General features: G+C 42.7%; 52 protein-coding genes, 1 tRNA gene and 2 pseudogenes (1 of these 55 only partly in view). 23 read left to right on the plus strand and 32 right to left on the minus strand.

The genetic code is table 11. The features are described from left to right. The 6 genes from F9K33_00430 to F9K33_00455 form a co-directional block, all read right to left on the minus strand. On the minus strand, positions 1 to 4,677 hold the 5' portion of the coding sequence (locus tag F9K33_00430) for an RHS repeat-associated core domain-containing protein (protein ID KAB2881558.1). It extends 4,023 nt beyond the left edge of the window; only the first 4,677 of its 8,700 coding nucleotides appear in the window; it begins with the start codon at positions 4,675 to 4,677; its stop codon lies beyond the left edge, outside the window. A gap of 30 nt (positions 4,678 to 4,707) precedes the next feature. Next, positions 4,708 to 5,595, minus strand: coding sequence for a hypothetical protein (locus F9K33_00435; GenBank protein KAB2881559.1), 888 nt, complete (start codon positions 5,593 to 5,595; stop codon positions 4,708 to 4,710). Beyond that, positions 5,585 to 6,841: a hypothetical protein gene (locus tag F9K33_00440; protein ID KAB2881560.1), complete on the minus strand. Its 1,257-nt coding sequence runs from the start codon at positions 6,839 to 6,841 to the stop codon at positions 5,585 to 5,587. The genes F9K33_00435 and F9K33_00440 overlap by 11 nt, the downstream gene beginning before the upstream one ends. Before the next feature lie 96 nt (positions 6,842 to 6,937). Beyond that, the gene (locus tag F9K33_00445) at positions 6,938 to 7,720 is read right to left on the minus strand and encodes a hypothetical protein (protein ID KAB2881561.1); all 783 of its coding nucleotides are present in this window, start codon (positions 7,718 to 7,720) and stop codon (positions 6,938 to 6,940) included. A gap of 168 nt (positions 7,721 to 7,888) precedes the next feature. Continuing rightward, positions 7,889 to 8,383 (minus strand): AraC family transcriptional regulator, encoded by a 495-nt coding sequence (locus F9K33_00450; GenBank protein ID KAB2881562.1) that lies wholly within the window; start codon positions 8,381 to 8,383, stop codon positions 7,889 to 7,891. 621 nt (positions 8,384 to 9,004) lie between these two features. Further along, complete coding sequence (locus F9K33_00455; GenBank protein ID KAB2881563.1) at positions 9,005 to 9,301, minus strand: AraC family transcriptional regulator; 297 nt, start codon at positions 9,299 to 9,301, stop codon at positions 9,005 to 9,007. Positions 9,302 to 9,751: 450 nt separating this feature from the next. Between F9K33_00455 and F9K33_00460 the strand changes: the two genes are divergently transcribed. Together F9K33_00460 and F9K33_00465 are read left to right on the plus strand one after the other, a co-directional pair. Next, complete coding sequence (locus tag F9K33_00460; GenBank protein KAB2881564.1) at positions 9,752 to 9,934, plus strand: hypothetical protein; 183 nt, start codon at positions 9,752 to 9,754, stop codon at positions 9,932 to 9,934. Positions 9,935 to 10,307: 373 nt separating this feature from the next. Beyond that, positions 10,308 to 11,462 (plus strand): recombinase family protein, encoded by a 1,155-nt coding sequence (locus tag F9K33_00465; protein KAB2881621.1) that lies wholly within the window; start codon positions 10,308 to 10,310, stop codon positions 11,460 to 11,462. On the opposite strand, the gene F9K33_00470 is transcribed toward F9K33_00465, so the two are convergent. Both F9K33_00470 and rsfS read right to left on the minus strand, forming a co-directional pair. After that, a tRNA-Val gene (locus F9K33_00470) sits at positions 11,422 to 11,496 on the minus strand. The genes F9K33_00465 and F9K33_00470 overlap by 41 nt on opposite strands. Before the next feature lie 23 nt (positions 11,497 to 11,519). Next, on the minus strand, positions 11,520 to 11,837 hold the full coding sequence (gene rsfS, locus F9K33_00475) for a ribosome silencing factor (GenBank protein ID KAB2881622.1): 318 nt from the start codon (positions 11,835 to 11,837) through the stop codon (positions 11,520 to 11,522). A gap of 771 nt (positions 11,838 to 12,608) precedes the next feature. On the opposite strand from rsfS, the gene F9K33_00480 reads away from it, so the two are divergent. The 7 genes and pseudogenes from F9K33_00480 to F9K33_00510 all read left to right on the plus strand — a co-directional run bounded on the left by F9K33_00480 (position 12,609) and on the right by F9K33_00510 (position 19,799). Beyond that, the gene (locus tag F9K33_00480; protein ID KAB2881623.1) at positions 12,609 to 13,133 is read left to right on the plus strand and encodes a gamma carbonic anhydrase family protein; all 525 of its coding nucleotides are present in this window, start codon (positions 12,609 to 12,611) and stop codon (positions 13,131 to 13,133) included. Between the two features lie 120 nt (positions 13,134 to 13,253). Continuing rightward, positions 13,254 to 14,456, plus strand: a pseudogene (locus F9K33_00485) (citrate transporter). Positions 14,457 to 14,805: 349 nt separating this feature from the next. After that, positions 14,806 to 16,002, plus strand: a pseudogene (locus F9K33_00490) (citrate transporter). Between the two features lie 189 nt (positions 16,003 to 16,191). Beyond that, on the plus strand, positions 16,192 to 16,986 hold the full coding sequence (locus tag F9K33_00495) for a hypothetical protein (GenBank protein ID KAB2881565.1): 795 nt from the start codon (positions 16,192 to 16,194) through the stop codon (positions 16,984 to 16,986). 178 nt (positions 16,987 to 17,164) lie between these two features. Further along, the gene (locus F9K33_00500; protein ID KAB2881566.1) at positions 17,165 to 17,881 is read left to right on the plus strand and encodes a JAB domain-containing protein; all 717 of its coding nucleotides are present in this window, start codon (positions 17,165 to 17,167) and stop codon (positions 17,879 to 17,881) included. A gap of 87 nt (positions 17,882 to 17,968) precedes the next feature. Then, positions 17,969 to 18,577, plus strand: a complete 609-nt coding sequence (gene ruvA / locus F9K33_00505; GenBank protein KAB2881567.1) for a Holliday junction branch migration protein RuvA — start codon at positions 17,969 to 17,971, stop codon at positions 18,575 to 18,577. Between the two features lie 37 nt (positions 18,578 to 18,614). Beyond that, positions 18,615 to 19,799 (plus strand): CAP domain-containing protein, encoded by a 1,185-nt coding sequence (locus tag F9K33_00510; protein ID KAB2881568.1) that lies wholly within the window; start codon positions 18,615 to 18,617, stop codon positions 19,797 to 19,799. A gap of 20 nt (positions 19,800 to 19,819) precedes the next feature. Here F9K33_00510 and F9K33_00515 read toward each other — a convergent pair whose 3' ends face one another. Continuing rightward, a complete protein-coding gene (locus F9K33_00515) occupies positions 19,820 to 20,581 on the minus strand; it encodes a glycosyltransferase (protein KAB2881569.1) in 762 nt (253 codons plus the stop codon). 209 nt (positions 20,582 to 20,790) lie between these two features. Between F9K33_00515 and F9K33_00520 the strand changes: the two genes are divergently transcribed. The 9 genes from F9K33_00520 to uppP all read left to right on the plus strand — a co-directional run bounded on the left by F9K33_00520 (position 20,791) and on the right by uppP (position 27,020). Further along, the gene (locus F9K33_00520; protein KAB2881570.1) at positions 20,791 to 21,252 is read left to right on the plus strand and encodes a GNAT family N-acetyltransferase; all 462 of its coding nucleotides are present in this window, start codon (positions 20,791 to 20,793) and stop codon (positions 21,250 to 21,252) included. A 214-nt stretch (positions 21,253 to 21,466) separates the two neighbouring features. Then, on the plus strand, positions 21,467 to 21,841 hold the full coding sequence (locus F9K33_00525; GenBank protein KAB2881571.1) for a response regulator: 375 nt from the start codon (positions 21,467 to 21,469) through the stop codon (positions 21,839 to 21,841). A gap of 19 nt (positions 21,842 to 21,860) precedes the next feature. Further along, on the plus strand, positions 21,861 to 22,514 hold the full coding sequence (locus F9K33_00530; GenBank protein KAB2881572.1) for a DUF4388 domain-containing protein: 654 nt from the start codon (positions 21,861 to 21,863) through the stop codon (positions 22,512 to 22,514). Positions 22,515 to 22,541: 27 nt separating this feature from the next. Further along, positions 22,542 to 22,979 (plus strand): hypothetical protein, encoded by a 438-nt coding sequence (locus F9K33_00535; protein ID KAB2881573.1) that lies wholly within the window; start codon positions 22,542 to 22,544, stop codon positions 22,977 to 22,979. A gap of 24 nt (positions 22,980 to 23,003) precedes the next feature. Further along, positions 23,004 to 23,804 (plus strand): DUF4388 domain-containing protein, encoded by an 801-nt coding sequence (locus tag F9K33_00540; GenBank protein ID KAB2881574.1) that lies wholly within the window; start codon positions 23,004 to 23,006, stop codon positions 23,802 to 23,804. 31 nt (positions 23,805 to 23,835) lie between these two features. After that, a complete protein-coding gene (locus tag F9K33_00545; protein KAB2881575.1) occupies positions 23,836 to 24,612 on the plus strand; it encodes a HAMP domain-containing protein in 777 nt (258 codons plus the stop codon). A 146-nt stretch (positions 24,613 to 24,758) separates the two neighbouring features. After that, the gene (locus tag F9K33_00550) at positions 24,759 to 25,274 is read left to right on the plus strand and encodes a hypothetical protein (GenBank protein KAB2881576.1); all 516 of its coding nucleotides are present in this window, start codon (positions 24,759 to 24,761) and stop codon (positions 25,272 to 25,274) included. Positions 25,275 to 25,323: 49 nt separating this feature from the next. Then, complete coding sequence (locus F9K33_00555) at positions 25,324 to 25,908, plus strand: GTPase domain-containing protein (GenBank protein KAB2881577.1); 585 nt, start codon at positions 25,324 to 25,326, stop codon at positions 25,906 to 25,908. Positions 25,909 to 26,180: 272 nt separating this feature from the next. Then, positions 26,181 to 27,020 (plus strand): undecaprenyl-diphosphatase UppP, encoded by an 840-nt coding sequence (uppP, locus tag F9K33_00560; protein ID KAB2881578.1) that lies wholly within the window; start codon positions 26,181 to 26,183, stop codon positions 27,018 to 27,020. A gap of 70 nt (positions 27,021 to 27,090) precedes the next feature. Here the strand turns inward: uppP and F9K33_00565 are convergent, their stop codons facing one another. From F9K33_00565 to F9K33_00620, 12 genes are all read right to left on the minus strand, one after another. Next, positions 27,091 to 28,266: a hypothetical protein gene (locus tag F9K33_00565; GenBank protein ID KAB2881579.1), complete on the minus strand. Its 1,176-nt coding sequence runs from the start codon at positions 28,264 to 28,266 to the stop codon at positions 27,091 to 27,093. Between the two features lie 187 nt (positions 28,267 to 28,453). Beyond that, positions 28,454 to 28,816, minus strand: coding sequence for a 4Fe-4S dicluster domain-containing protein (locus tag F9K33_00570; GenBank protein KAB2881580.1), 363 nt, complete (start codon positions 28,814 to 28,816; stop codon positions 28,454 to 28,456). Continuing rightward, positions 28,803 to 29,426, minus strand: a complete 624-nt coding sequence (locus F9K33_00575; protein KAB2881581.1) for a hypothetical protein — start codon at positions 29,424 to 29,426, stop codon at positions 28,803 to 28,805. The genes F9K33_00570 and F9K33_00575 overlap by 14 nt, the downstream gene beginning before the upstream one ends. A gap of 286 nt (positions 29,427 to 29,712) precedes the next feature. Beyond that, a complete protein-coding gene (locus F9K33_00580) occupies positions 29,713 to 31,107 on the minus strand; it encodes a HAMP domain-containing protein (protein ID KAB2881582.1) in 1,395 nt (464 codons plus the stop codon). Continuing rightward, on the minus strand, positions 31,097 to 31,789 hold the full coding sequence (locus F9K33_00585; protein ID KAB2881583.1) for a response regulator transcription factor: 693 nt from the start codon (positions 31,787 to 31,789) through the stop codon (positions 31,097 to 31,099). Before F9K33_00585 ends, F9K33_00580 begins: the two co-directional genes overlap by 11 nt. Positions 31,790 to 32,070: 281 nt before the next feature. Beyond that, entirely contained in the window at positions 32,071 to 32,517 is a 447-nt protein-coding gene (locus tag F9K33_00590; GenBank protein KAB2881584.1) for a DedA family protein, read from the minus strand. A gap of 169 nt (positions 32,518 to 32,686) precedes the next feature. Then, positions 32,687 to 33,892: an efflux RND transporter periplasmic adaptor subunit gene (locus F9K33_00595; GenBank protein KAB2881585.1), complete on the minus strand. Its 1,206-nt coding sequence runs from the start codon at positions 33,890 to 33,892 to the stop codon at positions 32,687 to 32,689. A 108-nt stretch (positions 33,893 to 34,000) separates the two neighbouring features. Beyond that, positions 34,001 to 38,341 (minus strand): CusA/CzcA family heavy metal efflux RND transporter, encoded by a 4,341-nt coding sequence (locus F9K33_00600; protein KAB2881586.1) that lies wholly within the window; start codon positions 38,339 to 38,341, stop codon positions 34,001 to 34,003. Between the two features lie 549 nt (positions 38,342 to 38,890). Beyond that, positions 38,891 to 39,985: a PorV/PorQ family protein gene (locus F9K33_00605; GenBank protein ID KAB2881587.1), complete on the minus strand. Its 1,095-nt coding sequence runs from the start codon at positions 39,983 to 39,985 to the stop codon at positions 38,891 to 38,893. Further along, positions 39,955 to 41,574, minus strand: a complete 1,620-nt coding sequence (locus F9K33_00610; GenBank protein ID KAB2881588.1) for a hypothetical protein — start codon at positions 41,572 to 41,574, stop codon at positions 39,955 to 39,957. The genes F9K33_00605 and F9K33_00610 overlap by 31 nt, the downstream gene beginning before the upstream one ends. Before the next feature lie 10 nt (positions 41,575 to 41,584). Next, positions 41,585 to 42,337, minus strand: a complete 753-nt coding sequence (locus F9K33_00615) for a hypothetical protein (GenBank protein KAB2881589.1) — start codon at positions 42,335 to 42,337, stop codon at positions 41,585 to 41,587. A 262-nt stretch (positions 42,338 to 42,599) separates the two neighbouring features. After that, a complete protein-coding gene (locus tag F9K33_00620) occupies positions 42,600 to 43,658 on the minus strand; it encodes a hypothetical protein (GenBank protein KAB2881590.1) in 1,059 nt (352 codons plus the stop codon). A 238-nt stretch (positions 43,659 to 43,896) separates the two neighbouring features. Here F9K33_00620 and F9K33_00625 point away from each other — a divergent pair, with 238 nt between their 5' ends. The 4 genes from F9K33_00625 (at position 43,897) to F9K33_00640 (ending at position 48,093) form a co-directional block, all read left to right on the plus strand. Continuing rightward, on the plus strand, positions 43,897 to 45,639 hold the full coding sequence (locus tag F9K33_00625) for a DUF1957 domain-containing protein (GenBank protein ID KAB2881591.1): 1,743 nt from the start codon (positions 43,897 to 43,899) through the stop codon (positions 45,637 to 45,639). A 112-nt stretch (positions 45,640 to 45,751) separates the two neighbouring features. Beyond that, positions 45,752 to 46,234, plus strand: coding sequence for a hypothetical protein (locus tag F9K33_00630; GenBank protein KAB2881592.1), 483 nt, complete (start codon positions 45,752 to 45,754; stop codon positions 46,232 to 46,234). A 115-nt stretch (positions 46,235 to 46,349) separates the two neighbouring features. Continuing rightward, complete coding sequence (locus tag F9K33_00635; GenBank protein KAB2881593.1) at positions 46,350 to 47,522, plus strand: acyl-CoA dehydrogenase; 1,173 nt, start codon at positions 46,350 to 46,352, stop codon at positions 47,520 to 47,522. Between the two features lie 145 nt (positions 47,523 to 47,667). After that, a complete protein-coding gene (locus tag F9K33_00640; protein ID KAB2881594.1) occupies positions 47,668 to 48,093 on the plus strand; it encodes a hypothetical protein in 426 nt (141 codons plus the stop codon). A gap of 129 nt (positions 48,094 to 48,222) precedes the next feature. Here the strand turns inward: F9K33_00640 and panB are convergent, their stop codons facing one another. From panB to F9K33_00695, 11 genes are all read right to left on the minus strand, one after another. Then, positions 48,223 to 49,038 (minus strand): 3-methyl-2-oxobutanoate hydroxymethyltransferase, encoded by an 816-nt coding sequence (panB, locus tag F9K33_00645; GenBank protein ID KAB2881595.1) that lies wholly within the window; start codon positions 49,036 to 49,038, stop codon positions 48,223 to 48,225. A 69-nt stretch (positions 49,039 to 49,107) separates the two neighbouring features. After that, positions 49,108 to 50,247 (minus strand): tRNA 2-thiouridine(34) synthase MnmA, encoded by a 1,140-nt coding sequence (mnmA, locus tag F9K33_00650; protein ID KAB2881596.1) that lies wholly within the window; start codon positions 50,245 to 50,247, stop codon positions 49,108 to 49,110. A gap of 211 nt (positions 50,248 to 50,458) precedes the next feature. After that, on the minus strand, positions 50,459 to 51,115 hold the full coding sequence (locus tag F9K33_00655) for a hypothetical protein (protein ID KAB2881597.1): 657 nt from the start codon (positions 51,113 to 51,115) through the stop codon (positions 50,459 to 50,461). Between the two features lie 21 nt (positions 51,116 to 51,136). Beyond that, on the minus strand, positions 51,137 to 51,655 hold the full coding sequence (locus tag F9K33_00660) for an ATP-binding protein (GenBank protein KAB2881598.1): 519 nt from the start codon (positions 51,653 to 51,655) through the stop codon (positions 51,137 to 51,139). Next, entirely contained in the window at positions 51,591 to 52,226 is a 636-nt protein-coding gene (locus tag F9K33_00665; protein ID KAB2881599.1) for a uracil phosphoribosyltransferase, read from the minus strand. The genes F9K33_00660 and F9K33_00665 overlap by 65 nt, the downstream gene beginning before the upstream one ends. A gap of 2 nt (positions 52,227 to 52,228) precedes the next feature. Further along, positions 52,229 to 53,206: a 7,8-didemethyl-8-hydroxy-5-deazariboflavin synthase subunit CofG gene (cofG, locus tag F9K33_00670; protein KAB2881600.1), complete on the minus strand. Its 978-nt coding sequence runs from the start codon at positions 53,204 to 53,206 to the stop codon at positions 52,229 to 52,231. A gap of 21 nt (positions 53,207 to 53,227) precedes the next feature. Next, a complete protein-coding gene (locus tag F9K33_00675) occupies positions 53,228 to 54,451 on the minus strand; it encodes a hybrid sensor histidine kinase/response regulator (protein KAB2881601.1) in 1,224 nt (407 codons plus the stop codon). 61 nt (positions 54,452 to 54,512) lie between these two features. After that, positions 54,513 to 55,169: a DUF1542 domain-containing protein gene (locus F9K33_00680; protein KAB2881602.1), complete on the minus strand. Its 657-nt coding sequence runs from the start codon at positions 55,167 to 55,169 to the stop codon at positions 54,513 to 54,515. Continuing rightward, complete coding sequence (locus F9K33_00685) at positions 55,162 to 56,103, minus strand: histone deacetylase (protein ID KAB2881603.1); 942 nt, start codon at positions 56,101 to 56,103, stop codon at positions 55,162 to 55,164. Before F9K33_00685 ends, F9K33_00680 begins: the two co-directional genes overlap by 8 nt. A 14-nt stretch (positions 56,104 to 56,117) precedes the next feature. After that, the gene (locus tag F9K33_00690) at positions 56,118 to 56,462 is read right to left on the minus strand and encodes an STAS domain-containing protein (protein KAB2881604.1); all 345 of its coding nucleotides are present in this window, start codon (positions 56,460 to 56,462) and stop codon (positions 56,118 to 56,120) included. Between the two features lie 48 nt (positions 56,463 to 56,510). Further along, positions 56,511 to 57,197 (minus strand): hypothetical protein, encoded by a 687-nt coding sequence (locus F9K33_00695; protein ID KAB2881605.1) that lies wholly within the window; start codon positions 57,195 to 57,197, stop codon positions 56,511 to 56,513. A 147-nt stretch (positions 57,198 to 57,344) separates the two neighbouring features. Here F9K33_00695 and gatC point away from each other — a divergent pair, with 147 nt between their 5' ends. Further along, on the plus strand, positions 57,345 to 57,635 hold the full coding sequence (gene gatC, locus F9K33_00700) for an Asp-tRNA(Asn)/Glu-tRNA(Gln) amidotransferase subunit GatC (protein ID KAB2881606.1): 291 nt from the start codon (positions 57,345 to 57,347) through the stop codon (positions 57,633 to 57,635). Positions 57,636 to 57,671 lie beyond the last annotated feature (36 nt).

A 57,671-nucleotide genomic window follows, 5' to 3' on the forward strand; every position in this document is an offset into this window, starting at 1 on the left:
CGCAGTGAAGTTATCAGTAATACCTTCATTAGACATTTGCCATATTGCACCGCTTCCCGGATTATATCTCCTAACAAGCAGATTTCCGGCCATTATTCCAAAATCATCATAACCCGAAAAGTATTTTACCTTGACGCGCATTCCGTGTTGTGAACCAGATGATGCAAGGAAGGTTGCTAGATCGCTTTGTCCGACACCGGTATGTTGCAGTTCACCATTTACAACTGTCCAATTTCCGGTGTTGAATGACCAGCCTGCGACATCATAATCATTGAAATCATCTAACTTCCCACTCCCCTTACTGCTAATACTGACGTTGCTGTTTGGATCTCTATTATCGAAAAGATCATTATTTCCTTTGCGAGAAAAATACGAAGCACCAATGCCATTCACAACCTGTTCGTTCAATACGGTTCCTATACCACGTTGATAATTGTCAAACACTTTACGACTTATTTCGCCGCTTGATCCCAAAGAAGCTACCGGTAAACCATACTTTTTTTCATAAACCGTCGCAGAAAACGGCGAGTCATAAGGTGAAAAGCGAATATCATCCACCAAAAAATACTTCGAAGCATCCGTGTTTCTTACCCAACATCGCAGTCGAAGTAATTCCGCGTCAGAAATCCCTCCCGTCGTGCGAACTTGTGCAAGGTCAACCACGGCTTCAATGTATTTCCATTGTCCGCCCGTGTCCCCAAAATTGATGCCAGCGGATGCACCCGCTACGTTAGGATAAGTTGAGTTATCCGAATCGCTATTACGTTTAGAATACATCACCAGCGTCCCCTTATTTGCCCCAAAACCCGGTTGCGTCTTCACCCAGCAGGATATAATATACTTTCGTCTTTGTCCTGATAGATCGGGTGGAAGGAAATCTCTAATCGCTTCATATACAAGTGATCCCTGGAGGACTTTACGGCTATAAACGCCGGAATGAGCATCGGTTGAAAAATCATTTGAAGAAATGAATGTCCAGTAGTCATTTTCTTTGATCCCACTCGTCTCATTAAAACTTTCAAAATTTAGGAAGCTTGCTTCGCTACCCAAAGTGGCATCCGAGATTCTGGCGTTTCCAAAACTTGCAATCGGCGCTTGGTATTGGTAGTCATAGATAGCAGAGGAAGTAAGACCATCGATATTTCTTGATTGTTTAACTCCACCTGTGCTCAGACGTGATACAACTTCAGAGGTCTTAAGCCAATCGGATGGAGGTTCAGTTCCTCCGGAATACAAGCTGAAATTAAAATCAGAACTCCCGGTTCCTTTCCATGTGTACGTTTTATTTGGTGCCCATTTGCCGGAACCCCAATCTTTCCAGGTTGTTGCTGACACCGAAGTAATGGTCGAATTAACCTGAATCTTGGATTGAATAACCGGTGTCAACATATTTTTCGTATTTGATGCGTCATACGCTTCATACCAGTACTTATTATATTGATAGATATTATCAGTATTTCCCGAGGCGTCATGATTTGTCGTATGCGTTAATGTTACAAGCCCCGTTGTTGTACTATATGTGTAGTCCACCTGAGATGTAACGCCGTCTTTATAGCTGGTCTGTAATGTAGGGCGTATATACGTTCCCTGCTCTTTCTGCCCCAATTGCTTAGTGTATACACTTAGACTTGATCGGCTGTAAGACTTAAGATTGCCAGCAGCATCATATATTGCGGAATAATACGGTGTGCCTTTGAGTAATCCTCGGTTATCACGCATGGTTTGATCTGTGTAAGCAGCTGAAAAATTAGTATCCATTAAACCATTAACAAAATATGTTTTTGTGTATCCGTCTAGCGCAGCCTCTATTTCAATGGGTGGAAGCTCATCCTCAACCAAGATTTTAACTTTTGGTATGACGGTTACCTCATTGTATTGAACTACGGTAGCAGATTGGTCATAGCTAGCTGTTGCCCTGTTATATTGATATTCTGTTATGAGTATTTCCGGTTGTCCATCTGCAGTAATATTTCCAGTAGTAATATTCATTTTTGAAACGGGATAGTCTTTCAACGCGCCTGTATATGTGTTATTGACTACTCTGTGCAGGTAAATTTTGTCTGCCTCATACAGTCTTTTTGTCTGATCAATAGTTATGAAGGTGTAGTTTCCTTGATACTGCGGAATTTGATATTTTATATTAGGATCCTCTACTGGATTCATCGTCTGATTTGATATTGATATAGGATTGGCAGGTATCGAATCATTTATTATCGGCATGAACTTGGCGTGGCCACTCAGGCCATTATATGTGAAGAAATTGTAGGCCGTTCGCAGAGCCTCCATATAGTCACCACATGGGCGTTCGAATGAATACCAATATCCGTCCGTCCGTCGCATTACCATGTGGAATTTACCAATAGCACCCTGCCAGGGTCTGGCAATAAAATATCCATTGCCCGCGCTTACTATGGAAGAGTTATTTCCTGAAATGGATCGTGTGCTTAACACAAATTGATTTGTATTTGGATCGAAATCAAACCAGTTGTACTGTGAGGAACCGCCAATATTGTTAATTGAAAACGCGGTGTAATCTTCACCGACTGCAAAACTGTAGTTATTCGAATTGCTGGTTGTGTCACGTCGGGACCATGAGGATGCGTTGAATCTCATCGTTGGCCGTCCATTTGCCGTATTGTTGATATAGGTTACCAATGAATTGCCAATGAGGATAGGCCCGGTATTGCTTCCATCCTGAATACTGTAAGAATCGAGCCCGTTGAAATTTTCGTCCCAACGTATTATTCGCTTTGTCTCCCCATGCGGCATTATGCTGGTAAAAGTCGATGATGGATAAAAATATGTTGGTTCATCGCCTCCACCATCTGTATTGAAACTTAAACTTGAATTCAAAGTAGAAATCTGCCAGTTCCCCAGTTCATCTAAATAGTACCATTTGATAACATCCGTGCTGCTTCCAAGTTGATTAAGAGTTATGAAGTTATTCACCCCTCCAGGAGAGGCCCAAAAGCGATGCAATACACCCGAATATGAATCATCTGTTATGGATTGTGTCCATGACGTCCCATTCCAGCGATATTGAATCAATTCACCCGATTCAGCGCCCAAGATCCCAACAAAGTCACGGCCAGAAAAGAAATGACAATTGTTATCAAAGTGATTTTCAATATCTGAATAGAATGTCGACACCGTCCAGTCTGAAGAATTTCTGGTGCTTTTTCTGAAGAGATAAGTACGTTTAATCATCTGTTGGACTGGAACTATGCCGTTCACAGTATCTTTGTCATGGACGTCTGCAATTAAGCAAAAAAAGTCTTTTTCAGTCAAAATCTCGAAGTCCTGAAGATCGTCGTCCCTGTCAATGCGACCAATTTGGAGCAATTGACCGCTGGAAACCCACTGCCCATCCCAATAATATGCAAAGACTTTTATCGAATCATTTCCGTTACGCCACGAGACCACAACATAGTCATCCGTGATCCAAAACCGCGGTTGACTATATCCCGAAGGTCTATCAATTGTGAATTCTCTGTTTGACAATGTTATTAAAGAATCTGTATAGGTATACATAACAGAACTACCCATTGGAAATGTGATCTTCTCCAAAGCGTGTTTATTCGGATTTGAGCTCCTGTACTCGAACTTCATCGAAGGAAGCGCTTCACCGCTTGCATTTTTTTGAGTAACCGCTGTCAAAACTCTTTTCACAAGATCGGCGTATCCGACGTTTACGTATGAGTAGGAAAATTCGACTGACAATAATTTCACATTTGATTCGTTGTACATCTCAATGTTTGACAGATACTTTTTTTCGTAGCGCTCCTGGTAGGCATCCGGTTCCGCGGCTTTTTCCGTATGAGGTTCTTTGTACTCAAGCGCCGCATCCTTTTGGGCGTAGTTGAATTGAGCGTACCTTTTATATGTATCTACTATTCGGTAAAGATAACTCGCCTCAGTATGATACTTACCCCCAGTTCCCACCTGATTCTTATCTTGCTGATATTGGAAATATATACTGTCTTTCCAGTTATTTGAAATACTTGAAAGATTCCAAATAAGGCCATATTGCTGTTGACCTGAGGTGACAACACTATTGCCAATCCAATTGCTCCACTTAACTGCCCATTGCACCGATTCGCCTAAGCTGTGCTTTCCATTGGCGTCAGAGGTTAACACACCACCATACGTATATGTGTTTCCGTCCTCTTTGATTATTTCCCACTTTTCGTCTGTGGTATCACATGTAATCTTCCAAAACTGATAGTTTTTAAGCTCATAGGTCAACTTGTTACCGGAGGTCCCAACCCTGATTAATGGGTTACTTGATCCTCCCGAAATTAGATAAAACTCATCATCGTGACGCGAGCCGGTATTTTTGTTATCAACAACAATTTTATCATAGTCAAATGACCAACCTAAGCCCAAAATCCCTGTCGGTGAAGTCAAATTCCAAGTGTCAATAAGATGATGGATGTTACTACTGTAAGCAATACTCACACTGGCATCAAGCCCATTACGGCCAGGTAGGCTTATCAAATTCAGTGGCAGCGCCAAATCTCCATTAAACAAATTAACTGAATTGCCGATCATTCCTTTAATATCTGCATTCAGTATGAATGTATTGATTTTAGGTGCGCTTTCAGAATATTCTTGTGAGAAAGTGCATTTTGTAATGCTCACATTTAATAACAATATGAACGACAACAATCGCTTCATAAAAATATACCTTTTTGATTATCAATATCCCTAGTTGACACTTAATTTTGTTTGAATTGCAATTCCCGCTTTACCTTGACGAGTTTTGTTATTGAAATTAATATTGTAATAATCTTGCCCCTGATAGTAACTCGCAAAGAACCACATAGACTTTCTGAACACCGGTGATTTAATTTTGGCTGTAGCAGAAAAAATGCCTTTGGGTATTCCTTTTGGTTTATCGATTATATCCGTGTAACTCGTTTCAAATTGGAAAATGTTGCCAAGATATTTGTATTCATAATGAAGCCTTCTTCTCCCATAGATGTCCTGAATTGCCGGATCAATCCCAAACCACCATCCATGAACCGGATGATGTTCATAAGATATTCCCATGTAATGTTTATCTAAATCAGGCAATGAAAAGAAGTATCCTAGCTGAATGAAATTGGTAGCAAACGAACCGCTTTCCTTATTGATCGAGGTAGCATTTGCATCGTCTGTTACGAACGTTTCACCGCCTTGACCATTCGAATGATGGCTTAAAATCAGGAATGGATATAAACTTACAGACCCTAAATCCAAAGCACCTTGAATAGTTATTTTCGGCATATAAGACGGGGTTTTCACTGGACTGGATCTTGTCCTATACATTTTGAGGATAACTTTGGGCGTAATAGTAATATTACCCTTAAATGTGCTTTGATCGGTTCCCCACTGCATGACCGGGTAATTGGGCGCTATCTGACCTTCAAATATTAAGTTCTCACCCATCGGGTATGATATGTAAGAGTCATCCTGAAGGGGGAAAGTGGTCTTATTCTGTGAATGAGCTTCGTTGACCAAAAGAACAAGCAGAACAGTTATGAAGAGCAAAATGATGATCTGCTTAATATCCCTGTGCAGTCTGGTGTCAGACCCGGCTTGGTCATTTTTCATATCGTTTTACCTTTTCATCTAAAGCCTGAATCTTCTTCTCTTGTGTCTCAAGCCGTTTGTTCTGCTCGATGATATACAGCGTCAATTCTTCAATCTTTTGGAGTAATTTCGCTTGCATATCTACTACAGCGACTCCCCCATCTTGAATCTCTTTCTCTGACGGTATACCGGGAAGGTGTTTGTATTTCTGAATATGTTTTTCAACTTCAGTTAAGGATCGAAGCTCAAAATCCTTTTCAAACACGTAGTCCGGCCACTTCTTGGCAGTCAGATACAGTTCCTGAGCTTTGATCTTCCCAAATACATTGAGCTTGTAATTAGGATCAGGTGTAGCGGTTCCGATTCCCACATTGCCTTCGATAATAGCACCATTGTCCGGGGCAGTCAGGTTGCCTGAGTAGCTTGAACCTATAGCAAGTCCTCCTGCTATGTCCAATTTGTTAACAGGGCTGGAAACACCAAGTCCAAGATTGCCGTTGTTGTTTGATAATCCCTGTAAAACATTTTCAAAGCCCGAGGCGCTTGAAGTTATCACTGGAATGCTTGTACTTATTCCGGCATTAATATTTGATCCTGTTGATCCTTGACTGATAAGCCTGCCTTTCACTTCCAGATCGCCTTCAATAATCATCTTTTTAGGCAATAGGGTTATCAGCTTTGCAAAGCTCCCACCAAATGGAGTAGAACTCCCACTGCTGAGAACGACATTCAGTTCGTTATTCTGAGCAACAAGGCCAAACTGGTTGGTTCCCGCATCAAAATGGACGGCATGATTGATCGGTATGTGGATCGCTTTGTTAAACCCTCCCCAATTAGGCCCGCCGGTCAGATCCAGCTTTGCCTCCGGTTTCTCCGTGCCGATTCCGATATTGCCCTCGCCGTTGATGAAGAACTGACTGTTGCCATTGATCCTGAAATTATACCCGGCATTCTTGAACTGGGTATTAGAATGATACAGATCGAAGATCGTCTGTCCTTGCAGGTTCTCAAACCCTCTGCCCGTTACCCCGATCTGAAGATAATTCTTGGCCAGATTATTGTAATCACCTACGAGCGACAAATTGTAAAACTTATCGTCCGGCCCTACGGTCAGTTTTCCTAAAGGCTGGTAACTGCCGATCAGTACTGCACCCTTGTTCTTATTAAACACATTCAACGTGTCCGAACTCGTCCACCAGCCGATCTGAGCGAATGATCGTGATGTGATGACCGAACTCATACACAAGATCCAAAAAAACTTTTTCATATTAACCCCTTATCTATTGAATCATTGATTCATTTTGTCATTGAGTCATTTGTTCATTGTTCACGGTTTGCCTTTTGCTTTCTCACGTCTCACGTTTCATTGTCCATTGAGAGAACTGTTTTTAAAAATCTGGTCTTTCAACGGTTGTTCGAGTTTTGCCCGTTGCTGTTTGAAATACGTTTCATCAAACGTGACCCATTTGACAATCGTTTCTTTGCCGTCGTGAACTTCATACACCGCGATATATTGATTAGGTTCGTATTGATATACTTTTAGCTTTAATAAAGTCTCCCCGGCTCCCATGGACAGATCGTTAAACAGGTTTCGTGATAGGATCACCTCCGAGGTCAGTGACTTACCTATGCCGGGATAAAGTTCAACGGCCTTAATGGTTTTGTTAATGACGATCTCCGTCTCGACGCCTTTGCTAAGTGTTCGTATCGCTATCATGCCTGCACAGGCGCCTAGAATGGCTGAGCCAATCCGGATTTCTTTCTTATTATTTTTGTCGTTGGCAATTTCCCGTCCGGCCAAATCTCCTAAGAATCCGGCGGTAATTCCTGCAATCAGCATAGCCGTCGCACTGGAACCGGGCCCCTTCTGCGCTCCATACAAAAAGATTTTATTCAAGGCCTTTACCGGGATTTCACTTACCACTTCCCTGCTCGCAACAATAAGCCTTTCTTCATTCGCGCCAACGATCTTGCACGGGATTTCCGCATCACCGATTGATAGTGAAGCGTATTGATTAACGCTGCTCGTCAGGGTTTTAAGCGTCGCTTCTGAAATAATATCCGGCTCTTTTACGATACGGACATTGAATGTACAACTGCTCATGAGAACCAACAGAAGGCCGCATAAGAGATGTTTGCTACACATAGGACTACCTCATAGGTTTATAGCGATTTTTTTTGATTACTCTGCTTGGCTAAGGGCTCACGAAAAAAAGTGAATAAATTCACCTGAAAATATAATTGTATTGAAATCCAAAAATCAATAGACATTATCGCAAGACAAAATCACAAGACAGAATCACAAGTAAACTTCTTAACCTGTCTCTTGCAGCCTTTTATTTATAAGGCTCTGCGGCCTTTTTGTGTCTTGCAAATAATCCATTAAAACCCTCGAATCCGGTTTTGCCGGCCCGATAGAGATTGCTTGAGTTCGACTCAATTTGTACTTAATCGAAGGACGATAATGGGTGGGAAGGGCGATATATTTGGACGGGGATATCTGTAGTCTTCGCTTAAAACACCGCAGAAAAGTGTTATAGTTAACAAAGCCAGACTGTGAGGCTACCAAGCTCAGATTGATTTCCGAGTTTTGTCCGATCAGTTCAAGGACACGAGCCAAGCGACAAGATTCTATGACTTTCTTTGGGTTGTCCCAGTAATAGCTGTATACCAGTTGATAAATATGTTGCGTCGAAACGCATAGAGTTCTTGCGAGGTAGCTGACGTTAAGCCGTGGATCGCATATCTTTTCGTGGAGAATTCGTTGGATCTGTGTGATTAGGCGTTCTGATTCCCGTTTCCTTCGCATGGGGTACTCCAAGTTGCAGTTCAAATGTCGTATTCGATTTAATTGTTTTCATCATGCAATAAGACACCAAAAATGATAAAAATGCATAAAAATTCATTGAGATTCTTTTTTGATCTGGCTCCAAAAAGCTCTTTATAATTTAATTAGAAATAAGTAACCGATATTTCTTTTTCCTTTATCCTCTCCACACATAAGACGGCAGAAAGTCGAAAATTGCATAAATTTTTTTTATTAATTTCTATTCATGACTTACAAGCAATTAATATTAATATACTTAGCGAATGAAAATATTTTCTGATTTGTTCAACTACTTTTGAAATATTAACCTGAGTCTTAGATTATTCCACAATTTGGGCATGAGCCCTGGTATCGCACATTTTTTATTTGATAGTATTGTTTTCGCTAAAAAACTTACAAAGAATTCGTGGCACAGGATTATAACTTTTCTTATGTACCGTATTTCCAGGTGATTTCTTTCACTTTTACCCCGCGTCCTGCTCCTTCAAAATTTTAACAATCTGCGTTTCCGGGTACTTACTCTTTTTCATAAAACACTCCCTTCTTAAGTTAAACATAAATAAATTCCTTTACTTTCAAACTGTCTAACTTTAGGGGAAGCTTTCATAGGCATTGGCTGAATGTTTGATAATCGTTGTAACCGGATTGATGGGCTATCAAAGTAAGATTCATATCGGGACTGGCTTTTATCATCCTCATAGCACACACAAGCCGGTATAAATCCAAGATTGTTTTGGGGGGTTCACAAAAACATTTGTATGTGCATTGATAAATGGTCTGGGTTGATACACCCAAGAGAGTAGCTATGCGGCTAACATTAAGTGAAGGGTCAGAGATTTGCTCGGTGAGAATTCTTTCGATCTCTTTGATTAATTGCCCGGGATTCCGTGGTCGTTGCATGATAAGAAACGCGATGCTTTTTCAGATGTCATATTATTGGTTACTATCACACAATAAGACAATGAAAAAGTCAAAATTACATAAATTTTTTTCAGTTTTTTTGATAAATATGGCATGCTCAGCTGTTATTCTTGTACTTAAATCTGAGCTGAATCTTGTGACTTGCTTGATTTTTTAGCTTTTCTTACTTTCTCCATCACCGCCCACGCCTGTCCACGTGCTTCCACGCGCTTCCACAACACGCTAATCATATACAATTATATATAATTACACTGATCATATATAATTATACATAATTACGCTGATCATACCTATTTATACCAATTTACACTGAACATATATAAACGCGCTGATCGTCTCTTGACGTGGCCTTTTTTTGATATTAAATTTCAGTATGACACTTAGAAAAGAAATATTTCAATCATTTCCTAACACACTTGGGAAGAATCCATGATCAGTATTGAGCGTTGCAAGGAAATATTGAATCGTGGAGAGCGTAAGTATTCGGACGAAGAAATTCAGAAACTGCGTGAACAATATTATAAATTGGCCGCAATTGAAATCGAACTGCTCAAACATGGTATGCTCAATGATCTAAGGCCTCAGTTGTGTTTACAACCCAAGGAAATCTAGTATATAATAGGATGATTAAATCATAAGGAATTATATGAAAAACGTTGTACTCTATCTTCGAGTGTCCACCGATGAACAAGCCAAAACGGGAACAAGTTTGGATATTCAGCAGCAGAAGCTAAACTACTTCTGCGAACGGGAAGGCTTGAACGTTATCGCCACCTTCAGGGAAGATTATTCCGGCAAGACTTTCAATCGCCCTGAGTGGAAAAAGCTCGTAGCCCTGGTTCGTAGTAACCGTTTAATAGACGGCGTGTTAGTCACGCTCTGGGACCGGCTTGGACGTAATCAGCGTGAAACTTCTAATATCCTATTCGATTTTGCACAAAGAGGAATCGAGATCAACGCCATCGAGCAGTGGAATGATCCTGACATGCCGGAAGATCAAATCATGCTCAATCTCCACACAGGCATGGCTGAGCTATTTAACCGGAGATTGTCCATTAGAGTAACTGAAGGCATGAGGCAAGCTAAACTAAATGGGCGTGTTGTTGGCAAAGCGCCCTTCGGCTATAAGAATGCCACGAACTCACAGGGACTGGCATATATAGAACCGCATGAGAACGCCGATTTGATAAGAACTATATTCCGAGAATTTGCTACTGGCCTCTATCATCCCGACGAATTAAGAAAGAAACTCAGAATCGAAAAAGGCTACTACAATTCTAAGAATGCTTTCCGGGCACTATTGACAAATCCTGTATACATTGGCAAGGTCAGAGTTCGTTCATTCAAGAACCAGCCGGAACATATCGTAGATGGCATTCACACCGCATTAGTTGACGAAGATACTTTCCTCAGAGTGCAAGATATACTATTCGGCAAGAAGCGTGGAAGCTATAAAAAAGACTCTGACGAATTATTTCCATTACGGGGTCATCTCCTCTGCCCATCCTGCCTTAGACTTCTCACAGCGAGCTTATCTAAGGGCAATGGAGGGCAATACGGTTACTACCATTGCCAGACGCCTTGCAAGTGTCGTTTTCGGTCTAGAGAAGTAGATATTGATTTTCAGCAGTTCATAAAGAAGTTGATACAGCCGCCTGAGAGAATGGAGTTGTATAAAGAAATCTTGCTTGACGAACTCAAACGTCAGCAGATGGACTCCGGCGTATCAACAACAGACTTGAAGAAGAAGATCACAGAAACTGAAAAGGATTTAGATAGCCTGGATGAGAAACTCATCAAGAACATCATACCTGCGGACCGTTACCAGGCCATGCGAGATAGGCTCACCCAAGAATTATCTCAAAGAAAGGCACAACTGAATCAACTTGGACAGATTCAGATTGATGCACCAAAATACGTGAACTCAGGATTCAATTTGTTAAGCAAACTGGATTTGTATTATGAGAGGTCGCCGGTAGCAATAAAGAAGAAACTAATTGGTTCGATATTCCCTGAAAAGTTGATCTACGAAAATAGCACTTATCGAACCAATGGAAATAATGAAGTTGTGGCTCTATTAGAGGGAAATTTGAATTTAGTGGGCATTACTGGATTCGAACCAGTGACCTCTCGCGTGTGAGGCGAACGCTCTGAACCAGCTGAGCTAAATGCCCTTAAAAAAACCAACCTTTAATCGCTATCTTGAAGCGTCATCTTTCATTTTGAAAAACTGCGCATCACCCCATAAACGCTCAAGATCATAGAACTCCCGCGTTTCTTTTTGAAACACGTGGGCAATCACGTCTATATAGTCCAGCAAAACCCATTTCAGGGATGAATGGCCTTCTTTGTGATGAACTCGCGACCCTGCCTTCTCAAGTTCATCCTGCACATGGTCGGATATGGCTCTCGCATGCATATCCGACGTGGCCGTGCACATCACAAAATAATCCGTCACGCTGGTTAAACCTTCCAGGTCCGCCACCACTACGTTTTCAGCCTTTTTTTCAAACATCAACTGGGCAATGCGCTTAGCTAAATGCAGTCCGGGCGAGTCCGATTCGGGTATGGGTGGTTTTATAGATGCTGAGGGCGGCTTAGGTTCATTATACGCCTCTAATTCTTTTTCAATCTCAGCAGGCGTAAGTCTCTCCAGATCATCATTAACAATATCATCCGCAACGTCAACCAATCTTCTCTTCGGCTCTTTCGTCGACTTAGTTTTGGGCGTTATGCTTTTTTTAACCGTAACCGACTTTTTCGTTTTTAACTTCGGCGTCACCGTTCCGGCTAATTTCGCCTTGGCATTGGATTTCTTTTCTGTGACTTTTTTTGATTTGGAAACAGGTTTTTTAACCGCGGTTTTTTTCGTTTTTGACGTTGCCTTTTTTGGTGCCGCTATTTTTTTTGCCGGTTTACCTGTAGGTTTCTTTTTTACCGGTTTAACGGCTTTTTTCGTTACCTTTTTTTTCTTTTTTGCAATGGCCAAAATAATTACTCCAAATATTCCAAAACAATAAATTTTTCGTGGCTAATATAATCCTCCGACTGCTGAAAATCAAGATATTATCCGTGAGGTTAAATAAATTAGATTGCCGCGCCGCTGAAGGATGCGCATTTCGACACGACGGAAACAAAACTCATATTGACTTTTAGGGATTTTTTCTCCAATTTGACCTGTTCAAAAAAACACAGTTCTCATCTTTTACCATTCCGTAAATTTTTAATCTCAAACCGTTGTAATTATCGAGGTTTTTATTTGGAGTACGAACTCAATTCTTTTCGATTGGATCAGTGCGGGAAACCGGACATTCATGATTCCGTTTTCGTTGCCCATACCGCTTCCATTATCGGTCAAGTAACCCTTGCCGAAAACTGCGGGATCTGGTTTGGGGCGGTCTTACGTTCCGATATGGCTCCGATATCGATCGGGAAGAATTGTAATATTCAAGATAATGCAGTGGTCCACGTGGACTTCGGATTTCCCACGTTGATCGAAGACAACGTATCGGTCGGCCATAGCGCGATCATTCACGGCGCAACCGTTCGTAAGAATTGCATAATCGGAATGCACTCGACGCTGCTTAACGGCGCGGAAATCGGTGAAAACTGTATCATTGGCGCCGGAGCGATAGTCATGCAGGGACAGGTCATCCCTCCCAATTCCATTGTGATGGGCGTTCCAGCCAAAGTCAAAAAACAAGCCGACGAACAAACGCTCATCGCGATCCGGCGTAATTGGGAAATTTACTGCGACTTCGCAAAAGAATACCGGAAATCTAAATACCACCGTCGAAAAGAATCTTTGTAAATAACTTTAAGTTCACATCAATAGGAGTTTGTTATGAGTAACGAACCTGTGTCACCTAACAAGGTTTTTTCGCGCCCCGTCATGCTTGGAATATTTATATTTCTTGTGTTGGGTATAATCATGATTTTCTCAACCGAGCCGGTCTTCCATAAATCCGACGAAGGACAATGGCTATTTCTAAGTATTCCGTTTGAATTTATTCTTTTTGCGCTGACCTTGTTTGGCGTCGCACTTTTTCATCATTACGTATTGCAGGTTGCCCTCACCGGCCTGACGGCCATTTTAATCTTCAAATTAGGGTTTACAAACTTTAATCTGGTCAGCCATCTGCACCATGAATGGGAGATTTTAATTAACTTGCTGGGCCTTTTGCTTGGATTTGCGCTTCTCGCCAAACATTTTGAGGAATCAAAAGTTCCTGACGTTCTGCCAAAGTACCTTCCTTCAGGCTGGATGGGGGGATTTGTCCTATTGTGCCTTGTATTTGTCTTGTCTTCTTTTCTCGATAATATCGCGGCCGCGATGATAGGCGGAACCATTGCCCTGGTCGTCTTCAAAGGCAATGTACACATCGGCTACCTCGCTGCGATTGTAGCTGCGAGCAACGCAGGCGGCGCGGGCAGCGTGGTCGGCGATACGACCACCACCATGATGTGGATTGACGGCGTCAGTTATAAGGACGTGTTACCCGCGTTCGTCGGCGCCTTTTTTGCGCTGCTCTCTTTCGGGTTTATTGCCGCTAAACAACAGCACGGTTTTCAGCCGCTTGTAAAATCAGATATGGAAAATATTAACATTGATTGGGGAAAGATCCTGGTCGTTGCCCTCATACTTATCGGCGCCATTTCTACCAATGTTCTTCTTGACTTTCCTGCAGTCGGCGTTTGGATCGCTATTTTTATTGGCGCGACTTTCCGCAAAACAGCTTGGCATGAACTGCCCGGCGCTTTGAAGGGCGCCCTTTTCCTTCTTTCGCTGGTGATGTGCGCATCCATGATGCCGGTGGATGCCCTGCCTCCCGCTACATGGCAGTCTGCATTTTCGCTTGGATTTGTTTCTGCGGTTTTTGATAATATTCCACTCACCAAATTGGCTCTCGATCAGGGCGGATACGACTGGGGCATTTTAGCGTATGCCGTGGGGTTCGGCGGATCCATGATCTGGTTTGGTTCATCGGCAGGCGTCGCGCTGTCCAATATTTTTCCAAAAGCAAAATCAGTGGTATTCTGGCTGAAAGACGGCTGGCACGTAGCGGTCGGTTACGTTATCGGATTTTTTATAATGTTGTATATTGTCGGTTGGAATCCGCATGCTCCGCATAAGGAAGACACGGGAACCGAAGCAAAAGAACATTCACAATTGATACAAAAGAGCAGTGAAAAAGACAACTGTTGTAATCCAGGACAAGTGAAAGCGGGTTTACCTAGTAGAAACGTAGTTGCAATTAAATGATTTTTTGACATTTCAATTAATCAAAAGCCTCACGTGTATCTAAGAGACTCGTGAGGTTTTTTTGATAATATAAGAGTGTTATGAGTATACCTGTGTTTAAGTTTTTATTAATTAACTTAAGGAGTGTGCCATGAGTAGCGAACCTGTTTCGCCCAACAAAATCTTTTCCCGCCCCGTCGTAATCGGAATTTTTGTCGTGCTCGTCATCGGTATTCTTTTGATGTTTGCGCAGGAGCCTGTTTTTCAAAAATCGGATACCGGGCAATGGCTGTTTCTGGGAATTCCATTCGAGTTTATTCTTTTTGCATTGACTCTCCTGGGCGTTGCGCTGTTCCATCATTATGTTCTGCAAGTTGCTTTGAGCGGACTTGCTGCAATCCTCATTTTTAAATTCGGATTTTCAGAATTCAATCTCATAAATCATTTACACCACGAGTGGGAAATTTTGGTTAATCTGCTCGGCCTGTTACTGGGTTTTGCTCTGCTCGCCAAACATTTTGAAGAATCGAAAGTACCGGAAATGCTGCCCCGATGGCTGCCGGGCGGATGGTTGGGGGGTTCGGTTCTGCTTTTCCTTGTGATGATACTCTCGTCTTTCCTTGACAATATAGCGGCGGCGATGATCGGTGGAACGATCGCAATGGTCGTTTTTAAAGGCAATGTACATATCGGGTTTCTCGCTGCGATCGTCGCAGCAAGTAATGCCGGAGGCGCAGGCAGTGTCGTTGGGGACACGACCACCACCATGATGTGGATCGACGGCATTAGCCCTCTCGACGTTACACATGCTTTTGTCGGTTCGATTGTGTCATTTCTTGGATTTGGTTTTATCGCTGCCAGACAACAGCACGCTTTACAGCCTTTGGTAAAAGCAAATATGGAGAACATCCAAATAGATTGGGGTAAAATCTTAATCGTAATTATCATCCTCGCCGGCGCGATCACAACCAATTTCCTTTTAGATTTTCCGGCCGTTGGGGTATGGATTGCCATTCTTATAGGTTCAACCTTTCGAAAAACGGCTTGGCATGAATTGCCCGGCGCTTTGAAAGGCGCTGTATTTCTGCTTTCACTCGTCATGTGCGCATCTATGATGCCGGTGGATGCCCTTCCGCCCGCATCCTGGCAGACCGCATTCTCTCTTGGATTTGTCTCTGCGGTATTTGACAATATTCCATTGACCAAGCTGGCGTTGGAACAGGGTGGATACGATTGGGGAGTTTTAGCTTATACGGTTGGGTTCGGAGGTTCGATGATTTGGTTCGGCTCCTCTGCCGGCGTCGCTCTGACCAATATGTTCCCCAAAGCCAAGTCGGTTGTGTTTTGGATCAAAGACGGCTGGCATGTCACACTCGGTTATATTATCGGCTTTTTTGCTATGTTGTATCTCGCAGGATGGCACCCGCATGCTCCGCATAAGGAAAAGAAAGAAATGGAAATAAGGGAACATTCACAGATCATGAACACAACGGACAAAAAAGACAATTGCTGTAAATCGGGGCAACTCATAGCTTGTTTGCCCGATGGTAAAACCGTAGCACTTAAATAAATTGATTAAGATATTAGCATCCTACTGTGGAATGTCTTAATTGTTCAGGAGAGAATCATGATTCAAAACACAAAGGTCCGTTTCGGTGAATGGATCACCGAAGCATGGAATCTGTTGACGGCTAAGTGGCAAACCTGGGTTGTCATGACGATCATATTCATTATCCCTATCATACTGATATATGGATTCATGCAGTACTTCAGTTTTAAGACCCAGCCTGCGATAACGGAAGGAAATATAATCCAGTCACTGATTGAAAGTTTCATGCAGTCGATGACGCTGGGCCTTGTTACGCAATTTCTCATTACTTTCGTCTCAGCATTTTTTATCGGCGGTATATTCAATACGGCATTTAAACAAATGAACGGAGAAGAAATATCCTATTCGGATATATTCAGCGGAACCGAATTTTACGTGAATATCCTCGTCGCCAGCCTTATTGTGAGTCTGCTGGAATTTGCCGGCGCATTTTTATGTTATATTCCTTCTCTCATCGTACGCGGTTTATTCTTTATGACCATTCCTTTGATTGTCAGAAAAAATCTCTCGCCGCTGGACGCGATGAAGGAAAGTTTTAATGCAACCAAAGGCGATTGGGTAATGTATACGCTATTTGCGTTTGTCGTCGCAATATTATCGGCGCTGGGCGTTATCGCATGTATCGTAGGTGTCGTATTCACGCTGCCTCTGCTGTTTCTTACGACCGCCGTGGCATATCGCGATTGTTTTGAACCGGAATTGAAGCCTATGTCCCGCGTAGATGAACTCTACAGCAAATATTGCCGGAACTGCGGCGCTTCCATTCCTGTCAATGCAAGTTTCTGTGATAAATGCGGCATGGGCCAAGTATGATGAATTTCAAATTCTCACATGCTAACCGCATGGCTGGAGTATTTTCAACTTCGAAGAATGAAAAATATACACAAGAAATGAAAAATTATCACGTTGCCGAATAAGCACTTTGACATTTTTTGTTTTATGTTTAGTGTTACGCATTAGCATGGGGTCGGGTAATAGCTAAAAACGAAGTATGGGTGTCGAAAAAAAAGTTCGTGAAACCTCGGAATATCACTCTAAGATAAAGGACTGGTCAAGAGAGGACCGTCCACGAGAAAAGCTGGAGCAGCGCGGATCGGCTGCATTGACCGATGCGGAACTTCTGGCGATACTGATCGGAAGCGGCACGAAACGCATCACCGCGCTCGACCTTGCGAAAACGCTGATCGGCGATTACGGAAATATTGCGGAATTGGCCAAATGTAATTTTCAGGAATTACGTCAGTTCAAGGGTATCGGCAAGGTAAAAGCGATCAAACTTGTTGCTTCATTTGAAATACTCCGCCGAGTACAGGCCCATCGGCCGAATGAAAAAGTAAAAATAAAAACACCGGACGATGTCGCTGACAAATTTATCCCCTTATTACGCGACCTCAAAAAAGAAATCTTTCAAGTGGTCTTGCTTGACAGCGCCAATAGGGTGATTCGCGAGGTGACCATTTCCGAAGGAACGCTCAATGCGAGCCTTGTTCACCCGCGCGAAGTATTTAAAGCGGCAATTGATGATCGTGCAGCCAGCGTGATTCTCCTGCATAATCACCCTAGCGGAAATTCGGAACCGAGTGTGGAAGATATTTCGATCACGGAACAGCTTCGCCAGGCGGGTAAGATCATGGGCATTCCGGTTCGTGATCATATCATCGTGGCCGGCGCGCAGTATACCAGTCTTGCAAAATTGGGTTACTTATAATGCGAATGGTCTTGAATCATGAAGGACTAATTCGTACACTGAATACCGTAATTATTTTTGTTTGTTCACTCGACCATAAAATAAATCATGATCGCACATATTCAGGGAATCGTTGCAGAAAAAACTCCGATGCGGGTTGTGATCGATGTCAGCGGCATCGGATATGAACTGCTGATTCCAATAAGCAGTTATGATAAAATCGGCGCTATCGGTGAAACGACAAAACTACTTACCTATCAGCACGTGCGCGAAGACGTTCTTCAATTATTCGGATTCTCGACGAAAGAAGAACGCGAAATGTTCCTGCTCCTGATTTCTATTTCCGGAATAGGCCCGAAGTCGGCGCTCGGTATCATCTCCAGCATCGCCGTAAAAGAGCTGAAACACGCCATTGCTCACGAAAATTTAACTCTTCTCACTGCCGTCCCTGGGATTGGAAAAAAAACGGCTCAGCGGATCGTGGTGGAACTGAAAGACAAAGTCGCAAAAATGGGCGTTACGGTCGATGCAGCATCCAAATTTGCGGCCTCCGGATCATCGCAAACGGCAGACGAAGCTATGATGGCTCTGATTTCCCTCGGTTATCATAAATCCGTTTCAGAAAAGGCGATTGTGCGCGCACTTCAGGAAAATCCGGACAACCCGATGTCGCTTCAGGAACTCATCAAAGCCGCCCTGCGTTACGCTTCCGCATAACAAAATCGAATAACTTCATCTGGAACCCAACAACGTTATGACCATTAGCCGTTTACTGTTTCATGCATTCTTATTTCTCAGCTTTGCTCTTACCCGGATTCATCCGCAGACCTATAATTTCATTCAAGATGATTTCAGTTCAATTGAAGGCGTTGCGATAGCTGAAAAAACCATTTTGAAATTAGTCAATGCGGAGCGCCAAAAGGCCGGATTAAACGAATTGTCCTATGACGTTTCTCTGCAATCCGCCGCGCGTCAGCATTCGCAGGAAATGCTGAGACTTAATTATTTTTCTCATACCTCACCCACGGTCGAATTAAAAAACCCGTCGGATCGCGTTTATAGAACCGGATTATCGGATTACGTGGTCGGAGAAAATATCGCCGTGCACAGTTTAGACGTCGCGCCCGAAGAGGTTGCATCGCAACTAATGGAACAATGGATGAAGAGCCCCGGCCATCGCGCGAACATCTTGCGTCCGGAATTTACGCACATCGGCGCAGGCGTGATTTCCTTCAAAGACAGCGTCGTAAAGGATACTCTCATTCGCGGCGCTCGCGGCAGATTAGTCATATATACGATACGGCATTACGGAACGCAGGTCTTTACCTCCCGAAGTATCTTGTTTTCTAAACTAGAGCTTTCGAAAAGGAATTCTGAATTTTTGATTTTTGACTTGCAGTACGATTACGATCGCGGCTCGCTTGCATCATTCAATAACTATACACAATTTTTTCAGCCTTCCGATGGCAAGATGTCGATACACATTGAATTTCCATTGCAGCCAACTATACAGATATTCCTTGCTCGCATTCAAAACGATTACACAAAGGAATATGTATCTTTTTTTCAAGACGACTTCGTTTACAAAAACATTCTAAAAACCACGGACAAACTAAGTCTTATTCCCTTTCCTGTAATAAACAAAGAAATCAGAATTGAAAAAAGAACGGCATATTTTCTGGAAGGCGAAGCCGTTGTTTTGAACGCGGAGGTTAATTCACAGTGTTTGCTGCATATTGATGACGACCGCTATTACGAACTTGAGGTTGTTCAAAACAAGATTCAGTTCAAAATTCCGATGGTCGAGGATGGAAAAACAAAGAAACTTTCGTGGGCACTTGGCAGCACAGGGGAAAAAATTGTGCGAAATCAGTTGATGATCAATACCGCTGAATTAAAGGTAGAAGGACCGGTAAAAAAGGTGTTTGTAAAGAATTAAGTCCGTGGCCTAATTGGCAGCTAATTCTCTCGTGTAGTTTTATCCGAAGTTCTGACATCGATATATCCTTTGGTGAATGGCCTGTGAAAAAAAATATCCCAAAAAAAGTTTAAAATATACCGCATTAATACACGAACAAACCCTTCATCATAAAATCTGCGCGCGGATGTAAAAACGTAAGCGCGATGGTAGAATCTCACTTTTCCTTCCCGGCTCATCCTCCTCCCGATTTGAGTATCCTCGCTCCAAAATTCCAGTCCCGTATCAAATCCGCCGATCTTTTCAAGCAATGATCTTCGCAATGAAAAATTTCCTCCGTAAAAAACGCTCCCTTTATTTAAGATTCTGTTTATCACAAGTTGCGTCAACGGGACGAGGGTCCAGTGATAAAGCCACAAGGTCAGCCGCCCGTACCAATTCCAGTCATGGTATTTGTACGGTCCCGACATGGCGACAAGTTTTGGATCTTCTGCAAATTTTTGTTCAACGAAGCGGATCAGATGTTTAGGGATTTTTGTGTCGGCATCGATATACATCAATACATCGCCCTTTGATGAGCGGTGTCCGCATTCACGCGCTTTGGTGAGACCTTTTTTTGGCTCGGTTATCACCGTCACATCGGAAAACGATCGTGCGATTTTTTCCGTTTGATCCGTGCTTGCATTATTAACCACAAGAATTTCCAGGACACACTCCGGTTTATCGGCGTTTACTACGGATTCAAGACACGCGCCGATGATACTCTCTTCATTATATGCAGGAATGACAATGCTTATTTTCATTATAGTTAATATATAACGTGGGTAATGAAACGTCAATAGCCAATCGGTTGCTAAAATATAATAATATTATTTAATTTTGATTACCGTTTTGATAACTTTGTATTATTGAACCACACATTTGTAACAATTGAATTAGCTGATCTAAACCAACATACGCTAAATACCTAGACGACATGATACTCAAATAATATTAACAAAATAAGGGCTTTATGAATAACCTCACCATCCGACGCGCGCAAAAAAAAGATCTGCCCGTTATCGTCTCTTTTAATCAGAAAATGGCGATAGAAACTGAAAACAAACAATTAGATGAAACGCTTCTCAGGCGAGGCGTTGCAAATCTCTTTGACCAACCTCAATACGGTTTTTATTGTGTTGCTGAATTTGAAGAAAGCATAGTAGGTCAACTTATGATAACTTATGAGTGGAGCGATTGGCGAAACGGGCTTTTTTGGTGGATTCAGAGTGTGTTCATTCATCCCGATTTCAGGGGAATGGGTGTTTACCGGAAGATCTATGAATTTATACTCACCGAATCATCTAAGCACCCTGTTTGCGGAATCAGACTATATGTTGACAAAGACAACGTTAATGCCAAAATTACCTATCAAAAATGCGGTATGGCCGTATCGCATTATGACATGTTTGAAACTGAATTTGTGCGTGGGTAACTGAGCAGTAAATAGTGTAAAGTTTAGTTAATGCTCCTCGTCAAACCGGTCAATAAATTCAATAAATATATTGACAAGAAAGGTTTCTTTAAGTATATTTTTCACCGGTTTTTATGGTCAAAAATCCATGTGATTTTGTTCGAACTTATCCCGCAAACACCCGTCTTTTTGACAGAAGTAGTTTGACAGATAGCGGCTTTTATCAGAGGCAATTATGTCCGAAAAATTAAAACGTATTTTGATCGTAGATGATGAAGAAACTCTGACATTCAGTTTGTATCAGAGTTTTATTATCTCCAAAGAAAATTACGAAGTAGTCACGGCGGCTTCCGGCAACGAAGCATGGGAAAAATTTACCGAAAATCCATTCGACGTTGTGCTCACCGATATTACGATGCCCGGTATCACGGGCATTGAACTTTTGAAACGCGTCAAAAAAGAACGTCCTCAGACTTTTGTTATCATGATGACCGCTTATGGCTCGGATGAAAAAAAGGAAGAAGCTATGAATAATGGCGCTTTCCGGTACGTTGAGAAACCGTTTGAAATAAAGGCGATGAAAAATATTATCGCTGAAGCTGTGAAGTAAACTCGAAGGTTATGGTATAATGGCCCTGGTTGGTAATTTAAAAGATTTGAAACTGGCAAATATTGTTCAGTTGAACTGTCTGGAGAAAAATGAAGCGTTATTCACGCTTGATCTCCGTCAGAAAGTCGGCAAGATCTATTTTGCGGAAGGTAATATCGTTCACGCGACCTTCGGCAATTCAGAGGGCGAAGAAGCCGTTCATCAGATCTTAAAGATCAAAGAAGGGCCGTTCAAAGTTGAGAACGATGTTCCGCCGCCGAAACGCACGATCACGACGCCGTGGAGCAATCTTCTGTTGGAAGGCCTGCGAATTATTGACGAGGCGACTGAGGCAAAAGGCGATGCGCTGACTAAATTCAGCAAAGATATAAAAAACGTCAACGGCGTAAACGGCGTTCTTATCTGCAGTATCCTGGGAGAAATTCTCATGGAAGAGGGTATTGCAAACGGCAAGCGCGCATCGGCCGCCATGGCATTTATCACAAGAAAGATCGAAAAGATCGGACGCGCAACCAAGTTCGGCACATTTAAGACCGGCATTTTAAGCGGAAAAACGGAACGAAAAGTACTGTCGAAGTGGAACGAGGATGTAGTTGAATTAAATGTAGACCCAAAGGCTTCAGTCGAAGTTATCGAGCAATCGCTGCTAAAGGCCGAGTCGGCGCCTCGTTAAAGAAAAACACGCGACCCTAAGGAATGTATGAAGGATAAATTGGCAGAAATAAATAGCGTAGCGGGCGTCAAGTCCTCTTTCTTTTATTTGAATGACGGAGAAATCGTGTTTCAGTCCTTGCCGCCCGGTTTTGACCAGGATACGTTCGTCGAAATCGCAAAAGATTTTGTGCAAATGGCGGCGATATGCGACAGACTTCAGTCGGTGAGCAACGAATACGATCTTAAGTACGACAGCGGCAGAATAATAGCATTTACCCAGCATAACTATAATCTGGTCGTATTGTGCGATGTGAATGTGAGCCTTGCTATGTTACGGCTCACCATCAATGTCGCCATCGCCGATCTTGAAGCCGACAAAAAATTTCAAAAACGCGTAGCCAAAGTGGAAACGACGCGGCGTAGTTTTCTGGTTCGCAGCAATATGGATCCGGACAGCTGGACGCTCACCGAGATAGTCAACTAATTTTTTGTAGGATAAGGAGACTTTATGTCAAGCGTATTAACGGGAAATTTGGCGTATGTCGAAGTGATCGATATCCTCAAACTGCTTGCATCGGGCGACAAAGACGGAAAACTCTTACTGCAAAAAGAAGACGCTCGTGAAAACGGAGAAATTTATCTCGCAGGCGGACGTGTCGTGCACGCGGTATGCGATAACTACCTTGGAGAAACGGCATTCCGGGATCTGGTTCTTTGGCAGTCGGGCAAATTCGCATTTGAACCCGGTTCGACGACCACACAAAAAACCATTGAAAAAGATACGAGCCAATTGCTTTCTGAAAGCACTGCTCTCTTTCAATCATGGCAAAAAATTCATCATCTTATCCCTTCCTTTCGCATCAAATTCAAACAAACCGGGCAGGAGCCCCACGGTTCGATCAAGTTAAAGGGTAATGACTGGGAGATTCTGAATGCATTATCGGACGCCGAGTTATCTGTTACCGAATTGTCTCAGAAGATGAATATGAGAGAAATGGACATTGCCGCTATTTTGTACACTTTGGTTGAGGCGGGCGTTGTCGAATCCGGCGCCGAAACGAAGCCTGTTCGCAAAGAGGTCGTTGATGAAAAATTTTTCAAAACGGTTGAGAATGAGTTGATACAGCTTATAGGCCCGGTCGCATCTATTATTGTCGACGATGTGATCGAAGGATTTGGGGAAAGCCGCAGCACGTTTCCTAAAGACAAAGTAGCTGCGTTGGTGGAAGGCATTAGTAATGAAATTTACGATCCCGCCAAACAGGTTAGTTTTCAGAAATTTATGTTTAAACAGATCAAATCTCTGTAAAAATTTGTTTAAGTGAAAATCGGAGTGAAGTATGGCTAAAGGTCTCAGTCTTAAATGGAAAGTGCCGATCGTTATTGTTAGCGGCGCGCTCATCATCGGAGTGGGTATTACTTTCCTTGTAGTAAAACTTGTATCGGATTCACTGCAGACGGAATTGACCGAACGCGGGAAAGCCATCGCAACCACATTGGCAAAACAAGTCGAAAGGCCGTTGGTCGGCGACGATGAAGTGGATATTCAAAATCTTGTCGATATCTCATCCAAATTTACAGCCGTATCTTATGTCTATATTTCCGATAAAGATAAAAAGGTCGCGGCCCAAAAATTTAAGGTTGGTTCGTACAACCAACGCCAGGTATTGCAGGAAAGCGTGATCAAGGAGATCAAGAGCGATTACAAGATCGATCTTACAAAGGTGGAGAATGCCAATGAATTAGGCGAAATGGTTGAGATTGAGAATTATGAGATATCAACTCCAATCGGCGAAAGCGTGCTGGGTTATGCCCACGTGGGCATGTCGCGAAAATATATGGACGATATCATTCGCAGCACGGCTATTTTAGTTGGCGGCGTCCTGGCATTTTCAATAATTATGGGCATTATCGTTTCTGTATATCTTTCCAATAAACTGACCAAACAACTTTTATATCTCACAGACTCGGCTGACAAAATCAGTATGGGTGACCTTGAGAGTATCGTTCGAATAGACTCCTCAGATGAAATCGGGGAATTGGCTAATGCGATCGAACGATTACGTGAGAGCTTAAAAGCTGCGATCGACCGGTTGAAGCGAAAAAAGATATCCTGATCCTGTATAGTTTAAGAAAAAAAATATTGACTGTTGATCAAAAATTATATACACTTAGGTTAAATCAATTCCCGTTCTGATTTCATACCGCATTTCAACAGCAAAACGAAAATTTTGTTAATTCTAACATAAAAAAGGGTACCGTTATGTTGCAGACGAAGAAATTAAAAGACGGCAGTAAACAAATTATCCTTAACGGGAAACAATTTGAAGGCGTCACAAAGGTTTTGTCTGAACTGGCTTCAAAGACTAAAGCCTCTGCGATCCTGTTCGCCGACATGAGCGGGCAGTTGATCAGCCAGCGCGGAAATACCGATAAAATGAACACGACGGTGCTATCCGCTCTTGCTGCGAGTGATTTTGCCGCAACAGCCGAAATGGCGAAACTCGTAGGGGAAGACGCTAAATTCAAATTACTCTTCCATGAGGGCGAGAAAAGGAACGTTTATCTTTCCAACGTCGGGGATAATTTTTTTCTTGTCGTTGTGTTTGATACCAGCGTTACACTTGGACTGATCCGCATCTATACTAAAAAAGCAATTCAGAATCTGTTGGATATTTTTGAAGATTCAGCAAACCAAACCGACGACAGCGCGAAAGACCTGATTGATTCCGAGTTCGGTTCTTTGCTCGGCGACGCTCTGGATGAATCGTTCAAATAACGGATCTTATATTGAATTATTTTAAACCAATTAATAGAGAGGCAGACTAATGTTCATCAATTGGGCGTTGCAAGAGATAAACTTGAAGATAGTTTACTACGGCCCCGGTATGAGCGGAAAGACCACCAACTTAGAGTATATTCACTCCAAAATGGATCCATCCTTAGCCGGTGAACTCGTTTCGTTGAAAACCAAAGAAGATCGTACCATCTTTTTTGACTTCCTGCAGTTAGAAGTCGGACGTATTAAAGGTAAAAAACCGAAATTTAATTTATACACCGTTCCAGGCCAGGTGTACTATGCCTCCAGCCGTAAAGTTATTTTGAATGGAGTAGACGGTATCGTATTCGTCGCCGATTCGCAAAAGCACCGAATGGACGGCAATATTGAAACCCTGTTGGATCTTGAAAACAATTTGCGCGAAGACGGACACAGTTTGGACACTTTCCCCTGGGTTATCCAGTACAACAAACGCGATTTGCCGGATATTGAAACGGTAGAAAATCTTCAGAAACGCCTCAATTATTTCAGCGTTCCGTATTATGAAGCGGTCGGAATTAAGGGTAACGGTGTTTTTGATACGTTAAAAGCTATAATCAATAAAGTCGTGGGCAACGTCCAAAAACAACTCTAATCACATTTACATTATGTTTTATAACCCCGCATGGTTAAATGTGGGGTTTTTTTTTGATTTTATTGTAACTATTCAGGTTTGTATGAATGATTTAAGAACAAGGATTAACGATATTTGATTTATGATTTTCGACTTTTCGCGCTTATTGCTTTTGACTATTTTTCTTTGCTGTCTCAACTCCGGTTCCTTGATTCTTAAATTTTAAATTGTTAATCCTTGTTCGTTATTCTTTCTTGCTGAGTAGTCACGTTTTATTTTATGAGAGGTTTAATTTGGATCTGTTTCAATCTTTTGTGGTTGGTTTAGTACAGGGATTAACCGAGTTCCTGCCTATCAGCAGCACGGCGCATGTTCGCATCATACCGTCTCTATTAGGATGGAACGATCCAGGAGCAGCTGTTACAGCCGTAACGCAACTCGGAACGCTTGCCGCAGTTCTCGTGTTTTTTAAGAATGACTTATGGTCTCTCACTCAGGCCGGAACAAAATCTATCGTTCACTTTAAGCAACGAAACCAATGGGACGTGGAGACGTTAAGGCGGATCAAATTGGCTTGGTTTATCGTGCTCGGCACACTACCTGTTGGTATATTTGGCCTTGTATTTAAACATCAGATTGAAAACGATCTTCGGAGTCTGTCCATTATCGGATGGAGCCTCATAGGATTAGCGTTGTTGTTAGGCTTAGCGGAAGTAGCAGCCAAACACCGGCGAAAGATCGAAGAGATGAATTTTCTCGACACGCAGATTATCGGCATTGCTCAGGCCGTGGCGTTAATCCCCGGTTCGTCGCGTTCAGGCGTGACCATAACGGCAGGCTTGTTCTTAGGATTAACACGGGAGAGCGCTGCACGGTTTTCATTCCTGTTATCCGTGCCGGCGATCCTGGCAAGCGGATTACTTGAACTCAAAGATATTTTGCAGCATGGCATCGGCGATGAGGGATTGTTTAATCTGATCGTGGCAACCGTCGTTGCGGGAATCGTCGGCTATTTCTCGATTGCGTTTTTACTGCGCTGGCTTCAAACGCGTTCCACGCTTATCTTTATCGTGTATCGGATCGCGCTTGGAATTTTGATCCTGTATCTCTCGACTCATCAAATCATACGATAACTTAGAAAATATAAATAAAAAGGCGCTCACGTTTGAGCGCCTTTTCGCATTCCGAATGTGCTTCCAATATTTAAGGATGCATATCGTAAACAGAAAGTTCTGATAAAGATTTTGTACTCCCCGTTCCTCCTACATTATTGCCGTCTTTGTGGCAGGAATAGCAGGCCCAATCTAAAGTAACGCCGGCAGATTTTCCACTTGCCAGGCGGATGGAACCTGTGCCGGTCATAGATCCAATAGTAAACATAGAGTCTTTAGGAACGGCCGTATCATTGATTTTAAAGATGTGACTGGAAATGTCGCCTTTATGTACATTAGCGGCAATAGCTGATTTTCCGGTATACGCCATGTGGCACTTGGCACAGTCCACAGAGGCGTGCGGTCCGTTTTGAATCTTACCTGTGTGACAACCTGAACTTGTGCATTCGATTTTCATATTCCCGTTGCTGTTGTCTCTGAAGTACAAAAGGCCCTTGTGCGGATCATGGCATGTGACGCACGATAAGTTTGAATGTGGGCTTGCCTTGAGTTCATTGTACTGCTCATGATGTTCCACAAAACCTTTATTGACCGGCACGGTGGCTGTATATCCTCCGCGCTGATGGCATTTGCCGCAAAGCGCATTTGTACGATCAATCAGCATAGGTATGCCTTCAGGATTGAATGCGTGCTGTGAACCTTTATCATGGCATTCTTCGCACTGGACACCGGTAAATTGAAAATTGCCAAACATGTTGGGTTTCCATGCGCTGTCAGGATCTGCACCGGTGGTATGGCAAATAAAGCAGTTGTAATCGTACTTTGTTTCAGAAGTTTTATTGTAATCAGCAAAAGCCGACGTAGCCAGATTGTACTGATTCAGACCTTGACCGCCACCGTTACCGCCGGTTCCGTAAACAAACCCATCCGATTTGAGAAAACGGGCTTTCCACCCGTAACCTCCGATTACATACTCGAAATCCGTCCAGGAGGTCCCGGCGGGTGGATTGGGGACTCCAGCTGATGTACCTGCCGGAAATGTGGGAGCAACCCCGTTTAATTTCTGCACTTTGTAGGGATGGCCGGATTTTACAAAATCGGCATAGATGTCCGGATGGCAATCGGCAGTAGCACAAGTCTCCGATCCAACATAGGCGATTGGTGGTGCATCGACCAAAACCTCTTTCTTATCGGCTTCGCAACCTACAACAAGCACCATGAATACAAGGGTAACAGAGACTCTCAAAAAACATGATATTCTGTTCATATCTTCTCCTCTTCTAAGGGTTATTAGTTGTATTTGACATTTGCAGTTAATACAAGCAAGAGAGTGCAACCTCTCCGAGCAAAAGTATTTAGTGTGGTAAAGTTAAGGACAATTGACATTCTTACAACTTAAGTTATCCTTAATTTTTATTAAGAAATTGAGCCTAGATTTAAACTCATCATGGCGACTAAATACATGGTGTTTTTCCCACTGAATCATAAGCCACGACAGGCTCTGGTTCGTAATTATTAAGATTATGGAAAGGTACATTGTCTGCAACTTGTTGTAACGACAGCGCGCTCACCGGACATTCTTTTTCACAAAGTAAACATCCGTTGCAGTGAAGAGGATTTGCTAACCACGGAAATGTCATCATTCTCGCCGGAGGCAATTCCCTGTTTTCATCCGAGTGAAGCGACAGGAAAGACAAAAGTTCGCCTTCAATATTATATGATTTGTGAACCCTCATGTCGATAGCCCGATGCGGGCATACATCCATACAGATACCGCAAGAAATACAAAGTTTTGCATTCAACTTAAGACTGAACATTTTTTGAACCCTCTTTTATGAGCTTGCTATACAGCCTTACAGCTTTTACAACGGCAAACACTCCGATAACTGAAAGCATAAGGAATGACGAGTAAAACGTCATGACCGAAAGCTCCGGGTTTTTATTGGAACGCCACGAATGCAACGTTTGCCAAAACGCGGTTTGTGCAACTGCATATTCACTGCCCGGCCCCTCCATAACAAAAACATAACCGACGATATTGAAAACACCTCCAATTACAACCAGATAAGTTGTAAAGCGAAATGCTTTATTAATGTCTTCGGTGTTATGAAAAACTTTCACGGCCAATGCGGCGGCCAGAGCCACTGTACCAAATGGTATAAAAGGAAGCCCGATCTTTATATCGGCCATTAAGTCCAAATTGAGATTCAGGAATCCGAAAAGAACTGCAAGAAAAAGCGAGCCATCACGTAGTAAAACATACATCATCCACCACAAATCTGCCGCAACCCTTAATGTGAACCGCGACAGGATGCGTTCAAAATACGGTCTGCCAATGTGAAGTAAACATGAAATGACGGAAGCCAGAATTCCGAGATCGCATAAGGTTTGTGCTGTCCAGATTTCCAATGATTTATATGTTTCCATCTTTGTTTTCTTTCGTTTCTTTACTAAGCCCGCACTTTCACAACGGAAGAAAAATGCAAGAAAATTGATGGACTATCAACTTAAGTTATTCTTAATTATTATTAAGTAATGTGCTTATCGGGTTTACTCACATACGTCATGGTGAGCCCTTCGGCAGGGCTCAGGACAAGCTTGTCGAACCATGACCAAGTTTAGTAAAATCAGTCTTTCGACTTCGCTCAGACTGAAGGGTTCTCTTCCATTTGTGAGCCAACCCGATAAGCACGTTAAGTAATGATGAGGGGATCTAAACTAACGGAGGAAGTGTGATGCGGAAAATAGAACCGGTAGTATCACTTTCAAGTGAGATGGTTCCTTGATGGATGTTGATGGCCCATTGAGCAATGGAAAGGCCTAAGCCTGCTCCGCCTGTTTCACGAGAACGGTCTTTGTAAATTCTGTAAAAACGGTCAAAAATTTTTGTTTGATGTTCGGGCGAAATTCCCGGACCATTATCTTTAACCTCAATGATAACTTCTTTATTACTTTCCGCAAAAAACCGGATATCAATGTTCCCCCCCGGCTGTGTATATTTGATTGCGTTGTCAATAAGATTTAAAATAGCTCGCCGGAATATGGTTTTATCTATATCGTAAAAAATTCCTTCGTTCCCGTCAATGTTTGTGTTTTGTTTTTTTTCTTCAGCTAATACCGAGACCAACTCAAAACATTCCTTCATGAATAACCGAAGGTCAACACGCTCCTTTTGAAGGGCAACATATCCGGCATCTGCTTTTGAAAGAATCAATAAGCTATCCACAAGGTGAGTAAGCCGGTTTGTTTCTTCGAGCATACTTGCAATGACTCCCCGATAATGTGAGGAAGGTTGACCTTCTTGCATTCCAACTTCACCGACGCTACGAATAGCGGTAAGAGGCGTACGAAGTTCGTGAGAAGCATCTGCCGTAAAACGCTGCAACTGCTGAAACGATGTATCCACTCTGACAAGGAGCTCATTGATGCCGTTGGCCAGATGTCCCAGTTCGTCATTTGGGTTCATAACCGGCAACAGTTCCTTTAAATTTTCGGCGGTTATTTTCTTAGCTTTAACCACCATCCTGTCGATCGGCATCAACGCCCTTTTTGCCATCCGGTACCCGCCGATAAGCGCTCCTATAAAAACCAACGGGCTGGTTAGCAATAACGTCATCATAAATTCATTCATTTCTTCAAACACAAACTCTTCGCTCATTGCGATTCGAATGAAATACGTCTTACTTCCAACCGTATAACCGGTGGAACGCACTCTCATTCGGTCTCCATTCCTAAAAACCATGGAAAGCGGTTCGTCATTTTGAATAAAATCTTTTTCTTTGGGCGATTCACCAAGCGCCTGATTATTTAGAGTCCGACTTCGATAGGCAAGAGTTCCATCGTTGTTCCATACTTCAACAAAACGCTCATACCGTTTCGCATGATGCAGCGAGTCCTCATGATCTATTTTATGAGAAATTCCGGGTGTTTGGAGCAACAATTCCTGAATGATCTCGAGATCTTCTTCAAGATTCATATCAATCTGTTGAGTCAGATAAAAGTAGAGAAAAAGCGAGGTGGACAGCGCGTATAAAAAGACAAGTATACTTGTAATAATCGTATATCGAATAGCGAGACGTGTACGTATGTTTTGATAATTAAAGATCATTATTTTTATTATCGCTCAAGATAAATCCGACGCCGCGTAAAGTATGAAGCAGTTTCGCTTCAAAAGGATCGTCAATTTTTTTCCGCAAATGAGCAATATGAACGTCGATAACGTTATCCAAAGGAGTTGCGCGCGCCATTTCATACCACACTTTCTGGCTGAGCATTTCACGGGAAACGATTTTATTCTTGTTTCGAAGAAAATACTCCAGTAATTCAAATTCTTTATTGGTCAGTTGCAATGCCCTATTATCCCGAAACACTTTTCTTGTTAACAAATTCATTTCAATGCCTGCAAAGGTCAACTGTTGAACTGCTTCTTGATTCCCGCGCCTTAGCAACGCACGCACACGGGCAACTAATTCTGGAAAAGCAAATGGTTTAATAAGATAATCATCCGTCCCTGCGTCAAATCCGGTGACTTTGTCTTCAACGGAATCTTTTGCAGTAAGCACAAGTACCGGCGTTGAAATAGATTTTTGCCGCATGGTTTTTAATATTTCAATTCCATCTCTCCCGGGGAGCATCCAATCCAGAATCACAAGATCAAATGTTCCCGAGTTAATACAAAAAAAACCATCCTCGCCATTGTAGGCAACGGTTGCATCAAATCCTTCTTTTCCCAAACCTTCCTTTAAGGCGCGGGCAACTTTTTTTTCGTCTTCAATAATAAGGATTTTCATAACCTAATTTTTTAAGGATACGCTGGCATCCAATTAGTGCCTATTACCTATTGCAACATAAAAGTTTTATCATAAATTTCAAATACCAAACAACAATAATTTTCAAATTACAATTTCAGTAATTATAAAAAAAATGAAAACTTACGGAAAAGAATTCTCCGTGAAAACAAAAGGTTTTTCGGACATCCAAAACATCACTCGTAAATTTTTTGGACACAGGTCTATAGGCTACCATACATATTTTCAAATCTGAACTGTGACAACAGCTGCGTGAGATATCCTCAAAAAACGCCTGCTACTGCTAAATATCTTAAGATTCGTAAAGTAAAAACAATGAAAATAAATTTCCACAATTGTACTTTCATCAGGCCGCCAACGATGGTCAAGGGGTCGCCAATAACGGGCAACCATGACCCTAGTAGACTCCACGTTCCATAGTCCTTCATCCACTTCACTGCGAGACGGCCGGCTCTGGACGAAATAAGCTTGGCCTCCGCTTTGTCGGCAAACAGAAATCCTAAACCGTAATTGAATAAGCAGCCAAGGCAGTTGCCAAGCGAGGCCGCAATTAGAGCCGACTCTTGCGGAATACCTGTTTTGATTCCCGTTAACAAAATTAGTTCCGAGCTAAACGGCAAAAGTGTTGCAGCTAAAAATGATAAAAAGAACACTCCCAATGAACCGTAAGAGGAAATTAGATCTTGATAAAGTGAAACGAAACTTTCCATAAGCCCACATTATTTAAAAGTCAATAACAATTGACCTGTGATATTTTGAATCCTTTTCACCGTTTTCATCAAACATCAAAGATGTTACTTCAACAACTTGACCTATCCTATTGTCGCCGAGACTTGCAGTTACCTTATTTTGATTTGCCAACGCTTAACTCATCTTTGATTAATGTTCATCCCCGCCTTCGCCTTCTTTCATTTTTGACAAGAGAAAGAATGTGCTTTTTACCGCTATTTTAGCGTCTTTAGGAAGTTGGTCCAAAAGAGTCACTTCGACAAATCCCAAATCCGTTATCCCCGTTTTAACTTCGGTCATTTCAAATGAAAACTCATCTTTGTCTTCTTTAGAACTATCTTCTTTCTTACTTACTTCTTTTGTCGTCGCCGTTTGAACAAAAATAAAATCTCTGCCATCTGTTCTGACAATCGCTTCTTGCGGTACGGCGCTCACCTTGCCTTCCCCGACATTGATCAAAGCGCTCACATACATTCCGTGAATCAAATTCAGATTATTATTGTTTTTTATTTCGGCGTGAACGGCTACGGATTTAGTTTCATTTTCAAAAGCTCGACTTATGGAAAAGATTGCCCCTTGAATAAGTTTATTATTCTGATTCGTCAAAATGAATTCAACCGTTTGAGCAACTTTCACTTTAAAAAGGTCTTTTTCATAAACGAATATATCCACATGGATCTTTCTATTGTCAATAACTTCAAAAAGAGGTTTTTCGGGTTGCGCGAAAGTCCCGATGTTCGCATTGATGCGTCCGACATAACCCTCTATCGGCGATTTGATAGGCACAGCGGCGATCATATTGCCCTTTGATATCTCATCCATAGAAACGAATAGCATATTCAGTTGCTTTTCTAAGGAAGTTAATTTTGCCCTTTCAGAGCGGTAGTTAGCTTCCGTCTGTTGATATATTTTCACGGTGCCGGCATTTTCCTGATTCAATTCTTTCTGGCGCAAATATTCTTTTTCCAGAAAAGTAAAATTACTTTTTACAGTTAAATATTCTTCCTGCATTTTGATAAAATCCGGGTGTTCCAGCGTCGCCAGTGTCTGACCGGCGCTTACAAAATCACCGACTTTAATATAAATTGCCTTTACTATACCGCCCTTTAAAGGCGATATACTGGCTTGATTCTGCGGCGGGACTTTCAAATAGCCATTTGCTTTCACAACCTCTCTGAGATTTTTCAATTCGATGCCGCCAAGTTGAATACCAACGGATTCATATTGTGCTTTTGTAAGAGTCACGATTTTAGAATGACTCTCTTCGGGCTTTTCAACCTCCTTCATATCGTTCTTTGTATTACAACCGATACAGATCAAGCTCAATAGTAATGCCGATAAATTAAAATATTTCATAAATACGATTCCTTAAATGTTAATATTATATAAAAGTTTTTGTTTTAAATGATGTTTATGTGTTTCACAGCTCGCTCTTTCATTCTTCGATTCCTTGAGTGATCATGGTTACTGCCATCCCTCAAGGTAATTTATGTAAATAATCGTCTGGTTATACAAATTGATAACATCCAAATACTGCGCTTTGATACCGACAGCAAACGTCAGGCTTTGAATGTATTCCAAATAGCCAATGTCTCCTGATTGGTAGCTTTTTTCCGCTACTTTCAGAATTTCATCTGCTTGCGCCAAAGCCTTTGACTCATAATAACTCCGCAATGAGTAATTTTTTTCGAAGTCAGTTTTTAATTTTAAATACTCGCTGCGGATGATATTTTTATTTTTTTCAAAATCCGCTTCGGCTATTTTGATTTGCATTTTTGCGGCTTGATGTTGGCCGAATTGAGGAACAAACCAAAGCGGGATAGCGACGCCAATTGCATAACCATAAAAACCGGAACGGCTCCCTAATTTCTGCATAGAATATCCTATTGACACATCAGGCAGGAACTTACTTTTTTCCAATGTAAGTTGGGATTTGGCTGCTCGGATTCTCTGGCTGAAATAAGCCGTGAGCGGACTGTTAGCCGTCGTGTCGCCGAATACCGGGGATGTTAGCGGTTTCAACTGTTGCTCGGCCAGAACAATAGCTGTTTGGACGTTAAGCAGTTGCTGCAATTCCACTTCTGCCGTGCGAACAGCGGCTTCGCCTTGTTTCTTCATGATCTGAATTTCTTGATATTTCGATTCGGCTGAGAGTTTCTCTAAGAACGAACTCTCTCCCGTTCTATATCTTAATTCAGCCGCTTTGACAAAATGGCTGTAAAGGCTGTCTTGAAAGCGCAAAAGCCTCATTTGTTCAAGGCTTGTTAAAAGTTGAAAGTATGCAGTTTTAACGTCCCGGATTATCTCCGCCCGCGTGATCGCGTACGACTTCTCGCTAAGAATTAACTCATTTTTCAGCACATTCCCTTTGAAAAGATAATTTGTGGGAAACTCGAAATTTTGTCTAATCCCTATTTTAACATTGCCTTTCTCAGACGACTTTCTCTCTTCGACTTCATTAAAAAATTCCGTTTTCCCAAAATCCCAGGATGTCTTACGAAGCGCTTGCCGCTGTTTAACAGCATACGATGCGCTTGACAATTTCGGATTGGATTGGAGCGCTATCCGGACCGCATCGTCCAGAGTCAATGGCCCGTTCGTATCTTCTTGAGCATTAAGGCTGTTACTGCATATCAATAAAAAAAAGCCAACGACGATCGGTACGATCATATTGCCGGACTCCGGTTTCGTTTGCTTCTTTGAGAATAGAATATAAAGCACAGGTAAAACTATTAATGTAAGAAGTGTAGCAGAAATCAAACCGCCAATTACAACCGTTGCGAGAGGTTTTTGTACTTCCCCTCCGGCTGACGTAGAAATAGCCATCGGCAGAAACCCTAACGATGCAACGGCGGCGGTCATGATGACCGGGCGCAGCCGAACCCGTGTGCCTTTCATAACACGCTCTGTTATATCCATGATGCCTTCTTTTTCTAATTGATTGAAATAACTGATTAATACAATTCCGTTAAGCACGGCAACTCCGAAGAGCGCAATAAAACCGACCCCCGCGGAAATACTAAACGGCATATCGCGAAGCCATAAAGCAAAAACGCCTCCAATAGCCGATAACGGAATGGCCGTATAGATTAACAGCGATTGTTTTACCGATTTGAAAGCAAAAAAAAGCAGTATGAAAATAAGTAGCAATGCCGCCGGCACGGCTATCATCAATCGTTCTTTGGCTTCGATAAGGTTCTGAAATTGTCCGCCGTACGTAATGTAATAAGCGGGTGGAAGTTTTAATTCCATATCCAGCTTTTTCTGAATTTCTTCCACTACCGATTCAACGTCCCGGCCGCGAACATTAAACCCCACAAAAATTCTACGTTTCGTGTCGTCGCGGGAAATTTGTGCGGGCCCTTCCTTAAGCTGAATATCCGCCACTTGCGCCAGCGGTACTTTGTTTCCCGAGGGCAAAGAAATGTATAAGTCGTTTACGTCGGATAGGTTGCGGCGATAATCTTGGTTTAATCGCACGATCATATCAAAACGTTTTTCCCCTTCGAATACTACGCCAGCGACTTCTCCCGCGAAAGCGGTTTTGATGATTTTGTTCACGTCGGAAATGGTTAAACCATATTGGGCAATTTTATCCCGATGGTACGTAACCGTTATTTGCGGGAGTCCGCTGATCTTTTCAACAATCGGTGTTTCCACACCACTGACGGTTGCGATAAGATTAGCTACTTTATTAGCATTTTCTGTCAATACATCTAAGTCCTCGCCATAGATTTTGACTGCCACATCCTGCCGGATACCGGTCATTAGCTCGTTGAATCGCATCTGAATGGGCTGGGACATTTCAAAGATTACGCCCGGGATAACGGAAAGAGCTTCTTCCATTTGTTCCTGCAACTCTTCTCTTGATTGCGCGCTCGTCCATTCTTCTTTGTCTTTGAGCACGATCATCATATCTGCCCTTTCTAAAGGCATTGGATCGGTAGGAATCTCGGCGCTTCCAATTCTTGATACTATTTGTTCAATTTCAGGAAACTTTTCTTTAAGGATAGATTCAGCCTGAGTGACAGTTTTAACACTTTGAGACAATGAGCTTCCTTGCATTAGCGCCGTTTCAGCAACGAAATCGCCCTCCTCAAGTGTCGGCATGAATTCTCCTCCCATTCGAATAAAGACAAATACACTAACTGCAAACATGAGAACAGCCGCGGTCACTACGATCTTCTTTTTTCTAAGAGCAATTTTAAGAGAAGGTTCGTACCAATAATGAAAAAAATCCATGATTTTATCTGAAATATTTTTTTTATGTTCGGTTTTTTTGCTCAAAAATACCGCTGAAATCATTGGGACATAAGTCAATGAGAGTAGAAATGCTCCTAGAATGGCAAAACTCACTGTCTCGGCCATCGGCCTAAACATTTTTCCTTCGATGCCAACGAGCGTAAGAATAGGAAGATAGACGATTAAAATGATGATTTGTCCGAATGAGGCGGAACTCATCATGCGCTTAGCGCTTTCGCCGACCTCCTTATCCATCTGGACTTGTGTTAATGTTTTCGTACCTTTATAGAAATGAAGGCTTACTGAAATCCGATGTAAAATATTTTCAACAATGATGACAGCGCCGTCTACTATCAATCCAAAATCAATGGCGCCCAGGCTCATTAGGTTGCCGGAGACTCCAAATACATTCATCATACCAAATGCAAACAGCATTGAGAGAGGAATAACCGAAGCAACGACTAGGCCCGCTCTTATATTTCCGATCAATAATACAAGCACAAAAACGACGATCAAGCCTCCTTCGATTAAATTTGTGGCCACAGTGCCAATGGCTTTGTCCACTAATTTGGTGCGATCTATGAAAGGCTCAATTACCACGCCATCCGGAAGTGTTTTCTGAATTTTTTCAATGCGTTCTTTTACGTTTTTTATTACTTCTGATGAATTCGCCCCTTTTAGCATCAAAGCAATTCCGGCTACGACTTCGCCTTCGCCGTTTCGTGTCACCGCTCCGTATCGAATCGCATTTCCATATTGAACTTTGGCAACATCACGAATTAACATCGGGATTCCATTTACATTTTTAATTACGATTTTCTCGATGTCCTCTAGCGAAGTAACGAGCCCTGCGCTTCTTATAAAGTAGGCATTGTTTCCTTTTTCAATATAGGCGCCGCCAGTGTTCTCGTTATTGTTTTCCAACGCCTCAAAGATTTCGGCTAAAGAAACACGCATGCTATTGAGGGTTTCTGGATCTATCGCGATTTCATATTGCTTCAGGTAACCGCCCCATCCGCTGACTTCAGCCACGCCTGGGGTTCCTGACAGTTGACGTTTTACGATCCAGTCTTGAATCGTCCTCAAATCCATTGGCGAGTATTTATTTTCATATCCCGGTTTGGCGTGAATTACGTAGTGATAAATTTCGCCCAAACCGGTGGAGACAGGCGCTAATTCGGGTGTTCCTAGCCCCGCTGGAATTTGGCTCTCTGCTTCTTTTAATCGTTCTCCCACAAGTTGCCTTGCCTTGTAAACATCCACTTCATCTTTAAAGACAATAGTAATAACGGAGATTCCAAACCTGGAAATCGAACGAATTTCGATGACGTCGGGAATATTGGCCATAGCGAGTTCAATGGGGGCCGTTATAAATCTTTCGGTTTCCTGTGCAGCCAGGGTTGGAGCCAGGGTCATAACTTGTACTTGGTTGTTGGTTATGTCCGGTACGGCATCAATGGGAAGCTGTGTCATGGAATAGGAGCCCCAAACTAGCAGGCCGATCAGAAATAGCCCGATAATCGGCTTATTTCGAATGGACACATTAATTATTTTATCAATCATAAAATATTCTTTCTGAATTAAAAAGTATCTAAAACAAACAGCGTCAAACGGAAACACTAATTCCGTAATACTAATAGGCAAACGTATATTTTTAAGGAAGAATTAAGATAGAATGGCTTTGGGGGGGCGTAAAAGAGGAAAGTTCATATAAAAAGGTTTTACTATACTGAGTGTAAATTTCTTTTCTGATAAAGAGTGTGGTGGACAGAGTAAATCAGCAGTTGACAGGATAAAAATTGCTCCGCAACAGTTGCATAGGCAGAAAAACGTACAAGAATCAAAATTACTTTCCGCTTTATTTTGTACGTCGTCTTGTTTAATTATATCGTAGGAGGCTTTGACAGATCGTATGCCTCCATCATCGCACGGAGCAACCGCCAGCCACAAAATGTAGATTGAAAATATTTTAACGAATAAATTCATGAATGTCTCTTAAAAATTAACTGGGCGAGTGTACTTTTTCTTCAACATAAAGTCAAGAGCTTTTAATTTTTCAGATAAAATCAAATTACACCATGCTAATGTATTCCACGTCCACATCTCACATACCTAAAACACATACGCGATCGCAAAATCCGACGTTCCGTATCCCACGCCTGCACGCCGGTCAAGAATAAACGCATATTCAAACTTAAACTTTTTTTCTTTCACAACGAACGGAATTGAAAATCCTGCCGTCCAGTCCGTGTCATCGAGCCCGGTTCGAAGAAAATATTTGTTCATGAGGTTCGCTTCGATTCCGAAATGCCATTTTGAAGATTGTTTGGAATTCATTTCCAGATCGGAAACAAATAACAGGTTTTTTACCGATCCTTGCAGAGGCAGTATATAAGCAGCTCCTAATTTGGTTATCCGGGGAAATTTATCTTTGGTGGTTTCATTGCCAAACCCCGATGCGTCGCGCGAATAGTCCAGCGACTGCCCCAGTTCGTGTATAGATAACCCCAGTGTAAGGCGCGGCAGCGGCTTATACATCATCCCAAAGTCAACGCCGACCGACGATGCGGACACATCATAGACTTTGGTATATATAAGCTTGGGCGTAATTCCGACGGCAAAAGTTTCTGTAAAACGCATACCAAATCCCATGAAAACCGTGTATTGTGTGTCTTCGATTTTTTCACCGCTCGTTTCTCCGTTTGATAATCTTACCTCACTATCTTTAAATCCGCTTTGCAGAACGCCCAACGCAAAACCAGCCTGAGGCGGCAAGGGACGTGAAAAACCGGCATACGTAAACGTTCGGTCAAAAGATAACAGGCTGTAGGACAACGCGACTTCTCTTGATCTTACAAAAGCCAGGCCGGCCGGATTATAATACGGCGCATACGCGTTGTCGGCAACAGCGGTGTACGCGTCGCCGAGTCCTTTGGCGCGCGGGCCGAGACCAATTCGTAAAAAAGATCCAGCTTGCCCTGCTGATTCTCCGGCATTCAGAGAATACAAACTGCAAAGGGCGCTAAGAATGCAAAGACATTTAAAACTTTTAAAAATCCTAGATATCAACTTTTCTTGCCTTTTTAAATCGTATACAAAAATCAAATGAACAATGAGTAATGAATAATGGATCAATGATACAATCGATAAATGACCAAATGACTCAATGACCTGAATTAGTTTCTTACAGTTAATTTCCCCCAGAATTTTTTTCCACCCGCTTCAATAATATATATGTATGTACCGTTCGCAACCCGCACACCTTTGTTATTCAATCCGTTCCATGCAAAGGCCTTAGTGATCGGTTCATTTTTGGCAACGGTTGACACTAAATCCATCGCGAAGTCATATACTTTAATTGTAGCCTTGTCCGTTGCGGAATTCATGCCGGTTTGATCAAATTGAAAACGAACTACATTCAGTTCAGCTCCCGGCGAAAAAGGGTTTGGATAAGTATAACTTTTTGGCGTGCTGTTTTTTCCTGCTTCTTTATATGCACGCGCTAAAGTCCATGTCTGTCCGTTGTCATCAGAGATAGCAAGCCCGTCTACACTTCCAAAATAAATAATGCCCTGAACAGTATCTATTCCTACCGAAGGAAATTCCGAAGCGTAATTTCGATCGCCGTTGTTTTTATCTATCAGTGTCAAAAAATGTTCCCATGTCAAACCCAGGTCATTTGACCGATAGACGCCGTCACTCGTCGCCGCATATACGATCTTACCGTCAAACGCAACATTGTACACAAACGGGCCTCGCAATGCCACACGCCATGAGGCTCCGCTGTCGGAAGTCACGCTGAGGCCGTGTTCTTCAGACTCGCTTAACGCGCGGTTCGTTGACGCCCAAATATTACGGTTCGTCGTACCGTTTTCCGTATATATTTGTTCGCCGATCGCCGTAACCAAATTTCCAGAGATACCGCTGTTCGTTGCGGTATATTTTTTCCAACTCATACCGCCGTCCGTGGAATGATTGATACCTCCTGCCGAACCGGCCCAAATACCGTCGCGAGCTGCAATCACAGAGAAAACGCGGTAGTTCAAGTGTTCTATCGGATCGATGTCGAAGGAATAACTGGTGTCGGCGCGAACTTCATCTAATTGCGTCGGCGGAAGCGGCGCTTGAGTGAAAAACCCAATGGAGCCGTCAGTATTAATTTTCGCAAATCGTAAACCGCCGCCAAAACAAGCCAGCCAAACCGACGTGTCCGTGACGGCCACATCAAAACTCACGTTATCGATATTTGACTTGACGGCCACCATATAGATCGTATCGGTTACAAACGGCGTTTGCCGGATCATAAAATCCTTCGCAAGCTGAAATATTTGCGGCTGACCGCCGGGCCCGCTGCGGGTAATGCTTCCAAGCGTATTGGACGTATCTCTCGGCTGCGTAACGTGCGTCCACGACTGTCCGAAATCTTTGGATATGCTGATTCCGCCGCCGCCGCCATACGTTGGTTGTACGGATAAAGAGGTATCGAAGATCGTTGTGACGAAAATTTTTGATTTAAAATAATCGATAGCCTGGATACTTCCTTTATAAATTCCGTCCGAAGTTGAAATAATTTTCCACGATGCGCCGCCATCGGTAGTGATGTTCAGTTTTCCGCCGGCTTCTACAAGTACGGTATCTTCATGAACCGTGATCACACCAATGAAGTTTCCGGATGGGCGAGGTGATACTTCAGATAAATTACTTTTTTCATTGGCCAATTTAAAACTATAAACGGGTTTCTGAGAAAAAACCATCTGCGGGAGAAAGAATAATAAGTAAAATAGGATTGTTCGCATGAATAGTTTATTAATTGATGATCACAATAGTTTTCTGAATGCTGTTACTTTTTAAACCTAATCGATCCGTAGCCTGAAAAGTAAAGAGATAACTTCCGTTGGGCGGAGGCGGATTTACCAAAACCAGTTCTGAATAGATTCCGTCACCCGCTGTCACATCTCCATTGGAGCCGTTATCATTGAGATTAAGCACTAACCCGCTCGGCGTCTTTCGCGTAACAGAAAGCACGTCGGATAATCCTTCCGGATCGGTTACAACAACCGTGATAAGAAATTCTGTTACAAGGGATGTGTTGACCGTGTCAGGAGCGAAAAGATTACTGATAACAGGAGGATGAGCGTTGGCCGGGTTTTGGGAAATGATGACCGATTGCGGCGTGCCGGGATTTTTTCCTTTTTCGGAAACCGTGAATACAAATTCAAATTGCGATGTGACCTGGGCTAATAGCGCGCTACGGTTGACAATTCCGGTAAATATATAATCGTTAGCCAAATAATCGCCCGCAAGGCCGTCGTCGGTAAATAATTTACTGAATGCTGTTCCAACGGAATTTCCAGCGGCTGTGGATACGGACACTTTTAAAGAAAGCGAATCATTCTCGAAATCATACGTTTTTACGAAAATAGTATCGTTGGCAGAAACAAAAGAGGGGGCATGGATAGACAATATCTCAGGAGGTTGGTTGAGTGGACTCTCCTGAACATCTCGGCAGCCTGCAAGTAAAACAAGAACTCCTGTTGAGAAAATACAAAAACGTACCATGAGCTCCGATAAAATTAAATCTGAAAAAATGTAGAAAAAACGAAGCGATTTGTCAACAGTGGATTTGGTGGTTAGTACGAAGTTGGCACACCTGCAATTATTTTATGTGCTTATCGGGTTTACTCACATACGTCATGGTGAGCCCTTCGGCAGGGCTCAGGACAAGCTTGTCGAACCATGACCAAGTTTAGTAAAATCAGTCTTCGACTTCGCTCAGACTGAAGTGTTTTCTTCCATTTGTGAGCCAACCCGATAAGCAACGTTATTTTATACCTTTGCCAAGGTAATCAAAAGGATCAAAGTCTTCAAAGTTTATCATGCCAAAATCTTTGGGTGGTTTAAATGTTGCATCTTCTGACTTTGTTTCATCGAAGCTGTCATGCGACCCTTCATTTGCCTCGATTAACTGCCATTGGTCATATTTTCTTGAATATCCGAATTTATATGACCGCCCCCATCTTATCCTTGACCCGCCATAGTGCGATATTCTAAACCACTTGGTTCCAGTTTCTATTCCGCTAAACGGATCGCCAAATGCGCCGCCGCACGAAGAACACAGTACAACCAGGCTGTTGGTCGAATGAACCACATAACTTTCGCCTTTTTTTATGATGATGAATAGTTTTCTATCACGATCTTCTTTCCATTCACTATCATTGGGATCCAATCCGGTTGCGACTATGTATTCGTCAACCGAATCCCCGTTGATATCGGCTACGGCATGTGCAATCACTTTGGAATCCTTATTGAGTAAAAGCATGACAGGTTCGGGCAATTGGCTTAAGGCATCATGGAAGTTCCTGAGCTCTGTGTCGACCCCTCTAAGAAACATTTCGGTGGATTCACCGACACGGGCCATGATCTCATTGTTAGGTTTTTCTTCCAAATCGTCTATTGGTCTCTCATTGGAAGGTTTTTGTTTTAAATATGCCTGGATAATCTCCTTGTTCCAAAAGTAGACTGATTCTTGTTTTTCGGTTCCATCAGGTTCACCTGAATGAATGAAAATGAAAACAATCTCGCCGTTCGCGAAGTAATATTCGTAATGGCTCCAGTATCCTTCTTCGCCATGGCTGAATTTAAGCAACACTACTTGTTTTGAAGCATCAAGATATCCGGTGTAGTTGGTGCTGTTCCAATAGGACGCCCCTGCGTCCCAGCGAACAACTTTTTCGGTATAAGAATTTAGTTCCGAATTTATTTTGTGGCACTTGATTCTTATGTCATTAACCAGTTCTTCCTTAGTTGATTGTGAATGAATATGTGGTACCGAAAATACGATCAGCAAAATGACTATAAATACAATTCGTTTTTTCTTCATATCGCCTCCGACTATTTTACACTCCGGTAATAGTAATAAGATATCTATGAAAAATACGGAAATATCCTGCTATGGTGTTTAAAGTTAGGTATGCAAAAATTCTATGTCAATTATTATTTGGAATTAAATTAACCTGTTGTTACATATTGCAGAACCCCTGCCGGTATTTAAATGCCTTGATTCACTTTGTAAACTTGCCTATATTTTTTTGTCATTTTGATCACCCCTTGAGGCATTCATGAAAAAATCTTCCGTCGGCAATTTCGTACTCGTACTGCACAGCCATTTACCTTATGTCATGAACCATGGCAAATGGCCCCACGGTATGGAATGGCTTTTTGAGGCGGCGTCCGAGACGTATATACCTCTGCTTAATATTCTAAATGAACTGCTGGCTGAAGGAAAACGGCCCAAACTGACGATCAGCATCACCCCGGTCTTGGCAGAACAGTTATCGCACCCCCATTTTATCAGCGAATTTTTACAGTATCTCGACGATGAAATCGAACGTGCCCATGAAGACATGGCAACATTTCATTCAGATGAAAAAGAAAGGCCGTTCCTACCGATCGCTTTTTTTTGGCTGGAATTTTATAAAAGCATAAAACATGATTTTACTGTAAAGTATCATACCGATATTATCGGTGCATTCCGTAAATTACAGGACGCGGGTTGTTTAGATATTATTACCTGCGGCGCCACGCACGGCTATTTTCCTTTGCTTGGCCTGGACTCCAGCATTCAGGCGCAAGTGAAAATGGCCATACTGACGCATGAAAAACATTTTGGTAAAAAACCCCGAGGCATCTGGTTACCGGAATGCGCATACCGCCCGCGTTATTTCTGGAAACCGATGGTCGCCTCCACGCTCGGCGATGTGCCATACTCACGCAAAGGCGTTGAGGAAATTTTGGAAGAAAACGATTTGCACTATTTTATCGTTGATTCTTCGCTGGTGGAAGGCGGCAAAGCGCTCGGTATTTACTTGGGTCGTTTTGAGAATTTACGCAAACTTGTAGAGCAATTCGATAAGAGCGAACAATTTAAGTCCGTTCCGGACGGTTCGCATTCGGTTTACGAAGTATATCGTACCAAATCATCTCCTCAATCCGGTTCCGAATCCGTTGCTATATTTGCGCGCGATGTCGAGACTTCCATGCAGGTTTGGAGCAGTGAACAAGGTTATCCTGGAGGAGAATGGTATCTTGATTTTCATAAAAAGCACCACCAAAGCGGCCATCGGTATTGGCGGGTCACCAGCCTGCAGGCTGATCTCGGACTCAAAACGGCTTATCAACCTGAAAAAATTGAAGCGGCGCTAAATGAAGACGCGGATCATTTTGTAACGTCGATCCGATCGGCCCTGCAAAAATTTAAAGATACTCACGGTTATGAAGGAACTCTCACGGCGCCGTTTGACTCGGAACTTTTCGGACACTGGTGGTTTGAAGGACCGGCATTTCTAAAAAAAGTTTTTGAAAGACTCAGCGATAATGAAGATGTTAACGTGATGCATTGTGCGCAGTCCGTCAGTGAACATCCTCCGGAAAAAATTATATCTATGCCGGAAGGCTCGTGGGGTGCCGGCGGCAATCATTACGTTTGGATGAATAACGAAGTAGCCTGGATATGGCCTTACATTTATGACGCTGAACTCGATATGCGCGCTTCCGTGAAACAGTGGAATCACTCAGCCGACTCCGAGTGGACAGCGATTCTGAAGCAAATGGCTCGTGAATTATTATTGCTGCAATCCTCCGATTGGCCATTTTTGATCAGCACGCAATCCGCCACTGATTATTCGACGGAACGGTTTTTGGCGCATCACGACTGCTTCGAACGTCTTTCAGCTCTCTCGATGAAAAGGGCAGAAGGAAATTCTTTGGCCGAGGAGGAGAAAAACTGGCTTGCTACGATTCAGTCTGAGGATTATCTGTTTGATGAAGAATTGATAGATGTAAGTTGGTTTCTGAATGATTGATTTGATGCAAGTGAAGGCCGCTTACACTTTTAACATTAATTCAAATTTCTTGAATTTTCGACGGATATAAATTATTTTAGTATATTATCAACTAAATATAGAGGAGATATGTATGAAACGTTTTACCGCTGTGACTTTGATTGCTCTTATGAGTTTAATCGTTATTTCATCAAGCTCATTTGCGCAGATTGGGTTAAAATTTGGCCCTCGCGTAGGAACTGAAACCAAAAACGGAGATCTTTTTGCCGGCGCTCAGGTCGAAGCAAGTATTCTAATGATCACATTAGTTCCAAATGTCGAATATGTTTTTGTAAAAGATGCGAAGCAATATAATATCAATCTGGACGGACAATACACTGTTTTCGGCGTCGGTGTTGCAAAACTTTTTGCGGGTGCCGGATATACTATGAGCATTGTTGACCTTGACAAAGTCGGAATAGTTGATCCGAAATCAAAAACTAATAATGGTTTTAACATTCAATTCGGCGGGAAAGCGGGTCTCGGCGGCTTTCAGGTATTTGCGCTTGCAAAATATATGCGCATAAATAAAGTAAACAATAACGCGCTCGTCGCCGGTATGAATTTCGGTTTTTGATGATTATTTGAATCCATCTTAGTAATCAAACGAGATCAATGTCATTGGTCTCGTTTTTATTTATTTATTGAAATTATCTCTGGGGTAGAATTCTTTTTCCAATAAAGGAGACATCATGGCATCCAAGTTTAAAGGCGTAGATTATATCGAGATAGATTCGTTATTATCCGACGAAGAAAAAATGACGCGCGATACCGTGCGGGAATTTGTAGATTCAAAGATTCTGCCCGTGATCGAGGAACATAATCGTAATTGTACATTCCCGATGGATTTGGTCGGACAGATGGCGGAGCTCGGCGTCTTCGGCGCCAACTTGCCCGAACAATACGGCTGCGCAGGTATGAATAATGTTGCGTATGGTCTCATCATGCAGGAATTGGAGCGCGGCGACAGCGGCGTTCGCAGTTTCGCGTCCGTACAAGGCGCTTTGGTGATGTATCCCATCTTTGCTTACGGAACGGAGAAACAAAAACAATATTGGCTGCCGCAGCTGGCGGCCGGCGAAAAAATTGGTTGTTTTGGTTTAACGGAACCTGACAACGGCTCCGATCCCGGCGGTATGAAAACACGCGCCGTCAAAGACGGTAAAAACTACATACTCAACGGCGCTAAAATGTGGATCACCAACGGCACCATTGCCGACGTGTCGGTTGTGTGGGCTAAGTTGGATGGTGAAATTCGCGGATTTCTAGTAGAAAAGGGCACGCCGGGTTTTTCAGCGCCTGAGATGAAAGGAAAATTTTCATTACGCGCATCCGTTACGAGCGAACTCGTGATGCAGGACGTCCGAATTCCTGAAGAAAATATTTTACCAAATGCATCCGGCATCAAAGCGCCACTGGGCTGCCTGACGCAGGCACGTTACGGTATCGCCTGGGGAGCGCTGGGAGCCGCTATGGCGTGTTATGACGCGTCTCTCAATTATTCGCTAAATCGTATCCAGTTTGACAAGCCCATTGCCGGTTTTCAATTGATACAGGAAAAGTTAGCGTACATGATCACCGAAATAACAAAGGGACAATTATTGGTTCTCCAGTTAGGACGCCTCAAAGACAAAGGAACCATGAAGTTCAAGCAGGTTTCCATGTCCAAACGAAACAACGTTTACATAGCGCTTGAAATCGCACGAATGGCTCGCGACATTCATGGGGCGAATGGCATTCTGGATGAGTACCCTGTGATTCGCCACATGATGAATCTTGAATCGGTCAAGACGTATGAAGGCACGCATGATATCCACACCCTGATCATCGGAGAAAGCGTTACAGGAATTCCCGCCTACAAATAAGCAACTTTTGAAGATGTAGAGACGTAGTATGATGGCCGCACGAAAGCACTAAAAAGGTGGAGGTTGTTCCCTAACAGAAAATTGAAATAAAAATATTTTACATCTTTCGTGCTTTCTTGTATCAATAAACACTCTGCGGTTTTCTATGAAAATGTGCCCCACCTGTACTACGAACAATGTCGACGATGCCGCGAAATGCGAGCGCTGCGGCTACGTATTCCCCGTCCCGAAACGCACCTACAATTATCCCAAAGATATTATCACACATTCAGAAGATCATTCGCCATCGATGCGCGCAAAGGCAGCCATGATCCTTGGCGTTACCGGAATGATAAGCGTATTTTTTGTTGTTTTTTGCGCGCCAATCCCGGGTATCATTGCTATCTTGCTGGGTAACCGTGAATTGAAAGCATTGAAGAAGGCGCCTTATTCATCCAAAGGCGAAACGTATGCCAATATCGGCGTGTGGGGCGGATGGATTTCGACTACAATAGGATTATTAATGATCGGACTGGGTACAACGGTGACTTTTTGGTTTTATAATTGGTTCAAAGAAACTTTTATATATTAGAAATTATCCGGACAGCTCACCTACATTAATTTCTTCCAGCCGATGGGGCTAATTACTCGGTTAAAACATTTCTGGGCGAATCTGCGAAATCTGCGGGATTACCATAACAGCTGCAAAAAATGCTAGAATCTAATACGATTCGTTCTTACCTGGAAATGATCCGCTCTTAACGTCCGCGTGATAATTTCTGAACGCCTTACGCATGGCCTTTGCCAATTCCGCATAACGCCTTACAAAACGCGGATGAAATTTTTCATACAACCCCAGCATATCGTGCGTCACCAATATCTGCCCGTCGCAATGACCGCCCGCGCCGATGCCGATCGTCGGTATCGAGACCGCTTTTGAAATTTTCATGGATAAAGCAGCAGGAATCTTTTCAAGTACGAGCGCAAATATGCCGGCTTTCTCCAGCGCTATTGCGTCTTTCAGAATCTTATCTGCCTCCGCTTTACTTGTTCCGCGCGTCCGATAAGTGCCGAATTTATGGATGGACTGAGGCATGAGGCCTAAGTGGCCCATAACGGGAATTCCAATTTCAACAAGCCGCTTGATCGTTGGCAGGAATTCAATACCGCCTTCCAATTTGATAGCTTCCGCATGGCTCTCTTTCATGAATCGGCCGGCATTACGAATAGCTTCTTCGACGCTGACATGATAACTCATGAATGGCATATCCGCTACCACTAACGCGCGTTTAACAGATTTTGTAACCACTCTGACGTGATACAACATCTCCTCCATGGTCATAGGAAGCGTGGTCTCATTACCTGCAAAAACGGTACTGGCTGAATCTCCGACCAGAATAATATCAATCGACGATTCATCCAATAAACTTGCTATAATATGGTCGTAGGCTGTTAAAGCGGAAATTTTTTCACCGGCTCGTTTCATTTTTCGCAGCTGTTCCGTAGTAATTTTTGTTGTTTCAGAATGGGTTGACATGTAGATCCTTAAAAATTAAAAGCGAAGTTTATCTTCGCTTTTGTATACATAAGAAAGTTTTATTTCTTTTTATAGAGCGGCCATTTCAGGTTTGTGCTTCATTATTTTATCAATGATACCGCCGCCGATCACTTCATCGTCATTGTAAAAAACAACCGATTGACCCGGCGTTATTGCATGCTGCGGAAGATCAAATACTACCTGAGTTTCTCCAGTTTCATTTTCAGATAAAATTCCCGGGTGCCCTTGGTCATTATAACGGATCTTTGCGGTAACGGGTATTTCGCCGTCTATTCTATCGTGGCGTATCAAATTTACATCTTTCGCCGTCAACCCCTCTGCCAGCAGATCGTCTTTTGCGCCAACATATATGATATTGTCTTTCGAACTGATCTCAGTCACGTAGACGGGTGCATTCATTGCAACTCCGACCCCGCGGCGCTGTCCGATTGTATAAAATGGATATCCGTCATGTTCTCCCACAACCTGCCCCTGCTGCGTCATAATCTTCCCGTGAGCTAATTTATCCTCAAGCCCATTTATTTTTTCTTTTAAAAAACGGTTATAATTATTATCCGTAATGAAACAAATTTCCTGGCTCTCTTTTTTCTGTGCGGTACGCAATCCCGTTCTGACTGCATAATCCCGAACTTCATCTTTGGTCATTTCGCCAATGGGAAAAAGAGTCATGGCCAGCGCTTTTTGACGAATGCCCCACAGCGCATACGATTGGTCTTTTTTCAAATTATAACTTTTACGAAGAGTATATTGACCCGTGGCTTCGTCGATTACGGATCGCGCATAGTGGCCGGTTGCAACATAATCAGCGCCGAGATGTTTTGCCTTCGTCAAAAACGTTCCCCATTTAATATGCTTATTACACATTACGCACGGGTTCGGTGTACGGCCTTCGAGGTATTCATTAACAAAATTATCGATAACTGATTTACCGAATTCGTCGCTGAGATCCCAGACGAAATGCGGGGCACCGATCTGTTCGCAAACGACGCGCGCGTCATGCACGGTGTCGATGGAACAGCAGCCGCTTTCGCGATTGACGCCGCCGATGTCGTCATAATTCCATAACTTCATGGTAACGCCGATAATATCAAAACCCTGTTCTTTCAGCAACGCTGCAGAGACTGAACTGTCCACTCCGCCGCTCATGGCGACGACGACGGTTTTTTTATTTTTAATCAATATTTCCATACATCATTCTGTAAAAATCTTTTTAGCCCATAAAAAAACCTTAATGCAACTAGAAAACTCCATTTTCACTCTGGTCTTGTTCTTGAGAGAGTGTGTTATGCTCGTAATAATTTTCTTTCACCTGGAAGTCTGTTCCTTAATTCATAAAAGATTCTTACAGAAAGACAAGACAGCACACGCTCAAAGAGCGAACTTCAGAGAATTCTTTCGATCAGAAATTCATGTGAAAACCAAGTTGAAAATTATCAAATCTTTTTCTTAGCCCTAAATGGTTCGGAAACCTAAGAAACTGATACTTAAGATCAAGCCCGTAAGCGCTTTGGCCGGGTTTTCCGAAATCGGCGCCAAATCCTAAAGATGCCGTTGGAGCAAACTGGCTTGACCTAAAATCAAATTTGGTAACGCTGTCCAATCTCGATCTGCTGATATCGCCGTCAAAATACCAGCCCTTAACCACACCTGCGGAAAACATAACAAATGGACGCAGTGTATTGGAAATACTTTCGCCAAGAATTCTTCTTTTGACGCTGAATTGTAATGGCAACATCAGGATGGTTTCTGAATTAATGGTCTCGATATAACCTGTATAAGGGTTAATAGCCTGCTGTTCGTCTTTTCCCCTGACCCAAAACATGTCAAGCGACGTACTGAAAAAAGTATATTTTGCCGGTTTTATGCTGTACATGGTACCCAACACAAATCCCGTAGAAGAGATCTGAACGTTGAAACCCCAGCCGCCATGAATTCGCTGCTCCCCCGATTCGTAATTTTGCTCATAATAGGGATCTGAATCCGGCTCAGCCTGAGCCCACATCGGCTGTACGGCACACAGCACTAATAAAACGCCAAATATAATGTATCTTTTCATTATCAACACCTTCTTAAAGGTTTATGAATGTTCTATTTTTTTTATGATTTTTACTTCCGTTCCCTGATCGCTTACCTGAAATTGAACATCGTCCATAATGGACTTTAAAATAAAAATACCGCGTCCGCTTTCCTTTAATAAATTTTCCGGGTCAAGCGGGTTCCCAATAGCCGTTGGATCAAACCCTTTTCCCTGATCCTTAATATATACGCACACCTCGTTGTTGTCAAAATAAAAACTGATGGTAACTTTCTTTTCAAAGTCAAATTTATTACCGTGCATGATCGCATTATTCGTTAGCTCCGTAATTGCAATGGCAAGATTATCTCTGTCATCGTCCGGAATTTCATGCTGCAGGGTAACCTTTTCCGTTATTTCTTCGACCTCGCTCAATTTCTCGAGTAAGCTCGGGATCACCAATTGATAATCGGGAGAACGCTGCTGATCTTTTGGTATATGGTTCACGGATAATTTCTTATTTTGTTCCATATAACCTGTCTCCCGCATCGCCCAAGCCCGGCACAATGTACCCGAGGTCATTTAGCTTTCTATCCACACTAGCTGTATAGATCATTACGTCGGGATGATCCGTTTGCATTTTTTTTATTCCTTCCGGAGCCGAAACAAGAGAAAGACATTTTAATTTTTTAGCGTTTCTTTTTTTGAGTAATGCGATAGCCGCTGAGGAACTTCCGCCGGTTGCAAGCATAGGATCCAGCATTATGACGATCGCCTCAGGCATGACCGGTGGAAATTTAGCATAATACTCGACCGGTTGCAGCGTTTTTTCATCTCGGTAAAGGCCTATATGTCCTACTTTTGCATTGGGAATAAGATCCAACGCGCCATCCAGCATACCTAAGCCCGCTCGTAACACAGGTACTAATATAACATAATCTTTCAGTACTTTGGAGGTTGTTTTTTCCAGAGGCGTTTCTACTTCAATGTCTTTGGTCTGCAGATCTTCGGTAATTTCAAATAACATCAACGCCGTGATCTCGCTCAGAAGTTTACGGAATTCGCGCGTACTTGTATTCTTGTCGCGCAAATAGGTCAACTTTTGCTGAACGAGCGGATGCGATATCACTTTAACATTTGGGAATGTTTGCATAACTAATTCCGGTATGACATATATTCTTTTTTGTTAATCCATTCGTTTATCGTGGCTTGAAGATGCTCAGAAAGCCGCATGCGTTTAAACATCGTTTCAAATATGGGAAAACGCGCTTTAAGGCCGTAACCTTTTTTAATTATCATACGTTCTATTTCAGTCAACTTCGGAAAAGCGCTCCCCCAGTCTATCCCGTCGGTTCCCTCATAGACATGGCCGATATCGTCAACGCCGTTTACATTTTCATCCAGCCATGGACAGGAAGATTGTATCGGTACGCTTACTGCAACATTGGGCATCATCTTTTTGCAATATTTGATCAGAAGCTGCAGTTCTCCGGCCGACACATCTGAAGTCTGGAAATGTCCATCCGAAAATACGCATTGAAAAACCACCGATTGAATGTGCTTATGTTTTTCATGTAATTCTTCAATGGCGCCTAATGTTGCAAAACCGTCGTCAATACTTTCACCGGCGCCTAACAAAATACCTGTTGTGACCGGAATCTGAAGCAATCCCGCATCGGAGATACATTCCATTCTTTCGTCAATACTTTTGTCCTTTTGAATGGTAGCCACAAAGTCGGTATTGATATTTTCCAAAAACAAGTTCATCGAAGCCATATACGGGGCCAGCGTTTCCAGTTGTGCATAAGTCATAGGGCCTATATCGAGTGACGGTAAGAGCCCGTTCTCCAGTATGAGATGACATACGTCGCGTACGTATTCCGTATACGATGCATAACCTTGTTTATTCAGTTGTTCGGATATTTCCGGAAGTTCTTCAAGAGCTTGCCCCGCTGTTACCGTCACCTCACAGATTCCGGATACAGAATGTTTCTGAAGTTCAGTTTCTATTTCGTCGAATGTGAGAAGCGTGCCGTCATTCCGTTTGAACGTACAATAATTGCAGTGAACTCCACACGAACGCGTTAACGGCAATAGAAGACTATGCGAATACGTCAGAACCGGTTTCTCCATCGTCACTCAGAATCTCTTTATTTATATGGAATTGACTGGAACATGTTTCAAAGGAATAATCAAATGAATTGCCGTGCCGGTATTAGTTCCCTCGCTTTCGGCCCAAACTTTCCCGTTATGTTCCTCCATCGTTCCCCGCACGATAGTCAAACCGAGCCCGCTTCCGCCCCCCATAAATTTGTGTTTACTTGTCCGGTGTTGGTCTGCATCGCCCAGCTGATAGAATTTTTCAAATATTTTTTCAAGTTCCGCTTTTGGAATTCCGATCCCGTTATCTTTACAAATTATATGCGCTGCGTCATTTTCAACCGAACCGTTAAATTCGATCAGAGCGCCATCCTGTGAATATTTCATAGCATTACTGAGCAGATTAATTACAACCTGATACATACGGTTGCTGTCCGCCTCAATGTAAATTGCAGGGATGTTATTGACCACTTTCTGCTTTCGCTCGTTAACAAAAATCTTCAGCGCATCAGCGCCTTCATTAACCAGATCTTGCAGGTTAAACGTACTGATATTGAGTTTAAGTTTATGTGAATCAATTCGCAGCACGGACAATACATCCTCGATAAGATCAATCAGACGCGTGGTGCCTTTGTACGCATTTTCCACAATTTCTTTCTGATCTTTTTGAAATTCTCCCATGGCGCCTGACATGAGCAATTCCAAATTACCGGAAATGATAGACGCGGGTGTGCGCAGTTCGTGGCTCGATATGACCATAAAACGTGTCTTAAGTTCATCCAGCCTTTTTAATTCTTTATAACTGTTTTCAAGCGCTTCATTTTTTATTTTTAATTCTTCGAGAAGACTGAAGTTTTGTTTGGTCGTTTCATAATGCTCTACGGCGCGCTTGACCGTCATGACTATCTCTTCACGGCTCCACGGCTTGGTCACATAACGGTACACGTGGCCCATGTTGATCGCATCAACCAGCGCGTTAATATCCGTGTATCCTGTCAGAAGGATACGTATGGTATACGGATATTTTTCTCGGGCTTTTTGCAGCAATTCAACGCCGGTCATTTCCGGCATACGCTGATCGCTCACGATCACGGCAAATTCCTGCCTTTCAAGCAGTTTGAGCGCTTCCTGCGCGCTGATGGCCGTGTGGACATTGTACTCACGGCGAAACGTACGTTTAAGCAGGTCAAGATTGTCAATTTCATCGTCAACGACCAGGATGTCTTGCATAGGTCTCTGTACGTCCACCGGAGCCGTTGATACTGTCGCTTCCGTCACGGTTGCTCCCTTTTACAATTATTGTTAGAAATCTGACATTTCGTACCGGGGTTTGAAATTTTTACCATTGAACCCTCCAACATAAATAAACCGTATTTAAGCTGGGATCATAAGCTATATCCATTTTATCTTTGAATTTATATAAATGCGCATCCACATAAGCGTCAACCATGCCGAGCAAATGAGAAATGGCAAAATACCATCCGTATACATTCCGATCATTCAATGCGCCGTCTAATCGTGCCGTTAAATTATTATAACGGCTTTGTAATATTTGCTTCTGCTCCGTTGTCAAGAAAGGATCGGTATTAATCTGACGGTTAATTTGTTTCCGCTGATGCTCAATGCGGTTTACTTTTTTGTTCTTACCCAGGTAAACACTTATCAGCGATACATCGGCGATCATAAAAACCGGGGCCTTCCATTTGCTGTCATTATACCATTGCCCCCACCCCGGAATCAAAAAGGATCTGCCTACTGCGCCCCAGGGCGAACGGAACAAGGTGTCAATGGCAAACGCGCGATTTTGCGACATCGCTATTCCTTTAACCGCCGACGTCGTATCGCCAAGAAGCATGATTCCTGAAGAATTTGCGTCACTTGTGCTGTCGGATTCAACTTGCGCATGTATTTCAAAGAGCAAACCGGAACTGCAAATACAAAGCGTCGCAACACTAAAACTTATTTTCAAAAAACTATTCAGGTAATGATTAATCATGCATCAAAACCCGTAAATGAGCAGAGACAGAATCGGCAAGCGCGGTCAAATGATAACCTCCTTCAAGAACCGAAACCAGCCGGCCATTGCAGTAACGTGTTGCAGAGTCTTTGACTACATGTGTCATATCGGCAAAGCCTTCGGTGCTCACATCCATCTGCGCCAACGAGTCTTCACGGTGCGCATCAAATCCGGCAGAAATCAATATCAAATCAGGCCGAAAAGAACTCAGGCAGTCCTGAAGTTCATTTTGAAAAACGTAAAAATAGTCTTTATCGCCGTATCCGGCAGGAACTGGGATATTACACGTGAATCCTTTTCCCTTACCTTTCCCGGTTTCTTCTTTCCTACCGGTGCCGGGGTACAAAGGAAATTGATGTATGCTGAAATAAAACACCGTGTCATCTTCGTAAAAAATTTCCTGAGTCCCGTTTCCGTGGTGAACATCCCAATCCAGAATAAAAACTTTTTTTAAATCATGGACTTCTTGCGCGTATCGCGCCCCTACTGCAACATTATTAAGCAAACAAAAACCCATTGCTCTGTCCGATTCTGCATGATGTCCCGGAGGGCGTACAGCGCAAAAAATGTTGCTGCACTTTCCGTTCATTACGCTATCGATACCTGCCATCACACCGCCGCATGCCGTCAACGCCGCATCGAATGAAACCGGATTTACAAAAGTGTCCGCATCCAAATACCGCGTTTCACGAGAAGCCGCTTCTTTTATTTTATCAATGTGGCCGCGTGTATGACAACGCGCCAAAGAGTTCTCTTCCGCTTTACGAGCTGATATTGGGATCAGGTTTTCAGATAATTTGTTTCTCTGTATTTCATCAAGAATCTTGCGGAGCCTTTCAGGACACTCAGGATGGCTGCCGGTTTCGTCCCGGTGCAGCAGGTAAATGGGATCCGTTACGAAACCGGTACTCACGCGAATTCGCTTTCTTAAGATTCATGAAAACTTTTTACAGCTTCATCAATTGTTCCGTAGGTCTTAAATATTTTGAGAAGCTGCGTAATGATAAGCAGACTCTCCACCTTTTCTGCCACCGACGATAGTTTAAGATCGCCGTCAGCATTCCTTATCGAGGTCATACTTGACATGAGCGCGCCTAAACCGGAACTGTTCATCCACTTTACTCCGCCCAGATCCAACACGATGCGTTTTACGCCAACCTGTACTAATTCCTTTACGCGGTCATGAATTTCTGCGGTTTCCGATCCGCCCATCAGTTTTCCTTTGATAGCAAGAACATAAACGTCTCCGTGTACTTCTTCTTTGTAGCTCATAACTCCTCACCCTTTCTCTTGGTTAAACATCATGTTTTTTAAAACTCGTTATGATAGTTTCATTTTAATTAACATCAAAAAACCCATGGTAAGAATCAGCATACCAACCATGAATACCGCCCAGATCAAAGTTTCATCCCTTTTGATCGAACTTTTGGCTTCCATGATAAATGAAGGATGCTTAAATAACTGCTCCACGTCGTATTTCCAGCGCGCTTGGCTTTGGTCAAACTCTCCGGAATTAACGCTGATCATTCGTCCGGGCAAGGTAGTAACAAAGTCAAACTGGATATCGGCCAGCAATACTTTAGCTGCGGCCTCATCGTTTCTTAGATCTGATTTTTTTACTTCCTCCATTACGAAAGCCGTAAAAAATTCCTCGTGATACTGAAATTCATCCTCCACTCTTCGAATGCCGATCGAACTGATACCGTCTGAAAAAATATTTTCATTCTTCGTCGATGCTCCCGCCGTCTTCGACCCGATAAGGTAAAAACTGCTGTCGGTCGCTTTTTCATAAACGTCATACCCGTTCTCGATCAGGAACTCCTTCTTAAATCGAATCGTCTCTTTAATATCCGGATTAAGTCCCAACTCTACTCTGCGAGCAATAGATCCGTCTTCATATACGATCGTACGAACCAGCGCCTTATAGCCGGACAATGACGTTTCATCTACCGGTTGTAAAAGAACGGAGAATAGCAGGAACATGAGAACGCTGTTCACTATGATCAATATCCTTCTTCAAAATGAGTGATTTTAATATAAACTTATTAAAACAATAAATCAATTTCAAATAACGCGTCCATAAACCTTAGAAATAATTTGACATTTTTTGGCTTTTGGCCTATATTGCCCCAATCAAAAATTGAAAGTGTGTGAATGTCCGTAACTATCAACGAAGTCAAAAAGATAGCGACGTTAGCCAATTTAGAATTCAACGAAAACGAGCTGGAGAAATATACGCATCAGTTGAATACAATTTTGGAATACGTTGATCAATTAAATAAGGTCGACACTTCCTCCGTAGAAGCAACTTGTCATCCAATTTCGTACCAAGATGTGTTTCGAGACGATGAAATCAAGGAAAGTCTTCCGATCGACAAAGTCCTTCAAAATGCGCCGGAGAAAACCTGGCAGTATTTCGTGGTACCCAAAGTTGTTGGGTCGTAAAACCAAAAGAGACACAATCTGTGTCTCTTTTTTTTT

The sequence above is a fragment of the bacterium genome (assembly GCA_008933615.1).
In the GTDB taxonomy this organism is placed as follows: domain Bacteria; phylum CLD3; class CLD3; order SB21; family SB21; genus SB21.

What these genes read in the sequence shown, in the direction of transcription:
- F9K33_00435 (KAB2881559.1), bottom strand. Translation starts at nt 5,595, where the DNA reads ATGAAAAATGACCAAGCCGGGTCTGACACCAGACTGCACAGGGATATT.
- F9K33_00440 (KAB2881560.1), bottom strand. Translation starts at nt 6,841, where the DNA reads ATGAAAAAGTTTTTTTGGATCTTGTGTATGAGTTCGGTCATCACATCA.
- F9K33_00445 (KAB2881561.1), bottom strand. Translation starts at nt 7,720, where the DNA reads ATGTGTAGCAAACATCTCTTATGCGGCCTTCTGTTGGTTCTCATGAGC.
- F9K33_00450 (KAB2881562.1), bottom strand. Translation starts at nt 8,383, where the DNA reads ATGCGAAGGAAACGGGAATCAGAACGCCTAATCACACAGATCCAACGA.
- F9K33_00455 (KAB2881563.1), bottom strand. Translation starts at nt 9,301, where the DNA reads ATGCAACGACCACGGAATCCCGGGCAATTAATCAAAGAGATCGAAAGA.
- F9K33_00460 (KAB2881564.1), top strand. Translation starts at nt 9,752, where the DNA reads ATGATCAGTATTGAGCGTTGCAAGGAAATATTGAATCGTGGAGAGCGT.
- F9K33_00465 (KAB2881621.1), top strand. Translation starts at nt 10,308, where the DNA reads ATGCCGGAAGATCAAATCATGCTCAATCTCCACACAGGCATGGCTGAG.
- rsfS (KAB2881622.1), bottom strand. Translation starts at nt 11,837, where the DNA reads ATGTTTGAAAAAAAGGCTGAAAACGTAGTGGTGGCGGACCTGGAAGGT.
- F9K33_00495 (KAB2881565.1), top strand. Translation starts at nt 16,192, where the DNA reads ATGATTCAAAACACAAAGGTCCGTTTCGGTGAATGGATCACCGAAGCA.
- F9K33_00500 (KAB2881566.1), top strand. Translation starts at nt 17,165, where the DNA reads ATGGGTGTCGAAAAAAAAGTTCGTGAAACCTCGGAATATCACTCTAAG.
- ruvA (KAB2881567.1), top strand. Translation starts at nt 17,969, where the DNA reads ATGATCGCACATATTCAGGGAATCGTTGCAGAAAAAACTCCGATGCGG.
- F9K33_00510 (KAB2881568.1), top strand. Translation starts at nt 18,615, where the DNA reads ATGACCATTAGCCGTTTACTGTTTCATGCATTCTTATTTCTCAGCTTT.
- F9K33_00515 (KAB2881569.1), bottom strand. Translation starts at nt 20,581, where the DNA reads ATGAAAATAAGCATTGTCATTCCTGCATATAATGAAGAGAGTATCATC.
- F9K33_00520 (KAB2881570.1), top strand. Translation starts at nt 20,791, where the DNA reads ATGAATAACCTCACCATCCGACGCGCGCAAAAAAAAGATCTGCCCGTT.
- F9K33_00525 (KAB2881571.1), top strand. Translation starts at nt 21,467, where the DNA reads ATGTCCGAAAAATTAAAACGTATTTTGATCGTAGATGATGAAGAAACT.
- F9K33_00530 (KAB2881572.1), top strand. Translation starts at nt 21,861, where the DNA reads ATGGCCCTGGTTGGTAATTTAAAAGATTTGAAACTGGCAAATATTGTT.
- F9K33_00535 (KAB2881573.1), top strand. Translation starts at nt 22,542, where the DNA reads ATGAAGGATAAATTGGCAGAAATAAATAGCGTAGCGGGCGTCAAGTCC.
- F9K33_00540 (KAB2881574.1), top strand. Translation starts at nt 23,004, where the DNA reads ATGTCAAGCGTATTAACGGGAAATTTGGCGTATGTCGAAGTGATCGAT.
- F9K33_00545 (KAB2881575.1), top strand. Translation starts at nt 23,836, where the DNA reads ATGGCTAAAGGTCTCAGTCTTAAATGGAAAGTGCCGATCGTTATTGTT.
- F9K33_00550 (KAB2881576.1), top strand. Translation starts at nt 24,759, where the DNA reads ATGTTGCAGACGAAGAAATTAAAAGACGGCAGTAAACAAATTATCCTT.
- F9K33_00555 (KAB2881577.1), top strand. Translation starts at nt 25,324, where the DNA reads ATGTTCATCAATTGGGCGTTGCAAGAGATAAACTTGAAGATAGTTTAC.
- F9K33_00565 (KAB2881579.1), bottom strand. Translation starts at nt 28,266, where the DNA reads ATGAACAGAATATCATGTTTTTTGAGAGTCTCTGTTACCCTTGTATTC.
- F9K33_00570 (KAB2881580.1), bottom strand. Translation starts at nt 28,816, where the DNA reads ATGTTCAGTCTTAAGTTGAATGCAAAACTTTGTATTTCTTGCGGTATC.
- F9K33_00575 (KAB2881581.1), bottom strand. Translation starts at nt 29,426, where the DNA reads ATGGAAACATATAAATCATTGGAAATCTGGACAGCACAAACCTTATGC.
- F9K33_00580 (KAB2881582.1), bottom strand. Translation starts at nt 31,107, where the DNA reads ATGATCTTTAATTATCAAAACATACGTACACGTCTCGCTATTCGATAT.
- F9K33_00585 (KAB2881583.1), bottom strand. Translation starts at nt 31,789, where the DNA reads ATGAAAATCCTTATTATTGAAGACGAAAAAAAAGTTGCCCGCGCCTTA.
- F9K33_00590 (KAB2881584.1), bottom strand. Translation starts at nt 32,517, where the DNA reads ATGGAAAGTTTCGTTTCACTTTATCAAGATCTAATTTCCTCTTACGGT.
- F9K33_00595 (KAB2881585.1), bottom strand. Translation starts at nt 33,892, where the DNA reads ATGAAATATTTTAATTTATCGGCATTACTATTGAGCTTGATCTGTATC.
- F9K33_00600 (KAB2881586.1), bottom strand. Translation starts at nt 38,341, where the DNA reads ATGATTGATAAAATAATTAATGTGTCCATTCGAAATAAGCCGATTATC.
- F9K33_00610 (KAB2881588.1), bottom strand. Translation starts at nt 41,574, where the DNA reads ATGCGAACAATCCTATTTTACTTATTATTCTTTCTCCCGCAGATGGTT.
- F9K33_00615 (KAB2881589.1), bottom strand. Translation starts at nt 42,337, where the DNA reads ATGGTACGTTTTTGTATTTTCTCAACAGGAGTTCTTGTTTTACTTGCA.
- F9K33_00620 (KAB2881590.1), bottom strand. Translation starts at nt 43,658, where the DNA reads ATGAAGAAAAAACGAATTGTATTTATAGTCATTTTGCTGATCGTATTT.
- F9K33_00625 (KAB2881591.1), top strand. Translation starts at nt 43,897, where the DNA reads ATGAAAAAATCTTCCGTCGGCAATTTCGTACTCGTACTGCACAGCCAT.
- F9K33_00630 (KAB2881592.1), top strand. Translation starts at nt 45,752, where the DNA reads ATGAAACGTTTTACCGCTGTGACTTTGATTGCTCTTATGAGTTTAATC.
- F9K33_00635 (KAB2881593.1), top strand. Translation starts at nt 46,350, where the DNA reads ATGGCATCCAAGTTTAAAGGCGTAGATTATATCGAGATAGATTCGTTA.
- F9K33_00640 (KAB2881594.1), top strand. Translation starts at nt 47,668, where the DNA reads ATGAAAATGTGCCCCACCTGTACTACGAACAATGTCGACGATGCCGCG.
- panB (KAB2881595.1), bottom strand. Translation starts at nt 49,038, where the DNA reads ATGTCAACCCATTCTGAAACAACAAAAATTACTACGGAACAGCTGCGA.
- mnmA (KAB2881596.1), bottom strand. Translation starts at nt 50,247, where the DNA reads ATGGAAATATTGATTAAAAATAAAAAAACCGTCGTCGTCGCCATGAGC.
- F9K33_00655 (KAB2881597.1), bottom strand. Translation starts at nt 51,115, where the DNA reads ATGAAAAGATACATTATATTTGGCGTTTTATTAGTGCTGTGTGCCGTA.
- F9K33_00660 (KAB2881598.1), bottom strand. Translation starts at nt 51,655, where the DNA reads ATGACCTCGGGTACATTGTGCCGGGCTTGGGCGATGCGGGAGACAGGT.
- F9K33_00665 (KAB2881599.1), bottom strand. Translation starts at nt 52,226, where the DNA reads ATGCAAACATTCCCAAATGTTAAAGTGATATCGCATCCGCTCGTTCAG.
- cofG (KAB2881600.1), bottom strand. Translation starts at nt 53,206, where the DNA reads ATGGAGAAACCGGTTCTGACGTATTCGCATAGTCTTCTATTGCCGTTA.
- F9K33_00680 (KAB2881602.1), bottom strand. Translation starts at nt 55,169, where the DNA reads ATGATTAATCATTACCTGAATAGTTTTTTGAAAATAAGTTTTAGTGTT.
- F9K33_00690 (KAB2881604.1), bottom strand. Translation starts at nt 56,462, where the DNA reads ATGAGCTACAAAGAAGAAGTACACGGAGACGTTTATGTTCTTGCTATC.
- gatC (KAB2881606.1), top strand. Translation starts at nt 57,345, where the DNA reads ATGTCCGTAACTATCAACGAAGTCAAAAAGATAGCGACGTTAGCCAAT.